The sequence below is a fragment of the Ruegeria sp. CJ6 genome, assembly GCF_056536665.1.
Genome location: NZ_JBQFQB010000002.1, coordinates 57,353 through 111,205 on the forward strand (window position 1 = coordinate 57,353; position 53,853 = coordinate 111,205).

Sequence of the window (53,853 nt, forward strand, 5' to 3'; positions counted from 1 at the left end):
TTCGGTTAAGTACGACACCGATCGCCTGTGACACAGTGCCGTCGCGCGGCAATCTGCGCGTTGACTCTCTGCTGTGCCAGCGATCCATTCGGTGCAGCCAATTCATATCGGAGCAAAAGCTATGAATCGTATCCTTGCCACCGCAATTGCCGGTCTGCTGGCCCTTCCTGTCTATGCAGAAGGTGATGCCGAAGCGGGTAAGAAGACCTTCAACAAATGCAAATCCTGTCACATGATTGCTGACCCTGCGGGTGAAGTTATCGTTAAGGGCGGTAAGACGGGTCCGAACCTGTACGGAATCGCAGGCCGCACCGCCGGCACTGAAGAAGGCTTCAGATACGGCGACAGCATCGTGGCCGCGGGCGAAAATGGGCTGGTCTGGGATGAAGAGACTTTCGTGGCCTACGCCCAAGACCCCAAAGCATTCTTGAAAGACTATTTGGGGGAAACCTCGGCCAAGTCGAAAATGACCTTCAAGCTGAAGAAGGGCGCCGAAGACGTTTACGCCTATATCGTGAGCGTTTCGGGAGAGTAACTCCGCCAACAGGTTTACAGACGAACTTCGAAATGCCGCAGCCCCTGCGGCCTTTCGTGCGATTGATTGACATTGTAATCAGCGCCACTTTGGGGAAAACCGGTAAGGCCATGTGCACCGGAGATCGCCAACAGGAGACGACAGATGGGAATCTTGATCCCGGCTTGGGTTGAGGGCGAACTGACACCCGTCGACAAGCTGGAGGCGCATGAAAAGGGGCTGCGACACAAGGCTGTGTCCGTGTTTGCCGTGCGCGGGACCGAGATATTGCTGCAACGCCGGGCGATGGGCAAATACCACACGCCGGGTCTATGGGCGAATACCTGTTGTACGCATCCGGATTGGGACGAAAGCGCTTCGCATTGTGCCGTCCGGCGCCTGCGCGAAGAATTGGGCATCACCGGGCTTTATCCCGAATATCGGCATCGATTGGAGTATCACGCCGATGTCGGCAATGGAATGGTCGAGAACGAGGTGGTCGATGTCTTTCTGGCCCATGTGCGTGGAGCCTTGAAAATCGAGCCTAACCCGGAAGAAGTGATGGATATCCGCTGGGTCGATTACCACGATCTGCTGGCCGAGGTGAAGCGGCACCCCGACCGTTTTACCCCGTGGCTCAAGATTTATCTGCACAATCACGCTGACACGATATTTGGACCTGACCTGATAATCTCGGCCAATTCGTAACCCTGCCTTGCAAGGCGGACGCAAGCGGCATACATCAACGCGTCATGGCCAAGCAGAAGCAGAACACTGACCCGAATTACAAAGTGATCGCCGAAAACCGGCGTGCGCGCTTCGATTATGCGATCGAAGACGATCTCGAATGCGGTATTGTCCTGGAAGGGTCCGAGGTCAAATCCCTGCGTGCCGGTGGGTCGAACATTGCTGAAAGCTATGCGTCGGTTGATGACGGAGAGCTATGGCTGATCAACAGCTATATCGCGCCCTATGAGCAGGCCAAGGTCTTCAAACATGAAGAACGCCGCCGCCGTAAACTGCTGGTGTCACGCAAGGAACTGTCGAACCTGTGGAACGCGACCCAACGCAAAGGCATGACGCTGGTGCCGCTGGTGCTTTATTTTAATCACAAGGGTCGGGCGAAGCTCAAGATCGGCATCGCCAAAGGTAAAAAGCTGCACGACAAGCGCGAAACGCAGGCCAAGCGCGACTGGTCACGGCAGAAACAGCGCTTAATGAAGGACCACAGTTAGAACGCCATGGCCGCCTGAACCGCGCGTTGCCAGCGTGCATAGGCCGCGTCTCGGTCAGCTACGGGTTTTGCAGGCTCAAACCGCCGGTCCAGATCCCAGGTTTCGGCGAATCCGGCCTGATCCGGGTAGACACCCGCTTTCATGCCCGCCAGCCATGCGGCACCAAGCGCGGTGGTTTCCTGCATCACCGGGCGGTCGACCGGGGCGCCCAGAATGTCGGAAAGCCCCTGCATGGCCCAGTCCGAGGCGCTCATTCCGCCGTCGACGCGCAGGATCACGTCAGTCTCTGCGCCCCAATCGCCCTGCATGGCGTGCCACAGGTCGCGGGTCTGGAACGCGATGCTTTCCAGCGTGGCGCGCGTGATTTCGGCGCGGCCTGAATTGCGAGTCAGGCCAAAGATTGCGCCCCGGCAATCGGGTTTCCAATAAGGCGCGCCCAGCCCAGTAAAGGCAGGGACGAGAACAACGTGCTGGTTTGGATCAGCTTTGGCGGCCAGTTCACCGCTTTGCGGTGCGGTTTCGATGATTTGCAACGCATCGCGCAGCCATTGCACCGCCGCACCGGCAATGAAAATCGAGCCTTCAAGCGCATAGGTTTTCTGCCCTTCCAACTGATAGGCAATTGTCGTTAGCAGCCGGTTTTTCGATTCAACTGGCTGCGTACCGGTGTTGAGTAGTGCGAAACAGCCCGTGCCATAGGTGGATTTCATCATGCCCGGCTGGAAACAGGCCTGTCCGATGGTGGCAGCTTGCTGATCCCCCGCCACGCCGAGAATTGGAATATTACCGCTAAACAGGGAGGTCGATCCGAAGTCTGCGGCGCAATCGCGCACGTCGGGCAACAAAGCTTGGGGGATGTCCAGCAAGTCGCAGATCTCGGTACTCCATTCCCCTTTGTGAATATCGAATAGCAATGTGCGGGCCGCATTGGTGGCGTCGGTGGCGTGCACGCGCCCTTCTGTCAGTCGCCAGATCAGGAAGGTATCGATTGTGCCAAACAGCAGCTCTCCGGCGGCGGCACGGTCGCGTGCGCCGGGGACGGTATCAAGCAACCATTTGACCTTGGTGCCTGAAAAATAAGGATCTAGCAGCAGACCGGTCTGGGCAGTTACGTCATCCTCGCATCCCGCTTTGCGAAGACGCTCGCAAATCTCAGCGGTGCGACGGTCCTGCCAGACGATTGCGTTGTGAATGGGGGCCCCGGTGGCGCGATCCCAGATGACAGTGGTTTCGCGTTGGTTGGTAATCCCGATACCAGCGATCTGTGCCGCGGATACACCTGTCGTTTGCATCACTTCACGGCAAACCGTCAGAACGCTGTCCCATATCTCCTCGGCATCATGCTCAACCCAGCCTTCCTGTGGGAAATGCTGTGTAAACTCGTGCTGCGCAGTGCCGACGCGCTGCATTTGCGCGTCGAACAGGATTGCACGAGACGATGTGGTGCCCTGATCGATTGCCAGAATATAGGTCATTCCTGCGCCCCTCCCGCTTTGGTTTTGCAGGACTTTAGCGCAAACACAACCAAACGTGCCAGAGGGGAAATCAGACCGGAGACACCGGTAGATTGTCGATCAGCCGCACGCCGTCGACCAAGGCTGCCGCAAACAGTCGTGCGGGTCGTTTGGCATGGGTCATAGGCTCCAGCTTTTCAGCGCAGCGTAGTTGCAGATACTCCACTTCGTTGAAGCCGGCGGCCAAAAGATCGGCCTGTGCCTGAGAAGCCAAAGCTTCGAATTCTTCGCCGCTTTCCAGCGCCTGAACAACTGCACGCATGATACGATGTTTTTCGGCTGCGATGGCCAGACCATCCTCGGATAGCCTTTGATTGCGCGAAGACATTGCGAGGCCCGAAGGTTCACGCACCGTGGGGCAACCAATCACCTCGATCGGTATATCGAGGTCGCGGGCCATCCGGCGGACGATCATAAGCTGCTGATAGTCTTTTTCCCCGAAATAGGCTCGATCCGCTTGCGTTTGCAGGAACAGCTTGGCGACAACTGTTGCCACACCATCGAAATGACCCGGGCGGAATTCTCCCTCCATCGCGTCGGTCAGACCCGAGACCGAGACTGTGGTGGCGAAGCCATCAGGGTAAATCTCATCCGGGTCGGGCACGTATATCGCATCGACGTTGTAAGGCGCGAGCTTTTTCGCGTCTTCTTGTTCGGTGCGCGGATAGTTGGCGAGGTCTTCGGGGTTGTTGAACTGCTTGGGGTTTACAAAGATCGTCACGATCACCCGGTCGCAAGCCGTCTTCGCGGCTTCGGCCAGCGACAGATGCCCCTGGTGCAGCGCACCCATGGTGGGGACAACTCCGATCACCTCACCATTCAGATGCCAATCACGGGTCAGAGCGCGCAAGTCTGCCAGTCGACGCAGAATTGGCGCGGTCATGACTTGGGTCCTTTGACGGGTACGGCATCGGCAAAGACATGTTCGTGTGCCGGGAAGCTTCGCGCACGAACCTCGGCTGCGTATTCAGCAATGGCGGCTTCGGCCAGCGGGCCAAGATCAGCATAGCGTTTGACGAATTTCGGTTTGAAGGCGGTGAAAAATCCAAGCATATCGTCCACCACCAGAATTTGCCCGTCGCACCCGGCCGAGGCACCAATTCCGATTGTGGGGATCGCAATCTCAGCGGTAATCCGGTTGGCCAAACCCTGCGGAACTTTCTCTAACACGACCGAAAACGCGCCTGCTTCGGCGACTGCCCGGGCGTCGGTCAATACGGCATCGGCCTGTTCGTCGCGCCCTTGTACCTTATAGCCACCCAAAGTGTTTATCGACTGCGGTGTCAGGCCAATATGTGCCATCACCGGGATCCCGCGTTTGACCAGAAACCGGATGGTTTCAGCCATCTCGACGCCACCTTCCAGCTTAACCGCCCCAGCTCCTGTTTCCGACATCAGCCGGGCTGCGTTGCGGAATGCCTGAGCCGGGTCATGCTCGTAGCTGGCGAAAGGCATGTCGATCACCATCATTGCCTTGTCCAGACCACGGGCAACGGCCTGGCCGTGCATGATCATCATCTCCATCGTCACACCAAGGGTCGACGTCAACCCGTGCAACACCATGCCGACGCTGTCACCGACCAGAACGAAGTCACAATGCGCATCCATCAACTGCGCCATCGGTGTTGTGTAGGCGGTCAACGAGACCAGTGGATCAGTACCTTTCCGGGCGCGGATATCCTCGGCGTTCGGGGCTTTCTTGCGGGCGGTGGCGCTCATGCTCGCTCCTCGCAGGGTTCATGTTGCAGCGCGGCATAGCAGATGCGGCAGGCGCAAAGAAACCCCGGTTGCGCCAACAATTCCTTGATTGACCCCGGGTTTGCGAGGACATTGGTCGCAGATCGGCCCGAAAAAAGCAGGGCTAGCCAATTTCAGTGGGGAGAGATTTTCATGACAAAGCAGCGCTTTCGCTCGTTCGCGTCGGCCCTGGTCCTTGGCGCGGGCCTGTTTGCCACGCAGGCCATGGCCAAATCTGACATCACCATCGCCATGCAGCTTGAGCCACCGCATCTGGACCCGACCAGCGCTGCGGCGCAGGCTATCGATTCGGTTGTCTACACCAATATCTTCGAAGGCCTGACCCGGTTCATGGGGGATGGCTCGGTGGTGCCGGGGCTGGCCGAAAGCTGGGAAATCTCGGATGACGGTACCGTTTACACATTCAAGCTGCGCGACGGTGTGACATTTCACGATGGCACAACGATGGATGCCGAGGACGTCAAGTTCACCCTTGATCGCGCCACGGCAGAAGACAGCGCCAATGCGCAGAAGGCTTTGTTTGCGGGCATTAAAAGTGTCGAGGTGGTGGACCCCCTGACCGTTCAGGTGACGTTGAATGAGCCGAACGGGAACTTCCTTTTCAATCTCGCCTGGGGTGACGCGGTGATCGTTGCGCCCGAAAGCATCGAGAATATCAAGACCAATCCGGTTGGCACGGGGGCCTTCACCTTCTCTGACTGGCTGCAGGGTGACAGCATCATCCTGAATCGCAACCCCGACTATTGGGGCGAACAGCCCGCGTTAGAGACCGCAACGTTTAAGTTCATCTCGGATCCGACCGCCGCCTTTGCCGCCATGATGGCCGAGGATGTGGACGTGTTCGACAACTTCCCCGCACCTGAGAATCTGCCGCAGTTCGAGGCTGATCCGCGCTTTCAGGTTCTTGTCGGCTCGACCGAGGGGGAAACCATTCTGTCGACCAACAACAAACAAGCCCCGTTTGATGACATATTGGTCCGACAGGCATTGGCCCACGCGATTGACAGGCAGGCAATCATTGATGGGGCTATGTTCGGCTATGGCACACCCATCGGTACGCATTTTGCTCCGCATAATCCGGCTTACGTCGATCTGACCGGCAATTCGGCCTATGACACGGAAAAAGCCAAGGCGCTGCTGGCCGAGGCCGGGTATCCCGATGGGTTCGAGACCACGCTGCACTTGCCGCCGCCTTCCTACGCCCGACGCGGGGGTGAAATTATCGCTGCCCAACTGGCCGATATTGGCATCACCGCCGAGATCATCAATGTGGAATGGGCGCAATGGCTGGAAAGCGTGTTCAAGGGCAAGGAGTTTGGCCTGACCATCGTCAGCCATACCGAGCCGATGGATATCGGTATTTATGCCCGGCCCGACTATTACTTCCAATATGACAGCACCGACTTTCAGGCATTGATGGACACGCTGAATTCGACCACGGACCCTGATGAGCGCACACGTTTGCTGGGTGAGGCTCAGCGCTTGATTTCGACCGATTACGTCAACGGGTATCTGTTTCAACTTGCCAAGCTTGGCGTGGCCAAGGCCGGTGTTGAGGGGCTATGGGAAAACGCACCCACGGCAGCGATCGATCTGACCGGGATCAGTTGGTCCGAATAGAAGAACAGAGTTGGACCGGGGCGATGGCCAGCGCCCCGGCGCGAACTGTTGCACTATGAAACCCACAAGGATTCTGGTTTGGCGGGTTTCTTTTTGTCTATCTTCTCGTGCCTTAGGCGCTGGACCCACACGGGATGTGACCCTAACGTTTCCAAATGCTCCGCTACGCCCTCAAACGTCTGCTGTCGCTGATCCTGAGCCTGGCCGTCGCCTCGGTTGTCATCTTTGCAGTGATCGAGGTCGCGCCCGGCGATCCGGCGTCGTTCATGCTGGGCGTGAACGCGCAGGCCGATACATTGACTGCGCTGAGAGCTGAACTGGGCCTCGATGTCTCGAAGATCGAGCGGTACTTCAACTGGGTCGGCGGAATGCTGGTTGGGGATTTTGGTACGTCCTACACCTATCGCACACCCGTGTCGCAGATGATCGCAGATCGATTGTGGGTGTCATTGCCGCTGGCTTTATACGCACTGACCCTGTCCACGCTGATTGCTTTCCCCGCCGGTATCTACGCAGCCTCACGGCGCGGCAAACCGGGTGATCTGACCGTGATGGGTGCGACTCAGCTTGGTATCGCGGTGCCGAATTTCTGGTTCGCGATGATGCTGGTGTTGGTCTTTGCCATCAATTTGCGTTGGTTCAATGCCGGCGGTTTCGCGGGTTGGGAGAACGGCATTTGGACCGGTTTACATTCGCTGACCCTTCCAGCCATTGCATTGGCCCTGCCGCAAGCGGCGATCCTTGCGCGGGTTATGCGCTCGGCTCTGTTGGATATTCTGGCCGAGGATTTTATGCGCACTGCACGCGCCAAGGGCCTTTCGCGTCGGCAGGCGCTTTGGCGACACGGAGTGCGGAATGCTCTGATCCCAGTACTGACGATCATTGGACTCCAATTTTCCTTCCTGCTGGCGGGTTCGATCATCATCGAACAGGTGTTTTATCTACCCGGCCTCGGGCGGCTGGTTTTTCAGGCCATATCGGCGCGCGATCTGATCGTCGTGGAATCGGTCGTTATGCTGCTGGTCTTTGCCGTCATCATGGTGAACTTTTTTGTCGATCTGGCCTATGCCGCAGTCGATCCAAGGCTGAGGAGCAGGACATGAGCCGCAACCTGATCCTTGGCGCGACGCTGTCCTCACTGGTGGTGCTGGCAGCGCTGGTGTCCTTTGTCTGGACCCCATACGACCACGCCGCGCTGAGCATTCCGGCCAAGCTGCAGCCACCCAGCGCGCAGCACTGGTTCGGTACCGATCATTTCGGACGCGACATGTTCTCGATGATCATGGTTGGTGCGCGCACCTCGATTGCGGTGGCGCTGGTCGCGGTCGGGATTGGTATGGCGCTGGGCGTTCCCTTGGGTCTGGCAGCCGCTGCGCGCAGTGGATCGTGGCTAGATGAATTCATCATGCGCGGCAATGATCTGGTCTTTGCATTCCCCTCTCTCGTCATCGCCATTCTGATCACTGCCGTCTTTGGTGCCGGGGCCATTAACGCGATCATCGCCATCGGTATCTTCAACATCCCCGTTTTTGCCCGCATCACCCGAGGCGCGGCTTTGTCTCTTTGGGAGCGCGAGTTTATCCTTGCCGCCCGCGTGTCAGGCAAAGGCGCGGCACGGATATCGGCTGAACATATCCTGCCCAATGTCGCCAATCTGCTGATTGTTCAGGGAACAATCCAGTTCTCACTTGGCATTCTGGCCGAGGCCGGGCTGTCCTATGTCGGTCTTGGTGCGCAACCGCCTACGCCAAGCTGGGGCAGAATGCTGGCCGATGCGCAGACGATGGTTAGTTTTGCCCCGCATTTGGCTCTGATTCCGGGTCTAGCCATCATCGTGACGGTTCTGGGCCTGAACCTTCTGGGAGATGGCTTGCGCGATTGGTTGGACCCTCGGATACGGGTGGCCCGCGCATGAGTCTTTTGCAAATCAAGGACCTCTCGTTGGCTATCCATGGCACGCCGATTTTAAAGAAGATCAACCTGTCGATTGCCTCTGGGCAGATCGTGGCTGTGACCGGAGAAAGCGGTTCGGGCAAATCAATGACAGCCTTTGCCGTGATGCAGTTGCTGCCAAACGATGCCGAAGTAGATGGGGTGCTAGAGTTAGAGGGCCAGAACCTGCTGAACCGGTCTGAGGCCGAGATTTGTGCGCTGCGGGGCGCTGCGATCGGAATGGTTTTCCAAGAGCCGATGACTGCCCTGAACCCGGTGAAGACCATCGGCGATCAAGTTATGGAGACTATCCTGATCCACAAGGCCATGCCCCCGGCCAAAGCGCGCGCTCGGGCCGAAGAGGTTCTAGCCCGGGTTGGATTGCCAACCGACAGGTTTCCGTTGAAGCGTTATCCTCACGAACTGTCAGGCGGTCAGCGCCAGCGAGTGGTGATCGCCATGGCGATTGCACTGCGCCCCCGACTGTTGATCGCGGATGAGCCGACAACGGCGCTTGATGTGACCACGCAGGCGCAAATCCTTGATCTGCTTAAAGGGCTCGTGTCGGAGTACGGCATGGGTCTGCTGATGATCACGCATGATTTGGCGGTGGTTGCAGACATGGCGGATCAGATTGTGGTCATGCGGCATGGGGAGGTTGTTGAAACGGGCGCAACAGATCATCTCCTGCGCCATATGCAGCACCCTTACACCCGTATGCTGTTCGAAGCTTCGGGGCATCAAGTCAACCTGCCGACCTCTCCTGCACCGCGAGCGTTGCTTGAGGTCGAGAACGTGGTGCGGGACTACCGTCTGCCCCGAACGCGCCTGTTTGCCACGCCCGGTCATCATCGGGCCGTCGATCATGTCAGCTTTACCCTGAATCGGGGGGAGCGTTTAGGGCTGGTTGGAGAGTCCGGTTGTGGAAAATCGACCCTAACACGAGCTATTTTGGGCTTGGAGGAGGTGCAGCAAGGCCGCATTTCCCTTGATGGTCAGCCTGTTTTCACCGGCCACAAACCCAATCTGGCAGTGCGACGCAAGATGCAGGTGGTGTTTCAGGACCCTTATGGCAGCTTCAATCCTCGCCACCGGGTCGCGCGCCTGATCACCGAGCCATTTCATTTGCTGGACACCCCGCCAACCGGTTCTGAACGGCAGGATCGCGTCGCTGAGATGCTTACCGCCGTTGGCCTAAGCCCCGATGATGCGGGCCGCTACATTCACGAATTCTCGGGTGGGCAGCGGCAACGTATCGCTATTGCGCGCGCTCTGATTATTCGACCCGAGTTGATCTTGTTTGATGAGGCTGTCTCGGCGCTGGATGTCTCGGTCCGCGCCCAAATTCTCGACCTGCTGGCCGAGCTTTGTGCGGCTTACGATCTGACTTACCTGTTCATCAGCCATGACCTGAGCGTGGTTCGAACCATCACCGACCGTGTGTTGGTGATGCAGGCCGGCAAGATTGTGGAACAGGGTGAAACCGAGCAAGTCTTCACAGAGCCTCAGCATCCTTACACAAGAACTCTGATCAATGCGGCACCGAAATTTCCGGAGACTGGACGAGGCGCTGCATGAAAAACCCTTGTATAGAGCCTGATATTGGAGCTTCCGATGACTAACCCCCTCTGGTTCGATCCCAACCTTTGCCTGATCGGCGGAGAATGGAAAATGCCCGCGTCAGGTCAAACCTTGCCGCTGGTGAATCCCTCGGACGGTTCCGAAATTTGCCAGATCGCTCGAGGTGGCGAAACCGATATCGACGCTGCAGTGCGGGCCGCCCGATCCGCGTGCGATGGCGATTGGGGTCGCATGACGGCCCTGGAGCGAGGGCGTATTCTCACCCGACTGGGGCAACTGGTTCTGGACCGAGTGGATGAACTGGCACAGCTAGAGGCGATGGATGTCGGCAAACCGCTGACCCAAGCGCGGGCAGATGCGGTAGCATTGGCGCGGTATTGCGAATTTTATGGTGGTGCTGCGGATAAAGTGATGGGCGAGACCATTCCCTATCTGGATGGCTATACCGTCTACACGTTGCGCGAGCCGCATGGTGTGACCGGCCACATCGTGCCGTGGAATTATCCGATGCAGATCATTGGCCGTTCTGTCGGGGCGGCGCTGGCAATGGGTAACGCCTGTGTTCTGAAACCGGCGGAAGAGGCCTGCCTGACCGCACTGGCCTTCGCGCATCTGGCGATACAGGCGGGCCTTCCGCTTGGTGCCCTGAATGTGGTGCCCGGCCTGGGGGCTGAGGCGGGCGCGGCCCTGTCGGCACACCCGGGTGTGGATCACATTTCATTCACCGGTTCGGTCGCGACAGGCGCGTTGGTTCAGCAGGCGGCGGGACGAAACGTTGTTCCGGTGACACTGGAACTGGGCGGCAAGTCGCCGCAACTGGTTTTCGAAGACGCCGATCTGGATGCCGCGCTGCCGTATCTGGTGAATGCGGGTATACAGAATGCGGGCCAGACCTGCTCGGCCTCGTCGCGCATTCTGGTGCAGCGCGGTGTATATGATGCGGTGAAATCCCGTATGGCGACTGCCTATCAAGAACTCACCGTTGGACCGGCGGTCCAGGATTTGCGCGTCGGTCCGCTGATCTCAACACGGCAAAAAGAAATCGTGACCGGTTTCCTTCACCAAGGCTCGGACTTGGCGATTGCCGCCGAGGGCCAGATTGCGGCTGGCGCACCCGAATCCGGCGCATATGTCCGGCCCACATTGTTCTCGGATGTGCCGCCCGATCATGCCTTGGCGCGGGATGAGATCTTTGGCCCCGTACAGGTTCTGATCCCGTTTGACACCGAAGAACAGGCTCTAACCATAGCAAATAGCACCGAATATGGCCTTGTTGCTAGCGTCTGGACCCGAGATGGTGGGCGGCAGATGCGGCTGGCCAAGGGTTTGCGTTCGGGGCAGGTGTTCATTAACAACTACGGCGCGGGCGGAGGTGTCGAGCTGCCTTTTGGCGGCGTTGGAAAATCCGGCCATGGCCGCGAAAAAGGGTTCGAGGCGCTTTATGGTTTCTCACAACTGAAAACGGTTGCGGCCTACCACGGCTAAACGATCACTTCGATCGGCTCCTGCGCACCAACGCCAAAGACGCGCTTGTACCGCTCAATCTGCTCGGCGGGTCCCATCGCCTTTTCCGGGTTGTCAGATAGTTTGACCGTCGGGTAGCCATTGGCCGAGACCGCCTTGCAGACTAGCGAAAAGGGAGCCAATGCGTCATTCGGTACAAGTTCGCGGAAGTCATTGGTCAGCAACGTACCCCAGCCGAACGAGACATTGGTTTGATCCGCGAACTGAGCGTGCAATTCGCGTATCTTGTCCACATCTAACCCGTCCGAGAAAATAACCCGCTTCTGCGTCGGGTCTTCGCCGCGTGATTTCCACCAGTCTATTGCGATTTTTGCGCCGGTTGCGGGGTCGCCGCTGTCAACGCGAATGCCGGTCCAGCCTGCCAGCCAGTCAGGCGCGCGGTCCAGAAACCCTTTGGTGCCATACGTGTCGGGCAGAATGATGCGCAGATTTCCATCATGTTCCTCGTGCCAGTCGCTGAGGACGTCATAGGGCGCCTGCGCAAGCGCGGCGTCGTCTTCGGCGAGCGCAGAATACACCATAGGTAGTTCATGTGCGTTGGTGCCAATAGCCTCAACTTCGCGTCGCATTGCGATCAGACAGTTGGACGTTCCGGTAAAGGACGAGCCCAAACCTTCAATCATGGCCTGCACACACCAGTCCTGCCAAAGGAAGGAATGCCGCCGCCGCGTACCGAAATCCGCGATCCCAAGCCCCTCAATAGTGCGAAGCTGGGCTATCTTTTCCCATACGCGTGTCATTGCACGGGCATAGAGCACCTGTAGTTCGAACCGGCGCATATCGTTCAGAACCGCGCGTGAGCGTAATTCCATCAGTACGGCCAGCGCCGGGATCTCCCATAGCATGACCTCGTGCCACTTACCCTCAAAGGTCAGCTCATACTGATCACCCTTACGCTCAAGATGGTAAGGGGGCAGGCGCAGGTTCTCGAACCATTCCATGAAATCCGGGCGGAACATCTGACGCTTGCCGTAGAATGTATTGCCCCGCAACCACGTGCTTTCCCCACGACTCAGACTTAGCGAGCGGATGTGATCCAACTGCTCGCGCAGCTCGCCTTCATCGATCAAACGGGCCAATGGCACGTGATTCGACCGGTTGATCAGCGAAAACACCACATCGGTTTGGGGCTTATTTCGAAACACTGACTGGCACATCAGCAGTTTGTAGAAATCTGTGTCGATCAATGACCGGATAATCGGGTCAATCTTCCATTTATGATTGTAGACCCGCGTCGCGATATCGACCATGGGGACCTCCTGCAATTTCCGTTGTTAGATCAATCGGAGCACGAAATGGCAAGAGTCGCGGAATTGGGAACAATGCCCACGACAGAACACATTACGGGCTTATTGTGGGTTTCCTTCACGCTTTAGTGAGGGGTGGGGATGGAACTGAAGGTTGAAGTTAGTGAATGAGTCTCGAGTACGATTTTGACATTGTTGCAATAGCTCCGGATGAGGTTGATCCTGAGCATGGGCAAACATCGATAACTGGGCGGCCCCCGGTGCGGGCGCGGTTCAGGGATATCAAGACGGCAGACGCTTTGCGCGCTGCATCGCCCAAGATTCGCAGAATATTTCTGGAATCAGGATTTAGCCTGGACGAGTCGGATGGGCATCTTGCCCGAGGTTATTTTCGGCCAGAAGAGGCTGAAGATCGCCTCCTGATCCTAAAGCGGCTTTTTGCGAATATCCGGAATATGGGTGTCCAGGGAGAGTATAGTGGTGAGTTCGATTTCCATCACTTCTTGGGCCATATCAGGTCCGCAAAGCCCGGGACCGTGAATCGGAAAATGCCCGAGCGACCATTGCAAGCGCCACGCCCAAGACCAGTGCGTCCAAAGCGTCGCACGGTTTCTGGGCGTATCGGTTTCGCGTTAGGTCTTGCCGTGATCCTGTTTGTGTTTCTGAAACTGCTGGCCGAGCATGGTGCTGCGCTTTGATCCTCAGGCCAGTGTCACACCTGCTGCGCGCATTGCCTGTTCTGCGACAGCCAAAGATCCGTCCATATCAATGGCGCGGCACAAGTTGCTTAAGACAGTGACATCAAACCCCAGCTGTGCCGCATCTACCGCCGAATAATGCACGCAGAAATCTGTCGCCAAACCGACCATGGTCAGCTGCGTGATCCCGCGCGTCTCAAGATAGCCTTTTAGACCAGTGGGCGTGGAATGGTCGTTTTCGAAAAACGCGCTATAGCTGTCGATAGCGCTGCGAAATCCCTTGCGGATGATCAGATCGCCATCTGTTCGCAAATCCGGATGGAAGTTCGCGCCTGCGCTGCTCTGAACACAGTGATCGGGCCACAAGACTTGAGGGCCATAAGGCATGTCGATCATCTCGAACGGCGCTTTGCCAGTATGAGAACTGGCGAATGAAGAATGCCCCGCCGGGTGCCAATCCTGTGTCAGGATCACCGTATCGAACGTATCCATGATCGCATTGATCGGTGCGACGATCTCGTCCCCTCCGGCTACGGCAAGCGCGCCGCCTGGGCAGAAGTCATTCTGAACATCGATAACGAGCAGGGCGTGGGACATGCTGGCCTCCTAAAGTCGTGTTATCGGTATGGTGCGCAGCGGGTATCGTCAATCCGGTCTCTTGTGTGTTTTTGCCAAGGGCATTAGATCGCCCACATGTACACAATCGCTGCCCTCTATCATTTCACGCGTTTTTCCGACCCCGATGCGCTGCGCCCGGCTTTGCACGAGCTTTGCCGCGCGCAGTCGGTAAAAGGCACCCTGCTGTTGGCGCAAGAAGGGATCAATGGCACCATCGCCGGACCCCGCGCAGGTATCGATGCGGTTCTGGCGCATATCCGTGCGTTGCCAGGATGCAGTGATCTTGAGTGGAAAGAGGCGACCTCGGACCACCCGCCCTTCGGCAAGATGAAGGTGCGGTTGAAGAAAGAGATCGTGACGATGGGCCAGCCCGATGTCGATCCCCGCGCAAATGTCGGGAATTACGTCGAGCCTGAGGACTGGAACGCGCTGATCCGATCAGATGATGTGGTGGTGATCGACACCCGCAACGATTACGAGGTGGCGATTGGCACGTTTGAGGGTGCAATAGACCCTAATACAGCCAGTTTTCGCGAATTCCCGGCGTGGTGGGAACAGAACAAGGACCGCTTTCACAACAAACGCGTTGCGATGTTCTGCACCGGTGGCATCCGGTGCGAAAAATCCACCAACTACCTGCTGGGGCAAGGGGTCGAAGATGTCTATCACCTGAAAGGTGGCATCCTGCGGTATCTGGAAGAAACGCCACCCGAAGACAGCACTTGGCAGGGTGAGTGTTTTGTCTTCGACAACCGCGTCTCAGTTGGTCATGGTCTGGTCGAAGGCCCACACAAGCTGTGCCATGGTTGCCGTCGCCCGATCCTGCCCGAAGATGTGAAACGCCCTGAATACGAGCATGGCGTATCCTGCCATCGGTGTATCAATGAGACTTCAGAACAGGACAAGGCGCGGTTTCGCGAGCGGCAAAAGCAGATACAGCTGGCCCGCGCGCGGGGCGAGGAACATCTGGGTTCTGACTGAAATCAGCTTGCAGGCCACGTTTGAAATCGGATGATTGTGCGCAAGCCCAACCGACGGAGCGCTCATGACCCACGAACCCAGAACCCTGGAAGAATGGAAATCAACTTTGCTGGCGGCGCTTGGGCTGGTCTTGGCAAGCTTTCTTGCGTGGTACGGTCTGTCGCGCCTGAACGAAGCTACTGCAGGCGACACCATTGGCACTCTTTCTTCGGTAGGCCTTCTGATCTGGATCGCCTCGCAGTCCTGGTACTACATGACCCAGGTGAAATCTCCCCGGAGGTTGTTGTTCCTGATGGGGGTGTCCTTCATCCAGGTCGTGCCATTCCTGTTCGCTGCCGTCTACGGCGCGTTTGGATATAACGACCATTGTGTGATCGGCGCCGAAGGGCCAGCCGATATTCTGTATTTTTCATACGTCACCTTCACAACCGTCGGATATGGGGACATGTCCCCAACCGGCTTTTGCCGTGGGCTGGCTGTGGCCGAGGCTGTGACGGGTTACATCCTGTTGGGCATGTTTGTGGCCGCCGCCGTCGCGCTATACGCGCGCAACCACGGCAAATAGAGCGATCTATTTATTATGATCGATCCAGCGCGACATCATTTGTTTGTCGCGGAAACACTCGGACGGGATCGGGCGGCGCTTGCTGCGCGAGATACGTTCGGCAAAAGCAACCTGCTTACCTGTTGGGTAGTTTGCAAAGGGCGACGGATCATGCGGCTTATGGGCTGAAATCCAGTCTGACAGGGATTTGCGGTCACGCTGCGCCTCGACCGGAATCTCAAGCGCTGATTGTTGCGCGATGGCGCGGGCAAAGCGCATCTGCCGATCTGTAACTGGCAGCAGGTGATAGTCGTTTGTCGGGCCGCTCAGGGCGGAATTTCGCATGTTCTGGGCCATCGGGTAATCCTCTGACTATGTAGAACATAAATAGAACATTAACCTTTCGTTTCAAGGGAAGACCCTTTGTATTAGGCGAAATCCTGCCAATCTGCGACTTGATTGACTGATCAGTCAATAATCGATAGTTCGATCCTCAACGTACGCGATCTCTTTGCTTAAAGAGATTTCTGAACACAAAGGGAACCGGCATGAAGTTTCAACCCAAGGCCAGCCATTTCATCGATGGCGAGTATGTCGAGGACACCAATGGCGCGCCCATCGACGTTATCTACCCCGCCACCGGAGAGGTCATCGCACGGCTGCATTCCGCCACGCCTGAGATTGTTGAAAAGGCTCTAAACAGTGCAAAATCGGCCCAAGCGGCTTGGGCTGCCCTATCGGGCACCGAGCGAGGCCGTGTGCTGCGACGCGCGGCCGACATCATGCGGGATCGCAATCGTGACTTATCGATTATCGAAACCCATGATACCGGCAAACCTCTGCAGGAAACGCTGGTGGCCGACGCTACCAGCGGCGCGGATGCGCTGGAGTATTTTGGCGGTCTGGCGGCCTCGCTGACCGGCGAACATATCCCTCTGGCAGACGGGGATTTTGTCTATACCGTCCGCGAGGCGCTGGGCGTTTGTGTGGGCATTGGGGCATGGAACTACCCGACGCAGATCGCTTGCTGGAAGGGTGCCCCGGCGTTGGCGTGCGGAAACACAATGATCTTCAAGCCTTCCGAGACTACTCCGCTGTCGGCATTGCAAGTAGCCGAGATTTTGATCGAGGCAGGTGCACCCAAAGGCGTCTATAACGTTGTTCAGGGCTACGGTGATGTAGGCGCCAGCCTGGTGACCGACCCCCGAGTGGCCAAGGTCTCGCTAACAGGGTCGGTTCCAACGGGTCGCAAGGTGTACACTGCTGCCGCCGATGGCATGAAACATGTCACCATGGAATTGGGTGGCAAGTCCCCGATGATCGTGTTCGACGACGCCGACATCGAAAATGCCGTGTCAGGCGCTATTCTGGGAAATTTCTATTCCTCGGGACAGGTCTGTTCCAACGGCACTCGAGTTTTTGTGCAAAAGGGAATCAAGGAAGCGTTCCTTAAGCGCCTGTCTGAACGCCTTGCTACGGCGAAAATCGGCGACCCGATGGATGAAGAGGTCAACTTTGGCCCGATGGTCAGCGAAAACCAGATGAATATCGCGCTTGGCTATGTCGAAAAGGGGAGGGCCGAAGGCGCGCGGCTGATCTATGGCGGCGAACGGGTCGAAGGCGATGGTTTCTACATGCAGCCCACGGTTTTTGCCGATGTTAAGGACGATATGACAATCGCGCGCGAAGAGATTTTCGGCCCCGTGATGTCGGTGCTGGACTTCGACACCGAAGAAGAGGTTTTGGCCCGTGCCAATGACACCGAATTCGGTCTGGCCGCCGGCGTCTTCACCAACGACCTGACCCGCGCCCACCGCATCGTGGCAGGTTTTGAGGCGGGGACTTGTTACATCAACACTTATAACCTGGCCCCGGTAGAGGCACCGTTCGGCGGATCTAAGATGTCGGGTGTCGGTCGCGAGAACTCGAAACTGGCAATCAACCACTTCAGCGAGATGAAGACAGTCTACGTCTCGATGAATGATGTGGAGGCCCCATACTGAATAAATCCGGTTGAATAGTCTCTGTTCTTGATGGTTCACGTCGGGGACAGAGCACATGCTGGCTCGTACATATGACTAAATTCCTCAAGAGGCCTCCTCCGCAAACCGGAGATCAGCCTGTGAAAACACACGCCCAAGCTTATGTGATCGGTGCAGTTTGATCCTTTATCAACTGGCCAAGTTTGGTTGGATTGACGTGGCGATGCTGGAGAGGGCGAGCTATCTTCGGGCCAACCCCAGACCATGTCCCTGGCACAATACGCAATGCCAATTGTAGCGATTGTTTTGGCGGAGCATGTTCGCATCTGGGCTGAACACATCTCTGGGGCGGGTCTGCAGGATCCCGATGTGGCAACCGTAATGCCCTGGAATACGGTTTCAGAAAGTCTGAGTCACTCGGCCTGGTTTACTAAGGGCAGATGTGGTGATCGTAATTTCAGATAGAGTTGTCCAAGAACCAGCACACTTGAACGCGTGCGGTGGTCCTGAATGATCATTGAGCCAGCTGTAGATCTTCGACACGTTCACGGAGTTTACCGCCACTGTCCTATGGGCATCATGGATTGATGCATAGGAAGTCCAAATGAATTCAACACCTTTGTTAGAGGCTGATTTTGGCGTCTATCAGCCTACAGGCCAAAGCAGTTACACTTGTCTCTGCAAGAACAGACTTCCAAGGTTCAGTTCGGGTCGATTGCGCGCACTGTCTCAAGCATTTCAGTGATCTGCGCGCGTGCGATGGTGCTGTCCTGTAATAGCATTGCGGCGTCCGACAACGGCTTGTCCGGCTGCCGCGCAACGGGCTCGATCAGGGATGTTCGGATGCGGGACAAATCGGTGAAAGTGTTTGACCTCTCTTCATCCGCACCGCCGGAGCCCGCCAACCAGTTGTATCGATCGGCCATCTCGTGCTTCCCGCCTGCCTGTAATGCGCGCGCGGCGGCATCGAAATCCTGTGTTTGCATCATGGCCTGGGCGCGTAACTCTTGTGCGGTGTCCGAGGAATCGTCCGCGATTTCCAGCAGCGCCTGACGGGGACGGTTGCCCAACAGAGCCGCCTTTGCCCGAAGCCGAGCACGATCACGGCTGCGTTCCCGATCTTGCGGTCGGTTTGCCAGCGCGTAAGCCTGTGCTGAAAACCCAAGGTCAGCCAATCGCTCTGCCATGGACACGGCAGTTTCGACCGCCAGCGCGTTGCGTCGCTTGTCCTTCAATTCCATCACATGGCGCAGGAAAGTAATGTCGTCCGCCCGCTCCGCCAGCAATTGGAACACCTGATCTCGTGTCCTCTGCCATTCGTCGGAATCTGAGACATCCTCAAAACTGGCAAGAGCTCCGGTAAAATCCTGCGACAAAGCCATCGCCAAAGCGTGTGCACGCGCCAACATCGGGCCAAGTTCGGACTTCCGAAGCTCGCGCGCATAACTTGCAGCTAAATCGAGGTCGCGGGGCGAGACCGTACCCCGGTCCGACCACCGCTTTTCGATCAACCGCGCAAGTGCCAACGGCGCATCGGTCGCGGCATCGGGCGCCGATATGACCTCGGTCAACAGCGTATCCGCGGTATCGCTATCCCCTGCAGCATCCGCGATTTTGGCTTGGGCAAAGGTTACATCAGCGGGTTCGTCCTCTAAGACCCGTTCGACCGCACGCAAGATCCGGCGCGATGCTTCAAGTCGGCCTGCCGAGACAAACATCTCGGCGATATCCGGGCCGAGATGTTGCCTGAGATGCCACGGCAGTCGACCAAAACTGCGTTCGATCGCTTTCACATGCGCATCGTATTGAAGTTTACCCTCACTCAAAAGCGCCCAGAGTGCGGCGGCACCATCACATCTTTGCTGCCCTGCCAAAGGGTTCGGCGTCGGTGCAGGCAACCCGTCCATCACTGATGCGATGGCCGCTACTCTGCGCTGCTCAACCGAGGTCTCCGACAACAAAGACAGGGCTTGGTGCGCTTCTACACCGAACCCGAAATACGTATAGAGCTTCGCCAAATCCATTGCATAAGCCTGGTCGACACGATCGAATTCCTGAAATAGCCCGACCCGCAATTCGGCCACATCCTCGGAAAATGATCGAGCGCTCGACCATGTTTCAAAACCCAGTTCGCTGTCCGTGATACATTCCGGTTTGCTATCAATCTGAGGAACTGCCAGATTGCCCAGCCCCGAAACCTCATCGAGCACTGAAGACAGTCGCAGATTTGGCACCAGCTTTTCCGAAGATCGCAGCGGCCCAAAACTGGACGATTCCCTGCTTCCGACACCTGCCAGTTCAAGATCAACAACCTCTCGATCAGCGCTTTGCAATATACGTGATGCCAACTGCTCCTCAAAATTTCGTTGATTTAGTTGCAGCAAAGGCAAGGCCAGTTCGGTGGCTGGAATATCAGTAGGTAAGGGTCTTGGGGCCGGGATACTTGCAGTCCTGGGAAGCGCCTCTGGCTCTACCGGGTCATTTGCAGGTGTATCCTGGCCGGGTGCGATATCTATGACAACCATAGTTTGGCTATGCAGAAATGCCGTTGCCACGCAGTCGCACCCAAACGTCATCTCCAACGCTGCACCTGGCCCGGCCTGTTGAAGCGATTGCAGACGGTTCCCCGACAGGCGGTCGAAGACAGCTGCAGTGTTGAATGTCGCATTATCGATGCCAATGCTCAGCCGCGCGCCGTTCTCGACCGGATCCAACATCCAACCGGTGCCAGGGGGGACCTGTACCACCAGACGCGTGTATCCCTCATGCTCGCCCGATCGCACGGTCAAAGCCTGTGCTGACGCGCTTGTGCCCCATGCGAGCAAGACCAAAGACAATGCGCGGATCATGCTGCAGCCTGCTTGAGTTCCTTAAGCGCGTCTTCAAGTTCCGAGAAACCGGGCCGGTTGTGGGTCGGTGTGTTCTGGCGGCCGACCTCTATACACATGGCCGCGTTGTGGTTGTGAAGATTAGCCACCAGAACCTCTTTGATGAGTTGGTAAAAGTGGTTGTCTTCTTCAACAACAGATTTCAGCTTGCCCGCGAAAGGACCCACCAATCCATAAGCCAGAAAAACCCCCAGAAACGTCCCAACCAACGCGCCGCCGATCAGCTTACCCAGAACTTCCGGTGGTTGGTCGATTGATCCCATCGTCTTGATCACACCCAGAACGGCGGCCACGATCCCCAAGGCGGGCAACCCGTCAGCAACGGTTTGCAGCGCGTGGCTTGAATGCATGGCATGGTGGAAGTTCGCCTCCATCCGCTTCTCCAGCACCTCCTCAACCTGGTGCGGGTCGTCATAGTTCATCGCCGCCGAGCGCATGGTGTCACAGATCAGGTCCACCGCTTCTTTGTCGGCTTGAATCTTGGGATATGCGGAAAATAGCGATGAGCTTCCTGGCTCTTCAATGTGCTGCTCTACCTCGACCGGGTTAGCGCGTGCGATCCGGATCAGAGAGAACAACAAGCATAACAGATCGCGATAATCCTCGGGCTTCCATTTGGGTCCTTTAAAAACTTTCGCGATATCCTTGGCGGTGTGTTTTACGCCGCCGATATCATTGCTGATCAGAAATGCGCCGACTGCGGCCCCTCCGATCATCATCATCTCGAAGGGCAGTGATTTCATAATGATTGCCATCTTACCGCCTGCGGCAAGGTAGCCGCCGAATACCATGACAAAGATGACGGCAATTCCGATGAGCCCGATCATGAAAGGTCTCCAGCGTTGAGGGTGCAGATAGATATGGCCATGAGGGTCATTCCTGTGGGGCACGTGCATTGCGCCCGGCCATGATCACGCTGATGGTGTAAGCAGCCTCGGGGCTGAGACCGGCCATAACTTCAGCGGCAGCTTCCGGTGGCATGCGAGACAGGAAGCCAGCGGCGAATACCGCGTCCATCGTTTCGAACAACGCGGCGGCATCTTTGGGCTTCATGCTCTGATACACGTCAGTCAGTTGTGTCAGATCGTTTTCGGCGGCCTTTTCGGCAATCGCCACCGTTTCACGCAGAGCGTTCTCGGCGTCCTCCAGCATGGTGAGCCGGGTTTCGATGGCCTGATCGGCAATGTCGAGCGCCCGTTCCCGGTCCAAAATCTTGCTTTCACGCTGGTTTAGAGTCTTTTCACGGCGCAATAGTTCCGTAAGCAGCAATTGTAGATCTGCCGCATTCGCCTCTTTGCGTTCACCACCGGCGGGCGAGGCCATGTTTGGTTCCGCGCCGCGGGCAAGTGCAGGCCCGGCCTCAAGCCCGATGCGAATAATCGCAGAGCCGACCATCAGCAAGGAAATGACGGTCAGAACACCGCCGCGCGCTCGGCGATCAGGCGCTTTTGCCCGGTTGCGACTCATTTCGCTGCTCCGCCAGATGGAGCGGCGTGCCGAAAGAACATCAGGCCTTCTGGTTTCTTTGCGGGCGGCTCTGGTGGTGCTTCCGATGGCTCAGTCGAGACCTCAGTTGGTTCACCAGACGGATCGGATGCAGTTTCTTGTGCTTCGCCGGGCTGCTCAGACCTGTCCTCAGCAGGTGCGTCATCTGGCTGATCCATGGGAGCGTCTGGCTCAGAGGGCTCTTCCTGAACGACATCGTGCATCGAGGCCATCATAAGCTCCAACCGTTGTGCGACGGTTTCTGCCCGTTCGGTCAGCGTCTGCAACGCGGTGCCGGAATCATCCGAAGCCTGACGCGCGCTATCCAGCGATTTTCGCAACTCTTCTGCTTGCGAGGACAGCACAGAAACGGCGCCACCCACACCCTTCTCAAGATCGGTAAACCGCTTCAGGCGTCGCGAGAGAACGAAACAATACAGACCAGCCCCAAGAGCGCCCGCAACCAGCAGAATATCGGCAATCAACTCCACCATCGCCTCCTAATTCAGTACAAATTCCATGACCAGAACGTCACGCACGCGGCCTTCGCCAACGACGATCCCAATGCGTCGTAGCAGGTGTCCGCGGATCCTCATCAAAGCCAGAGAATCTTCCAGATCGGTTAACTCAAGGGCGCGCAAATAGCTGTTCAGAACGTCCATGATTCGCGGCTGCATCTTTTCAACCTCGGCGGCGTAGCCCGCATTCACTTCAAGCTGCGCGTGAAATTTTAAATGTCGCGAATCATCTGACTTGACCGAGATGATCACCGGCGGAAGATCGACAAATTTCACATCGGGAAGTGCCTTTACGGAAGCGTCTTCGCCTTTCTTTTTGGCCTCTTTCACCATCTCGGACCCACCTATGGGAAGCAGGCCGGATGCAGTTATGAAATAGCCACCAACACCGCCCGCGATAGCCAGAATCAGCCCAAGCATAAAGCCTTTTTTCCCTGATTTTTTAGGGGCTTCCGCCTCATCTGCAGTTGCGTCGGTCATGCCGTCCTCATGAATCTGTTCGGCAACCGTCATAACCCCTCAGGGACTAACCGATTGTTAAGGGCAATCGTCCAAACAAGGGCAGAGCCGCACAGAATGTCGGTGAGTCGGAGGTAAGCGTGCAGCAGATCGGAACTGTCTGGGCAAGTTTGGACAGGCGCAAACAAATTATCGTGGCCGGTGCCGTGGCACTGGTGTTTCTGGGTGTGCTTGCGATGTCACGGATTGTGACAGCGCCGTCGATGACGCTGCTTTATGCGGGGCTCGAAAGCGGTGCAGCCGGGGATATCGTGCGGGCGCTGGACCAGCGTGGTGTGAACTATGAAATAAGGGGTGGCTCGATCTACGTCCCCGGCGCTCAGCGGGATGAGTTGCGGATGACTTTGGCCAGCGAGGGCCTGCCTGCGAACGGCAATCGCGGTTACGAACTGCTGGATTCGCTCAGCGGCTTTGGCACTACGTCGCAGATGTTTGATGCCGCCTATTGGCGCGCAAAAGAAGGAGAGCTGGCGCGCACGATTGTGGGCAGCCCGCATGTCAGCAAGGCCCGGGTGCACATCGCCAACAGCTCCTCCAACCCGTTTCAGCGCAGCATAGCGCCAACCGCTTCGGTTTATCTGGTCCCGTCGGGTGCACCGATTAACGGAGATCAGGCAAAGGCGATCCGGTTTTTAGTGGCGTCGGCGGTTAGCGGGCTGGCACCGGAAAACGTCACTGTGATTGATTCGAATGGGGCCGTGATTGGCGCGCAGGACACGGCGGTGGCAGCCGATACTGCAGATGATAAGGCGCGCCAATTGCGTGAGAAAGTTCTACGTCTGGTCGAAGCCCGGGTCGGGGTCGGCAACGCGGTGGTTGAGGTCAGCGTAGATACGGTGACCGAAACCGAGTCTATCCGGGAACGTCGCTTTGACCCCAAAGGCCGTGTTGCGATCAGCACGGATGTTGAAGAACGGTCGGACAGCGCGCGTAATCAGTCGGCGGATGTGACAGTGGCGTCGAATCTGCCGGATGGCGACGGGGCAGGAGGCGATGAATCCAATTCGAATGCCACTCAGACCCGCGAACGGGTGAATTATGAGGTGTCAGAGACCGAGTTGGAAGTTCATCGCGCGCCAGGTGCGATCAAACGTCTGACTGTCGCGGTGCTGGTCAATGGTGTTCGAGCGGCAGGTACAGATGGCGTCGAGATTTTTGAACCCATGCCGCAGCCCGAGCTTGATGCACTGCAAGAGCTTGTGGCTTCTGCGGTCGGGTTTGATGCTGAACGCGGCGACGTCATCACACTGAAATCGCTCGACTTGCCCATGGTTGAACCCCAGGGCGAGTTGGTGTCCGGGTCGATCTGGCAGAACATGCATATCGACGCTATGTCGCTAATCCAGATGGTGGTTTTGGCGCTGGTTTCCCTTGTTTTGGGTCTGTTTGTCATACGGCCAATTCTGACGAAATCTGCGGCATCGGCGCTGCTGCCAGCAGGTGCACCGGTCGAGGTCGCCCCAACGCCTTCCCTGACCGGGGAAATTGCGACCGCAGATGTGCAGGACTTTGCGCCGCTCCCGGATGCAGCGCAGCCGAGTGTTCCGGCGATTGCCGCTGCCCGCGGCGAGGATCCCATTGACCGTTTGCGCGCCATGATCGGCGACAAGCAGGAAGAGACGGTTGAGATCCTGCGCAGCTGGCTTGAAGAAGGCGAGGAGAAGGTGTGATGTCGATCGCTCATCTTCTTGAAGACTTCACCGCCCCTGCGGCTGGGGTGGCCGTACATCTACTGGATGAAGACGCACTGGAAGAACAGCGGCTTGCTGCATTTGAACAAGGCTATGGGGCGGGCTGGGAAGATGCGGTTCAGGCGCAGGAGCAGACCGGCACACAGCTAAGCTCCGATCTGTCGGCGACGTTATCCGACCTGTCTTTTACCTATCAAGAAGCATTGACCCGCATGACCCTGTCGCTGGAACCGATGTTCCACAGCCTGGTTCAGACTATTCTGCCTGAGACGATCGAGCATGGCTTTGCGAAGCGATTGACCGAGCAGCTTTGCGACATGGCGCGCGAGCAGGTCGGCCAGCCACTGCAGCTGACTGTTCCGGCGGGCACTTCGGATCAGGTCGAGGCGATGCTGCCGCAGGATATCTCGCCGCGTCCCCAGGTCATCGAGGATGTCTCACTCCAGCCGGGACAGGCGCGATTGCAGGTGGGGATCGCCCAACGCGAGGTGGACTGCGCTGCCTTGCTCTCATCCATTGCTGCAACGTTCGAAGCATATCTGTTTGAAGCAAAAGAGGCTTTGTCAAATGAGTGATCCTCAACCACCGAAACCCGAAAAACCCAACCCGTTCGAGACTGTTCCGATCGAAGTCACCGTCTCGGTCGGGCGTGCGCGGCCTTTGATCCGTGACCTGTTGAGCATGGGTGAAAATGCCGTACTGACACTGGACAAGCGGATTGAGGATCCGGTTGACCTCTATGTCGGGGACCAATTGGTAGCGCGCGGTCTGTTGGAAGAGATGGAGGGCGATCAGGCCGGGCAACTGGCTGTACGGCTGACCGAAATCTCAGATCTACAGAACGGGATCGGATGATGCGCCACCTGTTTTGGCTGGCATTTTTGCTGGTCATACCCTCCGGTGGCGCGGCGCAAGAACTGTCGCTGTCCCTGGGCGAGGGCGGGTCGATCTCGGCCCGGACCATCCAGTTGATTTTGCTGATCACGGTGCTCAGCCTGGCACCGGGGCTGGCGATCATGATCACCTGTTTCCCGTTTTTGATCACGGTTTTGGCGATCCTGCGGCAAGGAATCGGCTTGCAGCAGTCACCGCCAAACATGTTGATCATCAGTCTGGCGCTGTTTCTGACCTATTTCGTCATGGAGCCGGTTTTTACCGAGGCGTGGGAGACCGGGATTCAACCGATGGTCGAGGAAACGCTTGACGTAGAGCCTGCGCTGGAACGCGCGCTGGTGCCGTTTCGCAGTTTTATGGCAGCGCGTATTGACGCCGACACGTTTCAGGCCATGGCAGACCTGCGCCCAGATGATGCTGCGATTCAACTATCGCCCGAGGCCCCGTTATCCGTGCTGATGCCGTCCTTCATGTTGTCGGAAATCGCGCGGGCCTTTCAGATCGGGTTCCTGATTTTCCTGCCTTTCCTGATAATCGATCTCGTTGTCGCAGCGGTTTTGATGTCGATGGGAATGATGATGGTGCCTCCGGCTACGGTCTCGCTGCCGTTCAAATTGGCGTTTTTCGTCATCGCTGATGGCTGGGCCTTGATCGCCAGCGCCTTGGTGCGCAGCTATGCGCCATGACTATTGCCGTGTGATCTGTAGTCGGGCGCGCAGACCCTGATCTCCGGCCTCGAAACTCAGCGTTCCGCCATGTTGTTCGGCAACGGTGCTGACAATTGTCAGGCCCAATCCGAACCCGTCCGAAGATCCGATGTTTGATCCGCGCTGGAACGGTGCCAGTAGCGCCTCGATATCCGCGACCGATAGGTCGGTGCCCTTGTCTTCGACGATGATCGTGGCGGTCTGAGCATCAGTTTCCAGTTCAACCTCGGCGTGACGACCGTATTTCAGGGCATTATCGATCAGATTGGACAAAGCTCGTTTCAATGCGATGGGCTGACCCGTCACCAGGATGCGCCGCGTTTCCGGCAGCGACGCATGCCCACGGCGTGACATGAAAACAGACGACGCGCTTTCGACGACAACGGGATCAACGGCTTTCAACGACACAGGCCGGTCCATGTCCTGATAATCGGCCACAAGCGATTCAACCAGCGAGGTCAACGATATCTGGCGCGGTTCCTCGACGCTGAGTTCCGATCGCGTGTAAGTAAGCACGCTTTCTATCATGCCGGTCATCTGGTCCACGTCGGCCTCGAGCTTTTCGCGCAACTCGCCATCGGGAATCAGCGCCGCACGCAGCCGGACGCGGGTTGCAGGTGTCCCCAGATCGTGGCTGACACCCGACAGTACAATGGCGCGTTTCTCAAGCTGCGCACGTTCGGCATCGAGGTGATCATTCACCGCAGTCACGATATCGCGCAGCTCTTCGGGCCCGTCCGCGTCATAGCTTTGCGGCCCGCCGCGACGTCGGCGGTCACCAAGTGCCTGAGCAAAGCGTGCGAAACTGTCAGAAACATTCCCGACCGAGGTCAGAAGCACCGCCAAGGACACAATTCCCAGCAATATCGCGGGCAAACGCAGATCAACCGGCGCAGCCTTACAGCCCCAGATTTCGGTGCCGTCGACTTGCTGCCAGACTCCGCGCCCGAATTGCGCGATCAGGATAGGTTCGCTGCAATATGTGGCCAACAGACGGGTCAGGTTCCCCATCTTCTCGGGGCCGGTCTGATCGCTGCCAGATACGATGTCTGAAACCGGATAGACCAGTCGATCCGATAACACCGCAAGCGTCAATTCGCGGCCACTCAGGGGGGCTGAACTGTCGGTCAGGATCGACAGATTGGTGACAAAGCGGCGATCCGCAAAGCCGGGCATTTGCTGGAACGCTCCCCTATCAGCAAGCGCGGCTGCCTCGGTTGACAATGGGGTGATCAACAGGCCGGGTGGCGGCGCCATCCCTGTTCGCAAATCTTCGTATATGGTGAAACCAGCAACAAATGCTGCGGTCTGATACCGGTTCCAAGCCTGTGCCGAGGTGAACCACATCCCGGCAGCCACCAGCCCCGCGACAAAGGCGGACAGGGTCCAGAGCCACCCAAAACTGCGCAGGCGCAGGGTCATGCGTCCTCATCCACCATAACGTCCGCGGTAAACAGATAGCCAACACCGCGCTCGGTGCGCAGCATCTGGGGGTCTTTCGGGTTGGCCTCGATTTTCGACCGCAACCGCCCCACCAGCATATCTATGGCACGGCCTTGCGCCTCGGGCTTGTCGGCCTCACCGGTTACATCCAGTGCGGCGGCGATCTCATAACGGGTCAGCGGAATATGCGGGTTCGCCAGCAAAACCTTCAGCAGAGCGGTCTCCCGTTGGGACAGGGAAACCAGATAGCCTTCGGGCGAATGTACCTCGTCCCGTTTGCCGTCAAAGACCCAGCCGTCAAAGTGAAAGGTGCGCGTGCGGCGGCGGTATGCCAGCGAAGGCGTGCGTCGGGCGCGTTGCATCACCGCACGGACGCGGGCTAGCAACAGTTGCGGGTTGAATGGTTTGGCGATGTAATCGTCTGCTCCAACCTCATATCCTGCCATGCGCTGATGATCCGCCGACAGGGCCGATACCAGAATGATCGGTACATCCTGTTCGGCCCGCAACCGGGCACAGATCTCGACGCCGTTTTCATCGCCCAGCATCACGTCCAACAGGATCAGGTCGATCCGCCCCGAGGTTAGATGCGTGCGTATTTCACTTTCGGAACTGGCAGGCAGAGCAATATACCCGTTCTGCTGAAAGAACTGGGTCATCATCGACCGCATCTCCGAATCGTCGTCCACCACCAGGAGCCGGGGAATGCCCACTCTGTTTCTCCTCCTTAGGGTTCTCCGTCGCCGCCAATTGTAACGAATGGAAACGGATTCAAGGCCAACGTAACACGGGGTAACAAAAGCGGTGAAAATTTCCACCTTGTCAGGATATTGCACTGCATTCTGCGTTGCCATGCAGCAATTCGTTAGCGCTATATCGCGTATGGCCGCCCTTGGGGTGGCACCGAATTCTCAGGGAGGAGAACAAAAAATGAAGCGTTTTGCATTTGCCACCGTGTCGACATTGGCCGTTGTGGCCGGGTCGGCTGTTGTGGCTGAACCAAAGGCCGAAGTTCTGCACTGGTGGACGTCCGGTGGTGAGGCGAAATCGGTCGCGGTTCTGCAGGAAGAGTTCGCCTCGAACGGCGGCACATGGACCGATATGCCGGTCGCAGGTGGCGGCGGCGATGCGGCCATGACTGCGCTGCGGGCCCGGGTTCTTGCGGGTAACGCGCCGACTGCCGTTCAGCTGAAAGGACCTGCCATTCAGGAATGGTATGAAGAAGGCGTTTTGGCTGACATTTCATCCGTGGCAGAAGCCGAAGGCTGGGCCGATGTGCTGCCAGCATCGATTGCAGGCCACATGATGTGCGAAGGTACGTGGTGCGCAGCACCTGTGAACGTGCACCGCATCGACTGGATTTGGGCCAATGCTGACGTTCTGGCCGCCAACGACATTGAAATGCCCACAACATGGGAAGAGTTCAACGCCGCTGCCGAAAAACTGCAGGCTGCCGGAGTGATCCCTTTGGCCCATGGTGGCCAGTCGTGGCAGGACGCCACAGTGTTCGAAGCGGTAGCTCTGGGTCTGGGTGGCCCCGAATTCTATCAAAAAGCCTTTGTTGATCTGGACCCCGAGACGCTGACCTCGGACACCATGGTGCAGGTCTTTGATCAGATGCGCACCCTGCGCGGTTATGTGGACGAAAACTTCTCAGGCCGCGACTGGAACCTTGCCACCGCCATGGTGATGAATGGCGAAGCAGCCTTCCAAATCATGGGTGACTGGGCCAAGGGCGAATTCCTGGCGGCTGGCAAGAAGCCCGGCGAAGACTTCCTGTGTGCCTCGACCCCCGGCGACGGATATCTGTACAACGTCGACAGCTTCGCCATGTTCGAAGTGGAAGGTGACGACAACCGCGCTGGTCAGGAATTGCTGGCCAAGCTGATCGTCGCGCCGAAATTCCAGGAAGTGTTCAACCTGAACAAGGGCTCGATCCCTGCGCGGACTGATGTGGCGCTGGATGCGTTCGACATCTGCGCGCAAATCTCGGCCGAAGACATGGGTTCTACCTCGGCAGGCGGTTCGCTGCTGCCGTCTTATGCCCATGGCATGGCGCTGCGCGGGTCGCAGGCCGGTGCGATTACGGATGTTGTGACCGCACATTTCAACTCGGATATGTCCTCGGCTGACGCGGTTCAGCAACTGGCGGACGCGGTAGCAAACAGCTACTGATCCAATACGCTCTGCCCCCTATAGTGAGGGGCAGAGCATCTTTCCCCGGAGGCTAAAATGTCCGAATGGCTGGAAAACCACCTGCCCAAGGTGGTGCTGGCACCGTCGTTCATCGCCGTATTGATCTTTGTCTACGGATTTATCGGATGGACCGCATGGGTGTCGCTAACCCGATCGAAACTACTGCCGAAATACGAGATCAAAGGCTTCATTCAGTACGAACGCCTGTTCGACTCTCCCCGCTGGGATACGGCGATCAACAACCTTTATATCTTTGGTGCGCTGTTCATCGTGATCGCGATGGTACTGGGCCTGTTGCTGGCCATCCTGCTGGATCAGAAGATCCGCGTCGAAGGCGCGATCCGGACGATCTACTTGTACCCGATGGCGTTGTCGATGATCGTGACAGGTACGGCGTGGAAGTGGATTTTGAACCCGGGCCTGGGCATCGAATCCATGGTGCAGGGCTGGGGCTTTCCGAATTTCGAATTCGACTGGCTGGTGAACCCTGACTATGCGATCTACACTATCGTGATCGCCGCGATCTGGCAGAGTTCCGGCTTCGTCATGGCGTTGTTTTTGGCCGGTTTGCGTTCGGTCGATGGCGAGATCATCAAGGCCGCACAGGTCGATGGTATCCCCACGTGGCGCATCTATACGGCGATCATCATCCCTTCGATGGCCCCGATTTTCCTGTCTGCTTTCATCGTGCTGGCGCACCTCGCAATCAAAAGCTTCGACCTTGTCATCGCCCTGACTGGTGGCGGTCCGGGCTACGCAACCGATCTGCCCGCTACTTACATGTACGCCATGGCCTTTTCGCGCGGCGATATTGGTCAAGCGGCATCGTCCGCGATGATCATGATGCTGGTCGTCTTTGCCATCGTGGTCCCCTATCTTTACTCAGAGCTGAGGGCGAAAAATGACTGATCTGTCGATGCCCCAAACACAAACCCGCACCCAAAGCGCTACGGGCAAGATTGCCCTGCGTTGGTTGCTTTATGTCCTGCTTGGCCTGTTTGCACTGTATTATCTGATGCCGCTCTTCGTGATGTTGACGACATCATTGAAAAGCCTTGAGGAAATCCGCACCGGCAGCCTGATTTCGCTGCCGCGAGAGGTCAGCTTCGACGCCTGGAAAACCGCATGGTCCGGCGCTTGTACCGGTATCCAGTGTGAAGGTTTGCGACCCTATTTCTGGAACTCGGTCCTGATCGCGGTGCCTGCGGTATTTTTGTCGACCCTGTTGGGTGCGCTGAACGGTTATGTCGTGGCGCAATGGCGGTTCAAAGGGGCCAATATCATCTTCTCGCTGATGCTATTCGGTTGCTTCATCCCGTTCCAAGTTGTTCTGCTGCCAATGGCACGTCTGCTGGGTATGATGGGGATTGCCGGAACCATTCCGGGCCTGATCTTTGTCCATGTGATCTACGGGCTGGGCTTCACCACGCTGTTCTTCCGCAACTACTATGTCACCATTCCGGCCGAGCTGACCAAGGCCGCTCGTGTCGACGGTGCAGGCTTCCTGCGAATTTTCTGGTCGATCTTCCTGCCGCTGTCGCTGCCGATCATCGTGGTGACCGTGATCTGGCAGTTCACGCAGATCTGGAACGACTTCCTGTTCGGCGTGTCGTTCAGCCAGGCGGGAACGCAGCCCGTGACCGTTGCGCTCAACAACATCGTAAACTCCACCACCGGCGTCAAAGAATACAACGTCGATATGGCCGCCGCGATCATCGCGGGGCTGCCGACGCTGCTCGTCTATGTCGTTGCCGGTAAGTATTTCATCCGCGGCCTGACCGCTGGCTCAGTGAAGGGATAAGACCCATGGCTCCCATCCTTGATATCAACAAACTCTACAAGAATTACGGCGCGACCGAGATTCTGAAAGACATCAACATCTCGATTGAACCGGGCGATTTCCTGGTGCTTGTCGGCCCCTCGGGCTGCGGTAAGTCTACGCTGCTGAACTGCATTGCGGGACTGGAAGAGATCACCGGTGGCACATTGTCCATCGGCGGCAACGACATGACCCATGTCAGCCCAAAGGATCGCGACATCGCGATGGTGTTCCAGTCTTACGCTTTGTACCCGACCATGTCGGTGGCCAAGAACATCACCTTCGGCATGAAAGTGCGCGGGGTCGATCAGGCCACGCAGGAAGCCAAGCTGAAAGACGTCGCCTCCTTGCTGCAGATCGAGCCATTGCTGAACCGCCGCCCCAGCCAACTGTCGGGTGGTCAGCGTCAGCGGGTCGCGATGGGCCGGGCGTTGGTGCGCGACCCCAAGCTGTTCCTGTTCGATGAACCGCTGTCGAACCTTGACGCCAAGCTGCGGGTCGAGATGCGGACCGAGATCAAGAAGCTGCACCAGACACTGGACGCCTCCATTGTTTATGTCACCCACGACCAAATCGAAGCGATGACGCTGGCCACCAAGATCGTGGTCCTGAAAGGCGGAGTCGTACAGCAGATCGGTACTCCGGCTGAGATCTACAACAACCCGGCCAACCTGTTTGTGGCGGATTTCATGGGCTCACCTGCGATGAACCTGATCCCGGCACAGGCATCGAACAATGGCTCGGGAACGCAAATCTCTATTGCACGCGAATCCGGTGAAACGCTGGTTCTGAACGATGCACGCGACTTGTCTCTGCCGCAGGATGTCATCCTTGGTCTACGCCCTGAAGATATCGCCGAGGCGGGGTTCCGCGCTGGCGCAGGCGTGCAGGAAGCCGCCTGCATGGTCGATATGGTCGAACCCGCAGGGGCAGATACCTATGTGGTGTCGGAATTGGGTGGCAAGCAGGTCACGGCGCGGCTGCATGCTGAAACCAGCGCGCAGGCCGGTCAATTGCTGAACTTGGCGTTCGACATGAGCAAGGTTTCCTACTTTGCCAAGGAAACGGGTGAACGGCTGAACTAAGGGACCGTTGGCCCGCACCAACCCGGGGTGGGCCATAGCAATCACGGTCGGTTTTGGCCGGTTAATTTGAAATATGCTATCTTGGGACGTAGCGAAGGGAGGCGCGCTATGTCCGATCCGTATTCCGATCTGGCCGGGCAGGATATCTCGGTCCAAGAGCGTATCGCCGAAGCTATGGAAGCGCGGTGTCTGGAGCCGGCGCAGAAAGAGATCAGGGATAGCTATCTAAGTGATCTGATTGTCCCTGAGGGCGGGTTCGCGGTTGAGCTGGGTTCAGGCACCGGGCACATCACGCAAGAGCTGCTGTCAGTTGGCGGGGTGGAGCGCGCGCTCGGCATTGAGCCCTCACCGGTTATGGTCGAACGTGCGAGAAACAGCTTCGCCAGCGAGAGCAATCTTGTTTTTGAAACCGGCGATGCAAAGGCAACCAGGCTTGAAGATAGCTCAGCAGACCTTGTTCTGGCGCATACACTGTTGTGCCATGTACCCGGCCCCGAAGATGTGGTTTCCGAGGCCTTTCGGATACTGAAACCGGGCGGGATATTCGCGATTTGCGATGGGGACTACGATACCGCCACAGCGCAGATTGCCGATTTTGATCCTCTGGATCAACTCATTCGGTTCATGATCAATCAGAACGTCACCAACCTCTGGATCATGCGCCAGATTGGCGGTGCACTCTCTCAAGCAGGTTTTGAGTTGGGCCGTCGCCGGGGACACGGTTATGTGGCCGAAGGAGAGGCGACTTACTTTCTGACCGTTATCGACCGTGGTGCGGATCGAATGGCCGAGACCGGGTTGTTGGCGCCTGAAACGGCACAGGCGCTGAAATCCGAGGCCCGGGCGCGTGTGTCTGCAAACACGTTTTTTGGCTACATGTCTTATGTCAGCCAGATCGCGCGCAAGCCTGCAACCTGAACAAAAAAGCCACCGCGCGAACGGGTCGAGCGGTGGCCGGCGTAGGATAATACCTCTGATCAGCCAGTCTTTTTCAGATCCTTGATCAGGCGATTCAGGTCGCCGCCGCGCGCATCCAGCATTGCGCCAATCTCTGTGCGCTCGGTCAGCAACAAATTCACACCTTCGATGAACATGTTGTAGAACTTTCCACGACCCGATTTGTCGGACACCAGGAATGTCACTTCGAACGGGGATGAGCCGCGCAATTTGACCGAGGTTCTGACCTCGTATCCGGTCTTGATCTTGCGCGCGTTACGCACGGTGACCTCACCGCCGATGAACTCGCGGAACCGGCGACCATATTTGCGCGAAATATAGCCTTCGAACGCTTTGGTGAACTGACGCAGCTGTGCGGATGAGGCTGTGCGTGCATCCGCCCCCAGCGCATAGCGGGCCATGATCGGCACATCACCGTATTGCACAAAGATCTTTTGAAAATCACGCAGCATGGCATTTTCGGATTTACCCGAGTCAATGATACGCGTGATATCGGCCACAACGCTGTTGACCAGCTGTTTGGCCTGCGCTTCGGTCAGCGCGAACGCGGGCAGAGGCAATGCGGCAACTGTCATCCCGGTCAGGGCGGTGGCCACAAAACGGCGTCGGTTCAACAGGTTATTCGGCATAGGGGTCCTCGTACGGGTCAAGATAGGGGTCTCTGACAGGGTCGGTCCCGGTGGTGGCGTAGGGATCGTCATACAGACCCAGATAGGCGTCTTCATCATCCCTTGCCAGTTCAAAGCGGCGATTTTGCAGGTAGATCGTGCGCGCTTGCGCGTAACTGTCTGCACTTTCGTACAGAATCGAATCAACTGTATCCGAGAACCGACCGCGATCTCCCATCCGCCGCACGACCTCGGCATAGACACCAATATTGTCGACCGGGCGGGTCGGGCTAAAGTTGATCGGATTCGAGAACAGGTTGACCACAACGCCGACCGCATCGCGCGCGGTGGACGGGCCGTAGAAGGGCAGTTCCACATAAGCACCTTCGCCCACGCCCCAGACATGCAGGGTTTCGCCGAAATCAGTATCAACAGGCGGCAGGTTCAGCTCATCAGCCGGGGCTGACAGGCCAAAGCCGCCCACGGTCGAGTTGATCAGAAAGCGCAGCAGCGCATTGCCGGACTGTTTCAGATTGCCTTGCAGCAGATAGTCCAGCGCCTGCCCGGGCATCGTCAGGTTTTCGGCAAAGTGATTGAAACTGGTAACCATCGGATCTGGTACGATCTTCACATAGCCTTTCGAGGCCGGTCGGAACAGGAATCGGTCCACACCCAGATTGAACTTGTGAATGCCCCGGTTGGTCCCTTCATAGGGGTCAAAAATCTCACCCCGCGCCGCTGCGTCCTGAGGCTGCGTCGCGCATGCCGATAGGACCGTCAGGATGGCGAATATGATCAGGTGCTTCAGACGAATGTAACTTGGCACTGTCTTCGTTACTCCGAAAATTGCCCAGCGGTATCCGGGCCTTCAATCAATACAGCCTTTGCACCCTTGGTGGCGCAATTGGTCTCACATAGAGGTTTCGCGCAGGATTTGAAACAACAACTCGCGTTTACCTCAGCCGATGGGGCGACGTAAAGTGACACGAATTCAACACTTCCTGAATAAGAGAAGACCTGCCCAGTTTGCAGGCAATGGGAAAAATCCCGCTTTCCCGCTTTCGGAAACAGGTTTTCCCGGGTAGCGTCCGCGCTGAATCACTACGAGATGAGGATCAATCATATGAGCATCGCAGCAAAACTGGACAGCCTGGGTGTCAGCCTGTCGGACGCACCTGCTCCGGCAGCGAACTACGTTCCTTTCGTGCGCATCGGCAACATTGTCTACGTGTCGGGCCAGATCTCCAAGGCGGATGATCTGATCACTGGTAAGCTCGGTGATGATATGGATGTTGAGGCAGGCGCCGCTGCAGCCAAAGTCTGCGCCATCAACCTGTTGGCTCAGGTCAAAGCGGCTTGTGGTGGCGATATCGACAAGCTGGTGCGCGTGATCAAGCTGACCGGTTTTGTAAACTCGACCGCTGATTTCACAGAACAGCCGAAGGTGATCAACGGGGCCTCCGACTTCCTGGTCGAAGCGCTGGGCGACGCCGGTCGTCATTCGCGCTCGGCCGTCAGCGCAGCCTCATTACCTTTGGGTGTTGCCGTTGAAATCGAGGGTATTTTCGAGGTTCAATGAAACCGTCCCTTCCGTCTGAGTTCCTGCAGCGCCCGATAGCACATCGCGCGCTGCATGACATTTCTGATCAGCGGCCCGAGAATAGCCGGGCCGCCATTCGTGCCGCAATTGACGCCGGTTATGGGGTCGAGATTGATCTGCAACGCACCCGTGACAATCGGGCCATGGTGTTTCACGACTATGACATGACACGTCTGACCGGGCAGCCCGGACCGATCCAACAGATCACCGAGACACAAGCGCGGGCCCAGACGCTTCTGCATTCTGACGGTGAAGGTATCCCCTCGCTCGAAGAGGTGCTGGCCATTGTTGCAGGACGGGTGCCCTTGCTCATCGAGCTGAAGGATCAAGATGGTGCAATGGGCCCCGATATCGGCGCTTTGGAAGCAGATGTTGTAAGCGCACTGAAAGACTATGAAGGCCCGGTCGCGTTGATGTCGTTCAACCCGCATTCAGTCGCAGAGATTGCACGCCTTGCGCCACATTTGCCGCGCGGTCTCGTTACCAGCTCTTATGAGCCCAAGGTCGAGCTTCTGCCGCAAGCCGTCTGCGATCATCTGCGCAACATCCCGGATTTCGACCGCGTTGGAGCCAGCTTTATCAGCCATGAAGTCATCGATCTTGACCGCCCCCGGGTCGCTGAGTTGAAGGCACAGGGTGTGCCGATCCTGTGCTGGACCGTGCGTTCGCTTGAACAAGAAGCAGAGGCACGCAAGGTTGCCGATAATGTTACGTTCGAAGGCTATCTGGCCGAACATCCCGCTTGATCCCGGCGCGCGCGATCACAGATAAAGGTGCAGCGCGGAGGGGATATGGATCAGGCACAGATTGAGGTTCGGGTTCTGACATCGGTCTCGCAGATTTCCGCGAGCGACTGGGACAGTTGCGCCTGCCCTGAGGTTGCCGATGGCGGGCGACCGCTTGATCCGTTCACGACACATCGGTTTTTGCATGCCCTGGAAGAAAGCGGCTCGGTCGGGCGTGGTACTGGCTGGCAGCCGCAATACCTGACAGCCTATCTGGACGGGATGCTGATTGCGGCAGCCCCGATGTTTGCCAAGTCGCACTCCCAGGGTGAATACATCTTCGACCATAGCTGGGCTCATGCCTATGAAAGCGCGGGCGGGAGATATTATCCCAAGCTGCAGATCGCGGTGCCCTTCACACCCGCGACTGGCAGGCGTTTTTTGGTGCGACCCGGCTACGATGCTGTCGGGATCTCGGCGCTGGTGCAAGGAGCGGTGCAACTGGCCGCCGAGAATCGAATTTCATCGCTGCACGCTACTTTCTGCACCGAGGCCGAAGCGCTGGCAGGTGAGCAGATGGGCCTGATGGTCCGCCACTCGCAGCAGTTTCACTGGCTCAATGATGATTACGCCGATTTTGACGAGTTTCTGGCTGCGCTGTCCTCGCGCAAACGCAAGAATATCAAGAAGGAACGCACGCAGGCCTGTGATTTCGGTGGGCAGATTCGAACAATCACTGGTGATGATCTGCGACCCGAGCATTGGGACGCGTTCTGGCGGTTCTATCAGGATACCGGCGCGCGAAAATGGGGTTCGCCCTACCTGACGCGACAATTCTTTGATATCGCTCAGGAAACAATGACGGATGACATCGCCTTGGTGCTGGCCGAACGCAATGGATACCCCGTCGCCGGTGCGTTAAATTTTGTCGGGCGGGAAACGCTGTATGGCCGGTATTGGGGCTGTGTCGAACATCACCCCTGCCTGCATTTCGAACTGTGCTATTATAGGGCGATCGACTTTGCCATTGCGGAAGGTCTGGCGCGGGTTGAGGCCGGTGCGCAGGGCGAGCACAAGCTGGCGCGCGGCTATCTGCCAACCCGCACGCATAGCTTGCATTGGGTTGGCGATCCGGGTTTTGCTGATGCGGTTCAGAAATATCTGGACGCCGAGTCCCACGCGGTGGGAGAAGAGATCGAGTTTCTGACGGATTATGGCCCGTTCAGGAAATCGAACCCGGAGGAACAGCAATGACCGAACTTCTGTCAACCGAGACCCGCGGCCCGCTGCTGGACCCGCTGTTCAGAAATGGCTGGACCATGGTCGAAGACCGCGATGCGATCACCAAGACCTTCATCTTCGATAGTTTTGTCGCCGCCTTTGGCTGGATGACGCAGGTGGCGATCTGGGCCGAGAAATGGAACCACCACCCCGAATGGTCGAATGTCTACCGCACGGTCGAGGTGGTCCTGTCGACCCATGATGTTGGCGGTCTGTCTGCACAAGACGCCAAGCTGGCGCGTAAGATGGACAGCCTGCTAACGGTCTCCGCGTGAACCCGTCCCACCGGCCAGCAATGTTGCCGTTCCCAGCTGCTTGAATTCTGCCGGGGTGATCGTGCCGTCGCTGACATTGATATTGCCCGGAATTCTGATCGTACGGGTGCCGACGGACCGCACGCTGCGGGCCGACGGATTGATGTCGAGACACCGATTTTCATAACAGGTCAGACCGCTGGTATTGATCTGAATCTGCACCTGACCATCAGGGCCGCTGATCACCGGGGATTGCTGTACGTCACATGCGGCCAAAACCACCAGGCTACCGAGGCAGATCCATTTATTCATGACACGCTCCTGCCAACCAAGTTGGCGTTTAATCTAAGAGACCGTTGCCATCCTTATCCGCAGCGTCAAAATCGTTCTGCATCTGGCTGACATACTCTGCCTTTGAGATAAGACTGTCGCCATCCCGGTCAACGGCTTCGAACTGTTTGATATCCAAGAACGGTTTTGCTTCGCTCAGGCCCAGAGTGCCGTTCTTGTCTTCGTCCATTGCCTGAAATGCATAGTCCGAGAAGGCGTTGAATTCGTCCTTGGACAGGAAGCCGTCATTGTTGGTGTCGATGTTATTCAACTCGGCCTCGTGCAGTTCTGCGACAGTCTCGGCGTTTGCAGCAGCAGCCATCAGGAATGCGGTGGTGATAATCAATACTCGTTTCATCTCAAATCTCCTCAGCACGCGTAACGTTCGCCAGACACGCCACCCGCAGCGGCGCCCGCCGCCGTCAGGATGGTCTTGCCTGAACCACCGCCAAATTGATTGCCGATCACTCCACCGATCAGGGCGCCGCCTATGGTACCACTCAGGCAGGCGATCTCGTGCTGTCGCGCAGCCTGTTGTTGGGGTGTGGGTGCAGGTCCGCACGCCGCCAGGGCCCCGGCGGTGCCAAGAAACAATGTAAGAAATTTCAGTCGCATCAATGAACTCCCTAGTTGTATGGGCCAAGTATTGGCGCATCGGGGCGTTGCATCAAGTTAAATGCGTTTCACGTGGCCCCGGTCAAACCGGGGCCGACAGGGATCAGATACTATCAAGCAGGCCTTCACCAGCCGAGACCTCACAGACACCGGGGTTTTCTTCCAGATTCATCGCCACAACCTTGCCGTCTTCAACCAGCATTGCATAGCGTTTGGAGCGTGCAATCAGGCCTACGGGCGGGGCGTCGAAATCCATGCCGATGGCCTTGGTAAACTCGGACGCTGCATCGGCCAGCATGGTCAGCCCGGCCGCTGTTGCACCGGTGCTTTCTCCCCAGGCGCCCATCACGAAAGGGTCGTTGACCGAGATACAGATGATTTCTTCTACACCCTTGGCATCGAACTGGTCCTTGGTCCGCATGAAGCTTGGTACATGAGCGGTTGTGCAGGTTCCGGTGAACGCACCGGGTACAGCGAAGATCACAACCTTGCGCCCTTTGGTCTTGTCTGAAATCCGAACCTCCTCGGGGCCTTCGGCACCCATCTGGATCAGCGTGGCCTCGGGCAGCATGTCACCTGTTGCAATCATTTTTACGCTCCTGTCATTTGGATTTGCAGAGTCGGGCTTTGCCGCAATATAGGTGGTCGAAACAAAGTAACCACGTGAATTCTGCAGGGTGAGCGAAACATGAGCCATATTGTCGTGATCGGGGCAGGGCAGGCCGGTGCTTCTTTGGTAGCACGGCTGCGCAAGGACGGGTTCGAAGGTGACATCACCCTGATCGGAGCCGAGCCGCATTTGCCCTACCAACGCCCGCCCTTGTCCAAGGCCTATCTGCTGGGCGAGATGGAGCTGGAGCGCCTGTTCCTGCGGCCCGAGAGCTTCTATGCCGAAAACAACATCACCCTACGGTTGGGTCAACGTGTGACGGCGATTGATCCAAAGGCCAAGACGGTGATCCTCGGCGATGAGGTGATCACCTATGATGAACTGGCGCTGACCACTGGTTCCGACCCACGCCGCCTGCCCGCAGCGATCGGGGGCGATCTTGAGGGTGTCCATGTGGTGCGAGATCTCGCCCATATCGACGAGATGGAACCTCGGGTATCGGATGGCGCCCGCGCACTGATCGTTGGTGGCGGCTATATCGGGCTTGAAGCCGCCGCCGTTTGTGCCAAGCGCGGGGTCAGGGTGACCTTGGTCGAGATGGCCGACCGCATCCTTCAGCGTGTCGCGGCCAAAGAGACAAGCGACTACTTTCGCACGCTGCACACCGAATACGGGGCCGACATTCGTGAGGGCGTCGGGTTGGATCGTCTGGTTGGTGAAAGTGGCAAGGTGACGGGCGCCGTCCTGACCGATGGCACCCAACTTGAGGTGGATTTTGTTGTCGTCGGCGTCGGCATCGCGCCGTCGACTCAACTGGCTGAAATGGCCGGGTTAGAGCTGGATAACGGCATCAAGACCGACGCCCATGGCCGCACCTCAGATCCGTCGATATGGGCGGCGGGCGATTGCGCGTCGTTCCCGCATGGCGAAGGCCGTATCCGCCTGGAAAGCGTGCCAAACGCGATCGATCAGGCCGAAATCGTGGCCCAGAACATGCTGGGCGCAGCTAAGGATTACACCGCAACACCTTGGTTCTGGTCCGATCAGTATGACGTCAAGCTGCAGATCGCCGGGCTGAATACCGGCTATGACCGTGTGGTGACTCGCAAGGGTGAGGGCGCGACGGTGTCCTTCTGGTACTACAAGGGAGATCAGCTGATCGCGGTCGACGCGATGAATGACCCGCGCGCCTATATGGTTGGCAAACGCCTGATTGATGCGGGCAAGACCGCTGATCCGGCTGTTGTTGCCGACCCAGAAGCGGACCTGAAACCGCTGCTCAAAGCGTGAGGATCATCGCCGGAGACTTCCGGGGCCGGGCTCTGACTTCGGTTGGCAAAGGCGATGCCGGTGCGCATCTTCGCCCGACCACTGACCGGGTAAGGGAAAGCCTGTTCAACGTTTTAAATCATCAGATCGACTTCGACGGCTTGCAGGTTCTCGACCTGTTTGCGGGCACCGGTGCATTGGGACTTGAAGCGCTGTCTCGCGGCGCGTCCCACGTCACGTTTGTCGATGATGGGAGGGTCGCGCAGGGTCTGATCCGCAAGAATATCGCCCTGACCGGAAGCGCCAGCCAGACCACTTTGATCCGGCGGGATGCGACCCGTTTGGGCGAAAACCCGGGCACTGTTTGTGATCTGGTTTTTCTGGATCCGCCTTACGGAAAAGCTCTGGGTCAAAGGGCACTGGCCGCGGCTACCCAAGGTGGTTGGTTGTCTGATGACGCTCTGATCGTCTGGGAAGAAAGCACCCCCATGCTCGCGCCCGAGGGCTTCACGCTGCACGACGCGCGGAAATATGGCGACACGCATATCTCGCTGATGTGGCGCACAGGGGGCTGAGATGCACGATCTGGTTATCTTTGATTGCGACGGCGTTCTGGTCGATAGCGAGGTTTTGTCCAATCAGGTCATGGTCGACAATCTCGCTGGCCATGGTCTGCACTTGTCCTTAGCCGAATGCATGTCCCTGTTTGTCGGCGGCACCATGACCGGTGTGCGCGACAAGGCGCGCGAGCTGGGGGCTGATCTGCCGGATGACTGGACTGATCAAATCTATGCGGAAATCTACGAGACGCTGAAAGCAGGCACGCCTCTGGTCGCGGGTATCCGTGAATTGCTGACGCAACTGGATGCAAGCGACATTCCCTATTGTGTCGCCTCAAATGGGCGGCCTGAGAAAATGAAGATTACTTTGGGCCAGAATGGTCTTTGGGAGCGTTTTCAAGATGTGATGTTTTCGGCGCAGGTGCTTGGAACGGGCAAGCCCGACCCGACCCTGTTCCTGACCGCTGCCCAGCATTTCGGCGCAACGGTGCCGGTTGTGATCGAAGACAGCGAAAACGGTGTCACCGCAGCAATGCGCGCCAATATGCGCTGCCTGGGCTATGCGGCCCATGATGATGGTGCGCGATTGGAAGAACTAGGGGCCGAAGTGTTCTCCGACATGTTACATGCGCCCAAGCTTTTGGGACTTTGAGCCATAAACGTGTTATGCTTGGTCCATGGACCGCGCTATCACACCTCCGCTCTGGGCTTTTTCGAAAGACGCCGACACCACAACTGGGCCTCCGCCCAAACCGATGCGCGCGCCGGTGTTCATTCACGACGCGGTCATCCCGTGGCGGGATGAAACCTTGCTACTGAAGCTACTACGCGATCAGGCGACCGATCAGGACGAATAGGTCGGGTGATATTTGCCGCCCGGTGACAAGGTGAAAATCTCAACCCCATCTGCGGTCACACCGACCGAATGCTCGAACTGCGCCGACAGCGATTTGTCGCGGGTCACGGCAGTCCAGTCATCGGACAGTGTCTTGGTTTCAGGACGCCCCAGATTGACCATCGGCTCGATGGTAAAGAACATGCCCTCTTCCAACACAGCTCCGGTACCCGGACGACCATAGTGCAGGACATTTGGTGGCGCGTGGAACACCCTGCCCAGACCGTGGCCGCAGAAATCGCGTACAACGCTCATCCGATGCGCCTCGACATAGGCCTGAATGGCGTGGCCGATATCGCCGAAGGTATTGCCCGGCTTGACCATCTCGATACCCTTGAACAGCGCGTCGTGGGTCACCTGAATCAGCCGTTCGGCCTTGCGCGGCAATTTACCCGCCACATACATGCGCGACGTATCACCGAACCAGCCATCAACGATGACGGTCACGTCGATATTCAGAATGTCGCCATCCTTCAGCTTTTTGTCACCCGGAATGCCGTGACAGACCACGTGGTTCACGCTGATGCAGCTGGCGTGCTGATAACCCTTGTAACCAATGGTTGCCGATTCCGCGCCTGCATCCTCGACCATCTGAGTGATCAGCCCGTCAATCGCACCGGTGGTCTGGCCGACAAAAACATGTTCAGCAATGTCATCCAATATCCGCGCAGCCAGCGCCCCTGCCGCATGCATGCCGGCAAAGTCACTCTGTTCATAGATGCGGATACCGTCTTTGGTCAGACGGCCACGATGTTCTTTCATCGGTGCGGGACTCCAAATATTTCACGCAGCACTTCTTTTACGCTGCTTGTGCAGAAAGTACCAGAGGGCTCGGTTTTCAACTAGTAAATAGGGTCTATCAAAGAAGTTTCTAGCCCGCGCCCCATTGCCGAGCGGGCTCAACCCAGACGCCTTCGGGCGTGATCCGAGTTCCAACGACAAAGCGTTCAACCCCTATCGCTGCCTCAAACGCCGCCGCATAGGCTGGGTCAATATCATCGGCCAGTGCAAACCGATCGCAATCGGTCCTTTGCACCAGATAAAGCATGATCGCCCGATGGCCCTGTACGGCCATCTTTGCCAGTTCGCCCAAATGTTTGGTGCCGCGTGCGGTGACGCTGTCGGGAAACTCGGCGAGGCCCGCTTGGCGTGAGAGGGTGACGCTTTTGACCTCGACATAAGCATCGGGTAGGCCCGGCCCGGTCAGTAGGAAATCGATACGGCTGTTTTCACCGTATTTGACCTCGGGGCGCACGGTTTCATAGGCGGCCAGCTCGGGGATTTCACGCGCCTCGAGCGCCAACCGAAGCGCCTTGTTGGGGACTGATGTGTCGACCCCTGTGAAATGCCCGTTCTCATGATCGACCAGCCGCCAGCCGTATTTCAGCTTTTTCTTCGGATCGTCGTTGGGCTCCAGCCAGATTTTCTCACCCGGTTCTGCCAGCCCCATCATTGAGCCCGGATTGGCGCAATGGGCTGTCACCTCGCGCCCGTCTTCCAGCCTGCAGTCTGCCAGAAAGCGTTTGTAGCGGCGGATCAGTCGAGCGGGGACAAGGGGGGTTTCAAATCGCATGGCCAAGGGCCTATACCTGCCCTAACGGTCGATCAAGAGGGAGGGCGCGTCATGGCCAATCCAACCGCTGCAATGTTGGTGATCGGGGATGAGATCCTCTCGGGCCGCACCCGCGATGCCAATATGCATTATCTGGCTGGAGAGCTGACCAAACACGGCATTGACCTGAAAGAGGTGCGCATTGTCAGCGATGATGCACCCGCGATTAAGGCAGCCGTAAGGGCGCTATCAGAGGCCCATGACCATGTGTTTACCAGTGGTGGTATTGGTCCGACCCATGACGACATCACCGCTGACTGCATCGCCCGTGCCTTTGGCGTGCATATCGATGTTCGCGACGACGCGCGTGCATTGCTTGAGGCGCATTACGAGAAATCCGGGCTGGAGCTGAACGACGCTCGCCTGCGCATGGCGCGTATTCCGGAAGGGGCTGAATTGATCGACAACCCGGTCTCGACCGCGCCCGGCTTTACCATCAACAACGTCCATGTCATGGCCGGGGTGCCTTTGGTTTTTCAGGCCATGGTTGCAAGTGTTCTGCCTTCGCTCATCGGAGGTAGCCCGCTTTTGTCGCAGACGCTGCGTGTGGATCGGGGTGAAGGCGATATTGCAGCAACTTTGGCCGCACTGGCCAAAGACTTCGGCGATCTTTCGATCGGCTGTTATCCGTTTCAGACGAATGGTGTCTTCGGAGCCAACGTCGTCGTGCGCGGCACCGAGGGTGGACGGATCGATGCCGCCATGACCCGCCTTGCGAAAGAGATCGAGCTTTGAATCCCGATTGGGCCGCCGTTGTCGATGGCACATGGCCTGCCGCCGGCTATCAAACGCAAGGCCCATTTCGACTGCGGCAAGGACAGGGCGGAGGATCACGCGTCTCTGCCGCCAATCGCACCGGGGACGTCACCAGCGCCGATATCGATGCGGCCGAAAGCGCCATGCAGGCGATGGGTCAAAAACGCATCTTCTGCCTGCGGCCCGGAGATGAGGCGCTGGATGCAATGCTTGCGCAACGCGGCTACGACATCCTTGATCCGGTCAATATTTATTCCTGCCCGGCGCAGCAGTTGACCGATATCCCGATCCCGCGCGTGACTGTTTTCAACATCTGGGAACCGCTGGCCATCATGCGTGAGATCTGGGCGCAGGGCGGTATCGGCCCCGAACGGATTGCGATCATGTACCGGGCACCGGGTCCAAAGACCGGCCTTTTGTTGCGCCACAGCGATCAGCCCGCAGGAACCGGCTTCGTGGCGATCCATGACGGTATCGCGATGGTTCACGCGCTGGAAATCCTGCCGGATCACCGCCGCAAGGGGTTGGGCCAGTGGGCCATGCGCGCCGCGGCCTTTTGGGCGCTGGACAATGGCGCCGAGACGCTTAGCGTGATCTGTACCAAGGCGAACGCGGGGGCCAATGGCCTCTACCACTCGCTTGGGATGAAGATCGTCGGAGAATACCACTATCGCCAGCGCGTCTGAGGAGGACGAATTGACCAAACAGGACATGCCCACTGCCCTGGATCTGCCAATGGTGGACCCACTACCGTCAGAGACGCAGAAATACTTTGATATCTGTGTTGAGAAACTGGGAATGGTGCCGAATGTCCTGCGCGCCTATGCCTTCGATATCGACAAGCTGAATGCCTTCACTTCGATGTATAATGATCTGATGCTGGCCGATAGCGGGCTGACCAAGCTGGAACGCGAGATGATTGCGGTCGTGGTGTCCTCGATCAACAAATGCTTCTACTGCCTCGTGGCTCATGGCGCTGCGGTGCGGCAGCTTTCGGGCGATCCGCAGCTGGGTGAGATGCTGGTCATGAACTACCGCGTCGCCAAATTGGACGCGCGCCAACGTGCAATGCTGGATTTCGCATCCAAGATGACCACCGCCAGCACCACAATCGAAGAGCCCGATCGCCAGCTTTTACGCGATGTCGGGTTTTCGGATCGCGATATCTGGGACATTGCCAATGTCACCGGTTTCTTCAATATGACCAACCGCGTGGCCAGTGCCACTGCCATGGTCCCGAACCCAGAGTATCACGCGCAGTTCCGATGATCCGTTTCCTGTTCCTTAGCCTCCTTTTGGCCGTGCCTGTGCAGGCGCAGGAACTGACGTTGCCCGCCAGCGCCCGGCAGATTTCGGATCGCACCAGTGCATTGGACAGCTACGACCTGCCAACCGGCGTGTTTGCCGACGGCGCGGTTCCATCCCGCACTGTCGAAGGGCGTGTCGAGCGGCTAACATGGCGTCTGCAGGCCGGCTCCAGCACGACGCTGCAAATTCTTGCACCGCTTCGGGATCAGCTTCAGGCGCAAGGTTTCGAGATCGCGTTTGAATGCGAGGCACGCAATTGTGGCGGGTTCGATTTCCGCTTTGGCACCGAAGTGGTGCCGACGCCTGACATGTATGTGGCGATCCACGATTACCGTTTTCTATCCGCCTCCCGCGGTGACGAAGTGCTGAGCCTGCTGGTCAGCCGCAACCCGCCGGATGGCTATGTGCAGATGATCCGGGTGACCCCGCAAGGTACGCAGCCTGCGCAGCCACTTGTGATCGAGGAAACCGTTGAGGGCCCTGCCGGGTTGCTAAACGATCTCAGCAGTACCGGGCATGTCATCCTTGATGACCTGCACTTTCGCACCGGCGAAGTCGCGCTGGGCGAAGGGCCGTTTGCCTCGCTGGCGCTGCTTGCGGGCTATTTGGCCGACAATCCTTCGACCCGTTTGGCGCTGGTAGGACACACGGATGATACGGGCGCATTGCAGGCCAATATTGCGGTCAGCACCAAACGGGCGGAAGCCGTGCGTGCGCGGCTGATCGAAGCGCACGGTGTTGCCGCCGACCGGATCGAGGCGCAGGGCGTAGGCTATCTTGCGCCCATTACTTCTAACGCTACGCCCGAGGGCCGCGATCTCAATCGCCGGGTCGAGGCGGTGTTGCTGGTCAACTAGCAGGCGCGAGCACCGCGGACGCCCTGTGTCCCTCTTGCCCTGATGGCGCGGCCTGATGCACACTTGCAGCTAATCGGTGCGTCTGTCTTGCCATCAGGCCTGTTGGCAGGCAGTCCCACCAGTCACCATGCTTTGGGAGGAATGCGTCATGGCATCCAAAACCGAAGATACCACTCCGCCGGATAACACGGTCCCACAGCAATCCATACCCGAGGTCAACAGGCTGACGGCCGAGGATATTACGGCATCGCTGAAGGCCGGGTTTTCCGACTTCCTCGCACACCCGGTCATGAGCGGCTTTTTCGGCCTGTTCTACGCAGTTTTCGGCATCCTGTTCGTTTGGTGCCTGGTCGGGCTTGGCAAGATCTGGATGATCATTCCTGCCGCCGTAGGCTTTCCGCTGGTTGCCCCATTTGCGGCCGCCGGGCTTTATGAAATGTCCCGTAGGATGCAGAAAGGGGAAAGCTTCGGTTGGTCCGAAATCCTCAGCGTCATGGCCCATCAACGCAAGCGCGAGATGGGTTGGATGGCCTTTGTCACCCTGTTCATTTTCTGGGTATGGACCTACCAAATCCGCCTTTGGCTGGCGATCATCCTGCAAAAGGCGTCCTTCTCGGATTTCGAAGGGTTCATGAACACCATCTTCTTCACACCGCAAGGCTGGACCTTTCTGGCGGTCGGCACCTGTATCGGCGCTTTTTTGTCGGCGGTCCTGTTCTCGGTGACTGTGGTGGCCATGCCCATGCTTCTGGATCGGGAAACCAACTTTGTTTCCGCCATGCTCACGTCCATTCGCGTGGTCGCTGAAAGCCCGGTGGTAATGCTCAGTTGGGCGGCGATCATCTCGGTCACCATGCTGTTGTCGCTGGTTCCGGCGTTTCTGGGGTTGATCTTCACGCTGCCAATCCTGGGCCACACCACGTGGCACCTGTATCAGCGGGCCGTATCACCAGAGACTAACTGATGCATCGCTAGACAAAAAAAGACCCGTGCTATTCAGCACGGGCCGTTTAGGTGCCACAGGGAGAATTCTACCAATCCATCGGACCCTTTTCGGCAAAGGACTCGACAAGAAAATCAATGAAAGCCCGCACCTTGGGCTGGGTGAACCGGCCCGGCGGGTAGACCGCATAGACGCCCTGAACCTCATCCGGCAGCGATGGCATGGCGTCTACCACCTCGCCCGATTTCAGTGCTTCGGCATATAGATAGCTGGGCAGATGCGCGATCCCAAGCCCCGAGATCGCGGCGTTCAGCAGCGACTGCCCATCATTTACGCTCAGCCAGCCAGCAGTGCGGACCTGACGCTTCTCGCCCGAAGGCGCCGTCAGCTTCCACACGCTGCCCGAGGATTGGCTGGAGTAATGCAGCAGTTTGTGTTCGTTCAGATCGTCGATCTTCTGCGGGCGTCCGAACTGCTCGATATATCTCGGCGACGCGACCATGCGTTTCACTGTTTCGGTCAGCTTACGGGCGCGCAGCGTGCTGTCTTCCAGCTCGCCAATGCGCACGGCCACGTCAAAGCCTTCGGAAATCAGCTCAACATAGCGGTTGTTCAGAACCATGTTCACGGTGATGTCCGGATAGGCCGATAGGAAGTCCGACAGGACCGGCGACAGGTGATTGACGCCAAAATCTGTTGCCACAGAGATCCGCAGCAGACCAGAAGGCGCAGATTGCATCGAAGTCACCAGCGCATCCGCTTCGCCTGCGTCGTTCAGCACGCGACGGGCGCGATCATAATAGGCCAACCCGATCTCGGTTGGCGAAACCCGGCGCGTTGTCCGGTTCAAAAGCCTTGCCCCCAACCGCGCCTCAAGGCTCGAGACGTGTTTAGACACGGCTGATTTGGAGATGCCCATTTTCTTGGCCGCGTCGGTGAAACCACCCTGGTCCACCACGTTGGAAAAGGCCTCCATTTCAGTTAGTCGATCCATTCTCGTTCCCCAGGTCTTCCGTTCGTTGTCTCTTTATCGCGATCAATCTGGGCAAGAACTGGGCAGACATGGGATAATATCAGGGTTTTGAATCGGATCGTTTGCAACTAGGAAACGCCCGGGCCTATATGCCGCGGACCATGCCTTTCGATACAAAACCCCGTTTTCTGGACTTTTTTCCAATCGTGCTATGATGAGAATGGCATTTTTGTGACCACGGAGGAGACTATGAAAGCCCTATTTGCTGTCATTACCCTGTGTCTGACCGCCAGCCTCGTGTGGGCCGGAGGGGAAACACCATCGAATCCAGATGCGAAGGTCTATTTCGTCAACCTGTCTGACGGTGACACCGTGCAATCACCTGTGACCGTAGTCTTTGGCCTCAGCGGTATGGGCGTTGCCCCTGCAGGAACCGACAAGGAAAATACAGGGCACCATCACCTCCTGATTGATCGCCCACCACTTGGGCAGGGAGAAGACGGTGCGGACGAACTGTCATACGGTCTGCCCGCAGACGACAATCACATACATTTCGGTGGCGGTCAGACCGAGGTGACTTTGGAACTTGCTCCGGGTGAGCATACTTTGCAGCTGGTGCTTGGGGATGCAGGCCACGTCCCTCATGCGACGCCCATTGTGTCCGAGGTGATTACGATCACGGTGGAGTAACAATTCACCTTCGCCGCAAAACACGATTATGCGGCGGCAGGCATCAGGAAAATATCGCGGGCAAGCTGCGTGTTGAGACGGTCCGCAGAATACCATTGGTTGAGTACTGACATGGCCATCAGGTCGGAATTTTCCTGTGCGAAACTCTTAAAGTCAGTAGCTTGCGTGTTGGCCAGCCGCTCTGCGATCACGCTCATGAATGCGTAGGTGATTGTCAGATTGAACTTGTCCGGTGCGCCTGCGTTCGCTGCTAACGCGCGAATTCCCTTGGCGTAGATCGCTGCGGCATCGATAAAGTCATACTTGCGTAGCAGGTCATAAGCGACTTGCACATGTTTGGCGTGTCCGAACGTTGCGTTGTCGATTGCGTGTGCTTCAAATGCGATGGTGACGTCGGCGTATCGCGATGCGCTCATTCTTCATCCTCCTTGAAACGGTGGCTGTCTTCAGCTGTCCAATCGAAGTCGTAGACACTTTTGAGCTGTTTGATCTTCTTCAGCGTCTCTTCAGAGAAGGCTGGCTTGTTCTCAAAGCTGTGCAGCGCGATGCCCTCAATCAGGTCGCCAAGGGTCATGTCCAGCGATTCTGCCAGCCCTTTGAGAACTTTCAGAAGCCGCTTCTCGATTCGAATTCCTGTTTGGGTGCGTTCTATTTTCTGACTCATGTTGTACATATGTATATTGATAACAACTGAGTCAAGGAAAACGAAAAAAGCCGCCTCTTCCGGGGCGGCTTTCTCCAGCGCACTGGCATTACAACGTCAGAACGCTGCCGCCAGACGTGTGCCCTGATTGATCGCACGTTTGGCGTCCAGCTCAGCTGCCACATCTGCGCCACCAATCACATGCGGGGTCATTCCACGTTCGATCAGCTCATCCGCCAGCGACCGGTCCGAGACCTGCCCGGCACATAGGACGATCGACTCGGCTGCGATGACGGTTGGATCATCGCGGGTTTCGCCAAAGCTGACATGCAGGCCGTCCTCGTCGATGCGCTCATAATTCACACCACCAACGAAACTGACGTCCTTCATCTTTAATGTCGCGCGGTGGATCCAGCCCGTTGTCTTTCCCAGCCCCTTGCCGTGACGCTGTGCCTTGCGCTGCAGCAGCGTGACCTGCCGTGCTGGTGCTTCGGGCTGCGGGCCCTCGGGGGCCAGGCCCGAGCGGTGTTCTGCGGGGTCGGTCACGCCCCATTCCTTCATCCACAATGGAAGGTCCGTGGTTGGGCTGTGACCGTCTTCCAGCAGGAATTCGGAGACATCGAACCCGATGCCTCCGGCCCCGATCACGGCGACGGTGCTGCCGACCTCGGCCTTGTCGCGCAGCACGTCGATGTAGCTGAGCACATTGTCCCGATCCTGGCCGGGAATCTGTGGATCACGAGGAGTGACACCGGTGGCGATGACCACCTCATCATAACCGATCAGATCATCTGCGCTGACTTCGCGGTTCAGTTCGACCGTCACGCCTAGGTCGTCCATCATGGTGCGATACCAGTCGACCAGTCCCCAGAACTCTTCTTTCCCTGGCACCTGTTTGGCCATGTTCAACTGCCCGCCTATCTCGGCGGCGCGATCAAACAGGGTTACATCATGGCCGCGCTGGGCAGCTGTCATCGCGGTGGACAAACCTGCAGGGCCAGCGCCGACAACGGCCACTGTCTTGCGTGTCTCGGTCTTGCCGATCACCAATTCGGTCTCATGACAGGCGCGCGGATTGACCAGGCATGAGGTCAGCTTGCCGCTGAAAGTGTGGTCCAGACAGGCCTGATTGCATGCGATACACGGCGCGATCTTCGCGGCCTCATCCGCAATCGCCTTGTTCACGAAATCCGCGTCGGCCAGCATGGGCCGCGCCAGAGACACCATATCGGCGCAACCGGTCGATAGAACTTCTTCGGCAACCTCAGGCGTGTTGATCCGGTTCGAGGTGATCACCGGGATGCCGACCTTACCCATCAGCTTCTTGGTAACCCACGCAAACGCTGCACGGGGAACGCTGGTAGCAATCGTCGGAATCCGCGCCTCATGCCAACCGATACCGGTGTTGATGATCGTTGCCCCGGCCTGCTCAATCCGCTGCGCAAGTTCAACGACTTCGTCATGGGTCGACCCATTGGGCACAAGATCAATCATCGAAAGGCGATAGATGATGATGAAATCGCTCCCCACGGCTTCCCGCGTGCGGCGCACCACCTCGATAGGCAGACGCATCCTGTTCTCGTATGACCCACCCCAGCGATCCTCGCGCTTGTTGGTGTGGGTCACGAGGAACTGGTTCAGGAAATACCCCTCGGAGCCCATGATCTCGACCCCGTCATAGCCCGCCTTCTGGGCCAGAACAGCCGCGTTGACGATGTCGCTGATTTGCTTCTCGATACCCTCTTCGTCCAACTCATGCGGCGGAAACGGAGAAATTGGGGATTTCACCGGGCTGGGGGCCACGCATTTCGGACCATAGGCATAGCGCCCCGCATGCAGAATCTGCATCGCGATCTTGCCGCCTGCCTCATGCACACGTTTGGTCACAATGGAATGGTTCGCCACCTCTTCATCATTGGTCATCATCGAGGCCCCGGGCAGCACCGAGCCCTCAAGGTTCGGGCCAATCCCACCCGTCACCATCAAAGCAACACCACCGCGCGCGCGATCCGCGTAGAACTCGGCGACACGGATCCAGTCGCCGGTCTCTTCCAGACCGGTATGCATCGAGCCCATCAGCACGCGGTTCTTCAACGTGGTAAAACCCAGATCCAGCGGGGCCAACATGTTTGGGTACGCAGTCATGGCAAACTCTCCCTCCCGACTTTGACCGTCAGATTGACCTTCGCGTCACCTTTGTCACGCGAAACCTAACGTCATTCCCTTTGCCTTTACTGCGGCGCTTGCTAGAGACGCAGCAAAGCTTAATCAAGAGGCCGCGCATGACCCCTGATGAAATCGCCAAACTGCCCTATCGCCCCTGCGTGGGACTGATGTTGATGAATGCCGAGGGTCTGATCTTTGTCGGTCAGCGCAATGATCGCCACAAGGACGCCTGGCAGATGCCTCAGGGCGGCGTGGACAAGGGCGAAGACCCTTGCGATGCGGCCCTGCGCGAGCTTTGGGAAGAAACTGGAGTGACCGCTGATCTTGTGGAAATCATCGCCGAGACCGACGGCTGGCTGCCCTATGACCTACCGCATGACATTGTGCCGAAAATCTGGAAGGGCCGGTATCGCGGGCAGGAGCAGAAATGGTACCTGATGCGGTTTCTGGGCCGGGATGATCAGATCGACATCGCCACCGAGCACCCCGAGTTCACCCATTGGAAATGGCAGACCACGACGCGGCTGGTCGATGAGATCGTGCCGTTCAAAAAGGACGTCTACCAGCAGGTGCTTTCTGCGTTTCAGCCGCATCTCGGGTAGTTCGGGTTAGGAACCAAGCGCCGTAATCACCGCTTTGGCCAGCGGCAGCGGGGAATAACCGGTATCGGACGGTGTAAGCCCCAATCGCACGATCACCAAATCACGCGAAGGGAATATCCCGACCGATTGCCCATCATGTCCGGCCATCCAGACTGCATCTTCGAACGGGGGTTCTCCACCCGGCACGTCGCGCCACAAGTGACCTTTGGCATATGCCCCGCCCGAGACAGCAACCGGTTCGAACATCCAGTCAGTGAACCTTTCGGGCAGAATTTGCTGCCCTTCCCATGTGCCGCCCTGCAGCAGGAATTGCCCATATCGTGCCCAATCCCGCGCTGTGGCGTACATATAGCTTGAGCCGACAAAGGTGTCAGAAACATCAGTTTCAAGTATGGCCGAGGTCATGCCCAGTGGCAGCAGGAGTGCGCGCTGCGGATAGGACAAGCTGTCATCTTTGATCTGATCCTGCCAGACCCGCGCCAAGACGGTGGATGTGCCCGACGAATAGTTGAATTCAGTATTTGGCTCAGCCTCGGCCTCAAGCGAAGTGACAAACCCCGCCATGTCGTCGCTCAGATATAACATCCGAGTCACGTCCGAGACGTC

At 57.6% G+C, this 53,853-nt stretch carries 63 protein-coding genes (2 of these 63 only partly in view); 37 read left to right on the forward strand and 26 right to left on the reverse strand.

Annotated elements, in window-relative coordinates; all coding sequences use genetic code 11:
- The 4 genes from ACR0BT_RS05935 to smpB form a co-directional block, all read left to right on the forward strand.
- A protein-coding gene (locus ACR0BT_RS05935) for a P1 family peptidase (RefSeq protein ID WP_480763028.1) crosses the window boundary here: on the forward strand, positions 1-9 show its 3' end. The gene continues 1,005 nt to the left of window position 1, outside the view; only the last 9 of its 1,014 coding nucleotides appear in the window; its start codon lies off the left edge, out of view; the stop codon is at positions 7-9.
- Between the two features lie 112 nt (positions 10-121).
- Positions 122-535, forward strand: coding sequence for a c-type cytochrome (locus tag ACR0BT_RS05940; protein ID WP_170394920.1), 414 nt, complete (start codon positions 122-124; stop codon positions 533-535).
- A 144-nt stretch (positions 536-679) separates the two neighbouring features.
- The gene (idi, locus tag ACR0BT_RS05945; protein WP_170394917.1) at positions 680-1,222 is read left to right on the forward strand and encodes an isopentenyl-diphosphate Delta-isomerase; all 543 of its coding nucleotides are present in this window, start codon (positions 680-682) and stop codon (positions 1,220-1,222) included.
- A gap of 44 nt (positions 1,223-1,266) precedes the next feature.
- Complete coding sequence (gene smpB, locus ACR0BT_RS05950) at positions 1,267-1,749, forward strand: SsrA-binding protein SmpB (RefSeq protein WP_170394914.1); 483 nt, start codon at positions 1,267-1,269, stop codon at positions 1,747-1,749.
- On the opposite strand, the gene glpK is transcribed toward smpB, so the two are convergent.
- The 3 genes from glpK to panB form a co-directional block, all read right to left on the reverse strand.
- Positions 1,746-3,224 carry a glycerol kinase GlpK gene (glpK, locus tag ACR0BT_RS05955; protein ID WP_480762714.1) on the reverse strand — a complete coding sequence of 493 codons (1,479 nt, stop codon included), beginning with the start codon at positions 3,222-3,224 and terminating at the stop codon, positions 1,746-1,748. The two genes, smpB and glpK, sit on opposite strands and share 4 nt — an antisense overlap.
- A 70-nt stretch (positions 3,225-3,294) precedes the next feature.
- The gene (gene panC / locus ACR0BT_RS05960; RefSeq protein ID WP_223117232.1) at positions 3,295-4,146 is read right to left on the reverse strand and encodes a pantoate--beta-alanine ligase; all 852 of its coding nucleotides are present in this window, start codon (positions 4,144-4,146) and stop codon (positions 3,295-3,297) included.
- Complete coding sequence (panB, locus tag ACR0BT_RS05965) at positions 4,143-4,982, reverse strand: 3-methyl-2-oxobutanoate hydroxymethyltransferase (RefSeq protein ID WP_223117231.1); 840 nt, start codon at positions 4,980-4,982, stop codon at positions 4,143-4,145. Before panB ends, panC begins: the two co-directional genes overlap by 4 nt.
- A 171-nt stretch (positions 4,983-5,153) precedes the next feature.
- On the opposite strand from panB, the gene ACR0BT_RS05970 reads away from it, so the two are divergent.
- The 5 genes from ACR0BT_RS05970 to ACR0BT_RS05990 all read left to right on the forward strand — a co-directional run bounded on the left by ACR0BT_RS05970 (position 5,154) and on the right by ACR0BT_RS05990 (position 11,639).
- The gene (locus tag ACR0BT_RS05970; RefSeq protein WP_170466674.1) at positions 5,154-6,641 is read left to right on the forward strand and encodes an ABC transporter substrate-binding protein; all 1,488 of its coding nucleotides are present in this window, start codon (positions 5,154-5,156) and stop codon (positions 6,639-6,641) included.
- Positions 6,642-6,796: 155 nt separating this feature from the next.
- Positions 6,797-7,744 carry an ABC transporter permease gene (locus ACR0BT_RS05975; RefSeq protein WP_170426057.1) on the forward strand — a complete coding sequence of 316 codons (948 nt, stop codon included), beginning with the start codon at positions 6,797-6,799 and terminating at the stop codon, positions 7,742-7,744.
- Positions 7,741-8,556, forward strand: a complete 816-nt coding sequence (locus ACR0BT_RS05980; protein ID WP_170408556.1) for an ABC transporter permease — start codon at positions 7,741-7,743, stop codon at positions 8,554-8,556. The genes ACR0BT_RS05975 and ACR0BT_RS05980 overlap by 4 nt, the downstream gene beginning before the upstream one ends.
- On the forward strand, positions 8,553-10,151 hold the full coding sequence (locus ACR0BT_RS05985) for an ABC transporter ATP-binding protein (protein WP_480762715.1): 1,599 nt from the start codon (positions 8,553-8,555) through the stop codon (positions 10,149-10,151). The genes ACR0BT_RS05980 and ACR0BT_RS05985 overlap by 4 nt, the downstream gene beginning before the upstream one ends.
- A gap of 36 nt (positions 10,152-10,187) precedes the next feature.
- A complete protein-coding gene (locus ACR0BT_RS05990) occupies positions 10,188-11,639 on the forward strand; it encodes an aldehyde dehydrogenase family protein (protein ID WP_480762716.1) in 1,452 nt (483 codons plus the stop codon).
- Here ACR0BT_RS05990 and pncB read toward each other — a convergent pair.
- Positions 11,636-12,928: a nicotinate phosphoribosyltransferase gene (gene pncB, locus ACR0BT_RS05995; protein WP_170394888.1), complete on the reverse strand. Its 1,293-nt coding sequence runs from the start codon at positions 12,926-12,928 to the stop codon at positions 11,636-11,638. The two genes, ACR0BT_RS05990 and pncB, sit on opposite strands and share 4 nt — an antisense overlap.
- A gap of 164 nt (positions 12,929-13,092) precedes the next feature.
- Here pncB and ACR0BT_RS06000 point away from each other — a divergent pair, with 164 nt between their 5' ends.
- Positions 13,093-13,623: a hypothetical protein gene (locus tag ACR0BT_RS06000; protein WP_170598291.1), complete on the forward strand. Its 531-nt coding sequence runs from the start codon at positions 13,093-13,095 to the stop codon at positions 13,621-13,623.
- A gap of 3 nt (positions 13,624-13,626) precedes the next feature.
- Here the strand turns inward: ACR0BT_RS06000 and pncA are convergent, their stop codons facing one another.
- A complete protein-coding gene (gene pncA, locus ACR0BT_RS06005) occupies positions 13,627-14,220 on the reverse strand; it encodes a bifunctional nicotinamidase/pyrazinamidase (RefSeq protein ID WP_170408552.1) in 594 nt (197 codons plus the stop codon).
- A 96-nt stretch (positions 14,221-14,316) separates the two neighbouring features.
- Here pncA and trhO point away from each other — a divergent pair, with 96 nt between their 5' ends.
- Positions 14,317-15,222 carry an oxygen-dependent tRNA uridine(34) hydroxylase TrhO gene (gene trhO, locus ACR0BT_RS06010; RefSeq protein ID WP_480762717.1) on the forward strand — a complete coding sequence of 302 codons (906 nt, stop codon included), beginning with the start codon at positions 14,317-14,319 and terminating at the stop codon, positions 15,220-15,222.
- A gap of 64 nt (positions 15,223-15,286) precedes the next feature.
- Positions 15,287-15,787 carry a potassium channel family protein gene (locus ACR0BT_RS06015; protein WP_170394876.1) on the forward strand — a complete coding sequence of 167 codons (501 nt, stop codon included), beginning with the start codon at positions 15,287-15,289 and terminating at the stop codon, positions 15,785-15,787.
- Positions 15,788-15,793: 6 nt separating this feature from the next.
- Here ACR0BT_RS06015 and ACR0BT_RS06020 read toward each other — a convergent pair whose 3' ends face one another.
- A complete protein-coding gene (locus ACR0BT_RS06020) occupies positions 15,794-16,111 on the reverse strand; it encodes a hypothetical protein (RefSeq protein ID WP_370644326.1) in 318 nt (105 codons plus the stop codon).
- Positions 16,112-16,314: 203 nt separating this feature from the next.
- Here ACR0BT_RS06020 and betB point away from each other — a divergent pair, with 203 nt between their 5' ends.
- Positions 16,315-17,769 (forward strand): betaine-aldehyde dehydrogenase, encoded by a 1,455-nt coding sequence (gene betB / locus ACR0BT_RS06025; RefSeq protein WP_480762718.1) that lies wholly within the window; start codon positions 16,315-16,317, stop codon positions 17,767-17,769.
- Between the two features lie 680 nt (positions 17,770-18,449).
- Here the strand turns inward: betB and ACR0BT_RS06030 are convergent.
- From ACR0BT_RS06030 to ACR0BT_RS06050, 5 genes are read right to left on the reverse strand one after another with little or no spacing between them, the layout of a single operon-like run.
- Positions 18,450-20,597, reverse strand: a complete 2,148-nt coding sequence (locus tag ACR0BT_RS06030; protein ID WP_480762719.1) for a hypothetical protein — start codon at positions 20,595-20,597, stop codon at positions 18,450-18,452.
- A complete protein-coding gene (gene motA, locus ACR0BT_RS06035) occupies positions 20,594-21,463 on the reverse strand; it encodes a flagellar motor stator protein MotA (RefSeq protein ID WP_170408548.1) in 870 nt (289 codons plus the stop codon). The genes ACR0BT_RS06030 and motA overlap by 4 nt, the downstream gene beginning before the upstream one ends.
- Before the next feature lie 46 nt (positions 21,464-21,509).
- The gene (locus tag ACR0BT_RS06040) at positions 21,510-22,103 is read right to left on the reverse strand and encodes a MotE family protein (protein ID WP_480762720.1); all 594 of its coding nucleotides are present in this window, start codon (positions 22,101-22,103) and stop codon (positions 21,510-21,512) included.
- Entirely contained in the window at positions 22,100-22,612 is a 513-nt protein-coding gene (locus ACR0BT_RS06045) for a hypothetical protein (RefSeq protein WP_480762721.1), read from the reverse strand. The genes ACR0BT_RS06040 and ACR0BT_RS06045 overlap by 4 nt, the downstream gene beginning before the upstream one ends.
- A 9-nt stretch (positions 22,613-22,621) precedes the next feature.
- The gene (locus tag ACR0BT_RS06050) at positions 22,622-23,119 is read right to left on the reverse strand and encodes a flagellar basal body-associated FliL family protein (RefSeq protein ID WP_170394857.1); all 498 of its coding nucleotides are present in this window, start codon (positions 23,117-23,119) and stop codon (positions 22,622-22,624) included.
- A gap of 119 nt (positions 23,120-23,238) precedes the next feature.
- Between ACR0BT_RS06050 and fliF the strand changes: the two genes are divergently transcribed.
- From fliF to fliP, 4 genes are read left to right on the forward strand one after another with little or no spacing between them, the layout of a single operon-like run.
- A complete protein-coding gene (fliF, locus tag ACR0BT_RS06055) occupies positions 23,239-24,828 on the forward strand; it encodes a flagellar basal-body MS-ring/collar protein FliF (protein ID WP_480568864.1) in 1,590 nt (529 codons plus the stop codon).
- Positions 24,828-25,424, forward strand: coding sequence for an ABC transporter ATP-binding protein (locus ACR0BT_RS06060; RefSeq protein WP_170598318.1), 597 nt, complete (start codon positions 24,828-24,830; stop codon positions 25,422-25,424). Before fliF ends, ACR0BT_RS06060 begins: the two co-directional genes overlap by 1 nt.
- Positions 25,417-25,704 (forward strand): FliM/FliN family flagellar motor switch protein, encoded by a 288-nt coding sequence (locus tag ACR0BT_RS06065; RefSeq protein WP_170566901.1) that lies wholly within the window; start codon positions 25,417-25,419, stop codon positions 25,702-25,704. The genes ACR0BT_RS06060 and ACR0BT_RS06065 overlap by 8 nt, the downstream gene beginning before the upstream one ends.
- Positions 25,701-26,429 carry a flagellar type III secretion system pore protein FliP gene (gene fliP / locus ACR0BT_RS06070; protein WP_480762722.1) on the forward strand — a complete coding sequence of 243 codons (729 nt, stop codon included), beginning with the start codon at positions 25,701-25,703 and terminating at the stop codon, positions 26,427-26,429. The genes ACR0BT_RS06065 and fliP overlap by 4 nt, the downstream gene beginning before the upstream one ends.
- Here fliP and ACR0BT_RS06075 read toward each other — a convergent pair whose 3' ends face one another.
- Both ACR0BT_RS06075 and ACR0BT_RS06080 read right to left on the reverse strand, forming a co-directional pair.
- Positions 26,430-27,872, reverse strand: coding sequence for a sensor histidine kinase (locus ACR0BT_RS06075; RefSeq protein WP_170466645.1), 1,443 nt, complete (start codon positions 27,870-27,872; stop codon positions 26,430-26,432).
- Entirely contained in the window at positions 27,869-28,606 is a 738-nt protein-coding gene (locus ACR0BT_RS06080) for a response regulator transcription factor (RefSeq protein WP_170394838.1), read from the reverse strand. Before ACR0BT_RS06080 ends, ACR0BT_RS06075 begins: the two co-directional genes overlap by 4 nt.
- A 217-nt stretch (positions 28,607-28,823) precedes the next feature.
- On the opposite strand from ACR0BT_RS06080, the gene ACR0BT_RS06085 reads away from it, so the two are divergent.
- The 5 genes from ACR0BT_RS06085 to ACR0BT_RS06105 all read left to right on the forward strand — a co-directional run bounded on the left by ACR0BT_RS06085 (position 28,824) and on the right by ACR0BT_RS06105 (position 33,911).
- Positions 28,824-30,068, forward strand: a complete 1,245-nt coding sequence (locus ACR0BT_RS06085) for an ABC transporter substrate-binding protein (RefSeq protein ID WP_170394836.1) — start codon at positions 28,824-28,826, stop codon at positions 30,066-30,068.
- A 57-nt stretch (positions 30,069-30,125) separates the two neighbouring features.
- Positions 30,126-30,998 (forward strand): carbohydrate ABC transporter permease, encoded by an 873-nt coding sequence (locus ACR0BT_RS06090; protein WP_039543053.1) that lies wholly within the window; start codon positions 30,126-30,128, stop codon positions 30,996-30,998.
- Positions 30,991-31,890, forward strand: a complete 900-nt coding sequence (locus tag ACR0BT_RS06095) for a carbohydrate ABC transporter permease (RefSeq protein WP_170514078.1) — start codon at positions 30,991-30,993, stop codon at positions 31,888-31,890. The genes ACR0BT_RS06090 and ACR0BT_RS06095 overlap by 8 nt, the downstream gene beginning before the upstream one ends.
- A 5-nt stretch (positions 31,891-31,895) precedes the next feature.
- The gene (locus ACR0BT_RS06100; protein ID WP_170408536.1) at positions 31,896-32,993 is read left to right on the forward strand and encodes an ABC transporter ATP-binding protein; all 1,098 of its coding nucleotides are present in this window, start codon (positions 31,896-31,898) and stop codon (positions 32,991-32,993) included.
- 108 nt (positions 32,994-33,101) lie between these two features.
- A complete protein-coding gene (locus tag ACR0BT_RS06105; RefSeq protein WP_170733925.1) occupies positions 33,102-33,911 on the forward strand; it encodes a methyltransferase domain-containing protein in 810 nt (269 codons plus the stop codon).
- Between the two features lie 59 nt (positions 33,912-33,970).
- Here ACR0BT_RS06105 and ACR0BT_RS06110 read toward each other — a convergent pair whose 3' ends face one another.
- Both ACR0BT_RS06110 and ACR0BT_RS06115 read right to left on the reverse strand, forming a co-directional pair.
- Positions 33,971-34,579: an MlaC/ttg2D family ABC transporter substrate-binding protein gene (locus ACR0BT_RS06110; RefSeq protein WP_170408534.1), complete on the reverse strand. Its 609-nt coding sequence runs from the start codon at positions 34,577-34,579 to the stop codon at positions 33,971-33,973.
- Positions 34,569-35,384, reverse strand: coding sequence for an MlaA family lipoprotein (locus tag ACR0BT_RS06115; protein WP_170394822.1), 816 nt, complete (start codon positions 35,382-35,384; stop codon positions 34,569-34,571). Before ACR0BT_RS06115 ends, ACR0BT_RS06110 begins: the two co-directional genes overlap by 11 nt.
- Positions 35,385-35,681: 297 nt before the next feature.
- Between ACR0BT_RS06115 and ACR0BT_RS06120 the strand changes: the two genes are divergently transcribed.
- From ACR0BT_RS06120 to ACR0BT_RS06135, 4 genes are read left to right on the forward strand one after another with little or no spacing between them, the layout of a single operon-like run.
- Entirely contained in the window at positions 35,682-36,137 is a 456-nt protein-coding gene (locus ACR0BT_RS06120) for a RidA family protein (protein ID WP_170394820.1), read from the forward strand.
- Positions 36,134-36,904 carry a glycerophosphodiester phosphodiesterase family protein gene (locus ACR0BT_RS06125; RefSeq protein ID WP_170515125.1) on the forward strand — a complete coding sequence of 257 codons (771 nt, stop codon included), beginning with the start codon at positions 36,134-36,136 and terminating at the stop codon, positions 36,902-36,904. Before ACR0BT_RS06120 ends, ACR0BT_RS06125 begins: the two co-directional genes overlap by 4 nt.
- A gap of 45 nt (positions 36,905-36,949) precedes the next feature.
- Complete coding sequence (locus ACR0BT_RS06130) at positions 36,950-38,137, forward strand: GNAT family N-acetyltransferase (protein WP_480762723.1); 1,188 nt, start codon at positions 36,950-36,952, stop codon at positions 38,135-38,137.
- Positions 38,134-38,439: a 4a-hydroxytetrahydrobiopterin dehydratase gene (locus tag ACR0BT_RS06135; RefSeq protein ID WP_170466627.1), complete on the forward strand. Its 306-nt coding sequence runs from the start codon at positions 38,134-38,136 to the stop codon at positions 38,437-38,439. The genes ACR0BT_RS06130 and ACR0BT_RS06135 overlap by 4 nt, the downstream gene beginning before the upstream one ends.
- Here ACR0BT_RS06135 and ACR0BT_RS06140 read toward each other — a convergent pair.
- The 4 genes from ACR0BT_RS06140 to ACR0BT_RS06155 form a co-directional block, all read right to left on the reverse strand.
- Positions 38,422-38,730: a hypothetical protein gene (locus ACR0BT_RS06140; protein ID WP_170466624.1), complete on the reverse strand. Its 309-nt coding sequence runs from the start codon at positions 38,728-38,730 to the stop codon at positions 38,422-38,424. The genes ACR0BT_RS06135 and ACR0BT_RS06140 overlap by 18 nt on opposite strands.
- Before the next feature lie 28 nt (positions 38,731-38,758).
- Positions 38,759-39,106: an EF-hand domain-containing protein gene (locus ACR0BT_RS06145; protein WP_170394805.1), complete on the reverse strand. Its 348-nt coding sequence runs from the start codon at positions 39,104-39,106 to the stop codon at positions 38,759-38,761.
- An 11-nt stretch (positions 39,107-39,117) separates the two neighbouring features.
- On the reverse strand, positions 39,118-39,363 hold the full coding sequence (locus ACR0BT_RS06150; RefSeq protein ID WP_170466621.1) for a glycine zipper 2TM domain-containing protein: 246 nt from the start codon (positions 39,361-39,363) through the stop codon (positions 39,118-39,120).
- A gap of 103 nt (positions 39,364-39,466) precedes the next feature.
- Positions 39,467-39,952, reverse strand: coding sequence for a peroxiredoxin family protein (locus ACR0BT_RS06155; RefSeq protein WP_170408529.1), 486 nt, complete (start codon positions 39,950-39,952; stop codon positions 39,467-39,469).
- A gap of 99 nt (positions 39,953-40,051) precedes the next feature.
- Between ACR0BT_RS06155 and ACR0BT_RS06160 the strand changes: the two genes are divergently transcribed.
- Genes ACR0BT_RS06160 through ACR0BT_RS06175 form a run of 4 tightly spaced genes read left to right on the forward strand, consistent with a single transcriptional unit; the run spans position 40,052 to position 42,659 of the window.
- A complete protein-coding gene (locus ACR0BT_RS06160) occupies positions 40,052-41,263 on the forward strand; it encodes an FAD-dependent oxidoreductase (protein WP_170394796.1) in 1,212 nt (403 codons plus the stop codon).
- Positions 41,260-41,817: a 16S rRNA (guanine(966)-N(2))-methyltransferase RsmD gene (gene rsmD, locus ACR0BT_RS06165; RefSeq protein WP_170394794.1), complete on the forward strand. Its 558-nt coding sequence runs from the start codon at positions 41,260-41,262 to the stop codon at positions 41,815-41,817. Before ACR0BT_RS06160 ends, rsmD begins: the two co-directional genes overlap by 4 nt.
- Before the next feature lies 1 nt (position 41,818).
- Positions 41,819-42,454: an HAD family hydrolase gene (locus ACR0BT_RS06170; protein ID WP_170394791.1), complete on the forward strand. Its 636-nt coding sequence runs from the start codon at positions 41,819-41,821 to the stop codon at positions 42,452-42,454.
- Positions 42,455-42,479: 25 nt separating this feature from the next.
- On the forward strand, positions 42,480-42,659 hold the full coding sequence (locus ACR0BT_RS06175) for a hypothetical protein (RefSeq protein ID WP_170394788.1): 180 nt from the start codon (positions 42,480-42,482) through the stop codon (positions 42,657-42,659).
- Here the strand turns inward: ACR0BT_RS06175 and map are convergent.
- Together map and sfsA are read right to left on the reverse strand one after the other, a co-directional pair.
- Entirely contained in the window at positions 42,647-43,459 is an 813-nt protein-coding gene (gene map, locus ACR0BT_RS06180; protein WP_170394785.1) for a type I methionyl aminopeptidase, read from the reverse strand. The genes ACR0BT_RS06175 and map overlap by 13 nt on opposite strands.
- A gap of 109 nt (positions 43,460-43,568) precedes the next feature.
- Positions 43,569-44,270 carry a DNA/RNA nuclease SfsA gene (gene sfsA / locus ACR0BT_RS06185; RefSeq protein ID WP_170426107.1) on the reverse strand — a complete coding sequence of 234 codons (702 nt, stop codon included), beginning with the start codon at positions 44,268-44,270 and terminating at the stop codon, positions 43,569-43,571.
- A 51-nt stretch (positions 44,271-44,321) separates the two neighbouring features.
- Here sfsA and ACR0BT_RS06190 point away from each other — a divergent pair, with 51 nt between their 5' ends.
- From ACR0BT_RS06190 to ACR0BT_RS06210, 5 genes are all read left to right on the forward strand, one after another.
- Entirely contained in the window at positions 44,322-45,044 is a 723-nt protein-coding gene (locus ACR0BT_RS06190) for a competence/damage-inducible protein A (RefSeq protein ID WP_480762724.1), read from the forward strand.
- Entirely contained in the window at positions 45,041-45,751 is a 711-nt protein-coding gene (locus tag ACR0BT_RS06195) for a GNAT family N-acetyltransferase (RefSeq protein WP_480762725.1), read from the forward strand. The genes ACR0BT_RS06190 and ACR0BT_RS06195 overlap by 4 nt, the downstream gene beginning before the upstream one ends.
- Before the next feature lie 25 nt (positions 45,752-45,776).
- On the forward strand, positions 45,777-46,334 hold the full coding sequence (locus ACR0BT_RS06200; RefSeq protein ID WP_480762726.1) for a peroxidase-related enzyme: 558 nt from the start codon (positions 45,777-45,779) through the stop codon (positions 46,332-46,334).
- On the forward strand, positions 46,331-47,230 hold the full coding sequence (locus tag ACR0BT_RS06205) for an OmpA family protein (protein WP_170514039.1): 900 nt from the start codon (positions 46,331-46,333) through the stop codon (positions 47,228-47,230). Before ACR0BT_RS06200 ends, ACR0BT_RS06205 begins: the two co-directional genes overlap by 4 nt.
- A gap of 148 nt (positions 47,231-47,378) precedes the next feature.
- The gene (locus tag ACR0BT_RS06210; RefSeq protein WP_480762727.1) at positions 47,379-48,194 is read left to right on the forward strand and encodes a DUF2189 domain-containing protein; all 816 of its coding nucleotides are present in this window, start codon (positions 47,379-47,381) and stop codon (positions 48,192-48,194) included.
- A gap of 67 nt (positions 48,195-48,261) precedes the next feature.
- Here the strand turns inward: ACR0BT_RS06210 and ACR0BT_RS06215 are convergent, their stop codons facing one another.
- Complete coding sequence (locus tag ACR0BT_RS06215; RefSeq protein WP_170394766.1) at positions 48,262-49,167, reverse strand: LysR family transcriptional regulator; 906 nt, start codon at positions 49,165-49,167, stop codon at positions 48,262-48,264.
- A 228-nt stretch (positions 49,168-49,395) separates the two neighbouring features.
- On the opposite strand from ACR0BT_RS06215, the gene ACR0BT_RS06220 reads away from it, so the two are divergent.
- Positions 49,396-49,836 (forward strand): DUF4399 domain-containing protein, encoded by a 441-nt coding sequence (locus tag ACR0BT_RS06220; protein WP_480762728.1) that lies wholly within the window; start codon positions 49,396-49,398, stop codon positions 49,834-49,836.
- Positions 49,837-49,862: 26 nt separating this feature from the next.
- Here the strand turns inward: ACR0BT_RS06220 and ACR0BT_RS06225 are convergent, their stop codons facing one another.
- From ACR0BT_RS06225 to ACR0BT_RS06235, 3 genes are all read right to left on the reverse strand, one after another.
- Positions 49,863-50,252 carry a hypothetical protein gene (locus ACR0BT_RS06225; RefSeq protein ID WP_480762729.1) on the reverse strand — a complete coding sequence of 130 codons (390 nt, stop codon included), beginning with the start codon at positions 50,250-50,252 and terminating at the stop codon, positions 49,863-49,865.
- A complete protein-coding gene (locus ACR0BT_RS06230) occupies positions 50,249-50,500 on the reverse strand; it encodes a hypothetical protein (RefSeq protein WP_170394756.1) in 252 nt (83 codons plus the stop codon). Before ACR0BT_RS06230 ends, ACR0BT_RS06225 begins: the two co-directional genes overlap by 4 nt.
- Before the next feature lie 96 nt (positions 50,501-50,596).
- On the reverse strand, positions 50,597-52,624 hold the full coding sequence (locus ACR0BT_RS06235; RefSeq protein WP_480762730.1) for an FAD-dependent oxidoreductase: 2,028 nt from the start codon (positions 52,622-52,624) through the stop codon (positions 50,597-50,599).
- A 137-nt stretch (positions 52,625-52,761) separates the two neighbouring features.
- On the opposite strand from ACR0BT_RS06235, the gene ACR0BT_RS06240 reads away from it, so the two are divergent.
- Positions 52,762-53,247 (forward strand): RNA pyrophosphohydrolase, encoded by a 486-nt coding sequence (locus ACR0BT_RS06240; protein ID WP_170394750.1) that lies wholly within the window; start codon positions 52,762-52,764, stop codon positions 53,245-53,247.
- A 6-nt stretch (positions 53,248-53,253) separates the two neighbouring features.
- On the opposite strand, the gene ACR0BT_RS06245 is transcribed toward ACR0BT_RS06240, so the two are convergent.
- Positions 53,254-53,853: the end of a serine hydrolase domain-containing protein gene (locus ACR0BT_RS06245; RefSeq protein ID WP_480762731.1), read on the reverse strand. 738 nt of this gene lie beyond the right edge of the window; only the last 600 of its 1,338 coding nucleotides appear in the window; its start codon lies beyond the right edge, outside the window — the gene reads right to left on this strand; the stop codon is at positions 53,254-53,256.

Bases quoted from the DNA above. Each gene is read 5' to 3' on its own strand.
- ACR0BT_RS06155 (WP_170408529.1), bottom strand. From the start codon at position 39,952: ATGATTGCAACAGGTGACATGCTGCCCGAGGCCACGCTGATCCAGATG.
- ACR0BT_RS06015 (WP_170394876.1), top strand. From the start codon at position 15,287: ATGACCCACGAACCCAGAACCCTGGAAGAATGGAAATCAACTTTGCTG.
- ACR0BT_RS06145 (WP_170394805.1), bottom strand. From the start codon at position 39,106: ATGAAACGAGTATTGATTATCACCACCGCATTCCTGATGGCTGCTGCT.
- ACR0BT_RS06120 (WP_170394820.1), top strand. From the start codon at position 35,682: ATGAGCATCGCAGCAAAACTGGACAGCCTGGGTGTCAGCCTGTCGGAC.
- ACR0BT_RS06125 (WP_170515125.1), top strand. From the start codon at position 36,134: ATGAAACCGTCCCTTCCGTCTGAGTTCCTGCAGCGCCCGATAGCACAT.
- ACR0BT_RS06240 (WP_170394750.1), top strand. From the start codon at position 52,762: ATGACCCCTGATGAAATCGCCAAACTGCCCTATCGCCCCTGCGTGGGA.
- smpB (WP_170394914.1), top strand. From the start codon at position 1,267: ATGGCCAAGCAGAAGCAGAACACTGACCCGAATTACAAAGTGATCGCC.
- ACR0BT_RS06215 (WP_170394766.1), bottom strand. From the start codon at position 49,167: ATGGATCGACTAACTGAAATGGAGGCCTTTTCCAACGTGGTGGACCAG.
- ACR0BT_RS06205 (WP_170514039.1), top strand. From the start codon at position 46,331: ATGATCCGTTTCCTGTTCCTTAGCCTCCTTTTGGCCGTGCCTGTGCAG.
- ACR0BT_RS06210 (WP_480762727.1), top strand. From the start codon at position 47,379: ATGGCATCCAAAACCGAAGATACCACTCCGCCGGATAACACGGTCCCA.
- ACR0BT_RS06030 (WP_480762719.1), bottom strand. From the start codon at position 20,597: ATGATCCGCGCATTGTCTTTGGTCTTGCTCGCATGGGGCACAAGCGCG.
- ACR0BT_RS05975 (WP_170426057.1), top strand. From the start codon at position 6,797: ATGCTCCGCTACGCCCTCAAACGTCTGCTGTCGCTGATCCTGAGCCTG.
- ACR0BT_RS06075 (WP_170466645.1), bottom strand. From the start codon at position 27,872: ATGACCCTGCGCCTGCGCAGTTTTGGGTGGCTCTGGACCCTGTCCGCC.
- ACR0BT_RS06230 (WP_170394756.1), bottom strand. From the start codon at position 50,500: ATGAGTCAGAAAATAGAACGCACCCAAACAGGAATTCGAATCGAGAAG.
- panB (WP_223117231.1), bottom strand. From the start codon at position 4,982: ATGAGCGCCACCGCCCGCAAGAAAGCCCCGAACGCCGAGGATATCCGC.
- ACR0BT_RS06090 (WP_039543053.1), top strand. From the start codon at position 30,126: ATGTCCGAATGGCTGGAAAACCACCTGCCCAAGGTGGTGCTGGCACCG.
- idi (WP_170394917.1), top strand. From the start codon at position 680: ATGGGAATCTTGATCCCGGCTTGGGTTGAGGGCGAACTGACACCCGTC.
- ACR0BT_RS06020 (WP_370644326.1), bottom strand. From the start codon at position 16,111: ATGCGAAATTCCGCCCTGAGCGGCCCGACAAACGACTATCACCTGCTG.
- motA (WP_170408548.1), bottom strand. From the start codon at position 21,463: ATGATCGGGCTCATCGGAATTGCCGTCATCTTTGTCATGGTATTCGGC.
- ACR0BT_RS06085 (WP_170394836.1), top strand. From the start codon at position 28,824: ATGAAGCGTTTTGCATTTGCCACCGTGTCGACATTGGCCGTTGTGGCC.
- ACR0BT_RS05970 (WP_170466674.1), top strand. From the start codon at position 5,154: ATGACAAAGCAGCGCTTTCGCTCGTTCGCGTCGGCCCTGGTCCTTGGC.
- ACR0BT_RS06200 (WP_480762726.1), top strand. From the start codon at position 45,777: ATGCCCACTGCCCTGGATCTGCCAATGGTGGACCCACTACCGTCAGAG.
- sfsA (WP_170426107.1), bottom strand. From the start codon at position 44,270: ATGCGATTTGAAACCCCCCTTGTCCCCGCTCGACTGATCCGCCGCTAC.
- ACR0BT_RS06135 (WP_170466627.1), top strand. From the start codon at position 38,134: ATGACCGAACTTCTGTCAACCGAGACCCGCGGCCCGCTGCTGGACCCG.
- ACR0BT_RS06095 (WP_170514078.1), top strand. From the start codon at position 30,991: ATGACTGATCTGTCGATGCCCCAAACACAAACCCGCACCCAAAGCGCT.
- ACR0BT_RS06190 (WP_480762724.1), top strand. From the start codon at position 44,322: ATGGCCAATCCAACCGCTGCAATGTTGGTGATCGGGGATGAGATCCTC.
- ACR0BT_RS06110 (WP_170408534.1), bottom strand. From the start codon at position 34,579: ATGCCGAATAACCTGTTGAACCGACGCCGTTTTGTGGCCACCGCCCTG.
- map (WP_170394785.1), bottom strand. From the start codon at position 43,459: ATGAAAGAACATCGTGGCCGTCTGACCAAAGACGGTATCCGCATCTAT.
- ACR0BT_RS06105 (WP_170733925.1), top strand. From the start codon at position 33,102: ATGTCCGATCCGTATTCCGATCTGGCCGGGCAGGATATCTCGGTCCAA.
- ACR0BT_RS06130 (WP_480762723.1), top strand. From the start codon at position 36,950: ATGGATCAGGCACAGATTGAGGTTCGGGTTCTGACATCGGTCTCGCAG.
- ACR0BT_RS06040 (WP_480762720.1), bottom strand. From the start codon at position 22,103: ATGAGTCGCAACCGGGCAAAAGCGCCTGATCGCCGAGCGCGCGGCGGT.
- ACR0BT_RS05985 (WP_480762715.1), top strand. From the start codon at position 8,553: ATGAGTCTTTTGCAAATCAAGGACCTCTCGTTGGCTATCCATGGCACG.
- ACR0BT_RS06150 (WP_170466621.1), bottom strand. From the start codon at position 39,363: ATGCGACTGAAATTTCTTACATTGTTTCTTGGCACCGCCGGGGCCCTG.
- ACR0BT_RS06160 (WP_170394796.1), top strand. From the start codon at position 40,052: ATGAGCCATATTGTCGTGATCGGGGCAGGGCAGGCCGGTGCTTCTTTG.
- ACR0BT_RS06000 (WP_170598291.1), top strand. From the start codon at position 13,093: ATGAGTCTCGAGTACGATTTTGACATTGTTGCAATAGCTCCGGATGAG.
- fliP (WP_480762722.1), top strand. From the start codon at position 25,701: ATGATGCGCCACCTGTTTTGGCTGGCATTTTTGCTGGTCATACCCTCC.
- ACR0BT_RS06100 (WP_170408536.1), top strand. From the start codon at position 31,896: ATGGCTCCCATCCTTGATATCAACAAACTCTACAAGAATTACGGCGCG.
- ACR0BT_RS06225 (WP_480762729.1), bottom strand. From the start codon at position 50,252: ATGAGCGCATCGCGATACGCCGACGTCACCATCGCATTTGAAGCACAC.
- ACR0BT_RS06140 (WP_170466624.1), bottom strand. From the start codon at position 38,730: ATGAATAAATGGATCTGCCTCGGTAGCCTGGTGGTTTTGGCCGCATGT.
- panC (WP_223117232.1), bottom strand. From the start codon at position 4,146: ATGACCGCGCCAATTCTGCGTCGACTGGCAGACTTGCGCGCTCTGACC.
- ACR0BT_RS05940 (WP_170394920.1), top strand. From the start codon at position 122: ATGAATCGTATCCTTGCCACCGCAATTGCCGGTCTGCTGGCCCTTCCT.
- pncA (WP_170408552.1), bottom strand. From the start codon at position 14,220: ATGTCCCACGCCCTGCTCGTTATCGATGTTCAGAATGACTTCTGCCCA.
- ACR0BT_RS05980 (WP_170408556.1), top strand. From the start codon at position 7,741: ATGAGCCGCAACCTGATCCTTGGCGCGACGCTGTCCTCACTGGTGGTG.
- ACR0BT_RS06050 (WP_170394857.1), bottom strand. From the start codon at position 23,119: ATGACCGACGCAACTGCAGATGAGGCGGAAGCCCCTAAAAAATCAGGG.
- pncB (WP_170394888.1), bottom strand. From the start codon at position 12,928: ATGGTCGATATCGCGACGCGGGTCTACAATCATAAATGGAAGATTGAC.
- ACR0BT_RS06235 (WP_480762730.1), bottom strand. From the start codon at position 52,624: ATGACTGCGTACCCAAACATGTTGGCCCCGCTGGATCTGGGTTTTACC.
- ACR0BT_RS06170 (WP_170394791.1), top strand. From the start codon at position 41,819: ATGCACGATCTGGTTATCTTTGATTGCGACGGCGTTCTGGTCGATAGC.
- glpK (WP_480762714.1), bottom strand. From the start codon at position 3,224: ATGACCTATATTCTGGCAATCGATCAGGGCACCACATCGTCTCGTGCA.
- trhO (WP_480762717.1), top strand. From the start codon at position 14,317: ATGTACACAATCGCTGCCCTCTATCATTTCACGCGTTTTTCCGACCCC.
- betB (WP_480762718.1), top strand. From the start codon at position 16,315: ATGAAGTTTCAACCCAAGGCCAGCCATTTCATCGATGGCGAGTATGTC.
- ACR0BT_RS06175 (WP_170394788.1), top strand. From the start codon at position 42,480: ATGGACCGCGCTATCACACCTCCGCTCTGGGCTTTTTCGAAAGACGCC.
- ACR0BT_RS06060 (WP_170598318.1), top strand. From the start codon at position 24,828: ATGTCGATCGCTCATCTTCTTGAAGACTTCACCGCCCCTGCGGCTGGG.
- ACR0BT_RS05990 (WP_480762716.1), top strand. From the start codon at position 10,188: ATGACTAACCCCCTCTGGTTCGATCCCAACCTTTGCCTGATCGGCGGA.
- ACR0BT_RS06065 (WP_170566901.1), top strand. From the start codon at position 25,417: ATGAGTGATCCTCAACCACCGAAACCCGAAAAACCCAACCCGTTCGAG.
- ACR0BT_RS06220 (WP_480762728.1), top strand. From the start codon at position 49,396: ATGAAAGCCCTATTTGCTGTCATTACCCTGTGTCTGACCGCCAGCCTC.